Annotated in this window: 47 protein-coding genes and 1 pseudogene (1 of these 48 running past the window's edge); 22 read left to right on the top strand and 26 right to left on the bottom strand. The window is 60.3% G+C overall.

Going from position 1 to position 57,671, the window contains the following annotated elements; translation table 11 throughout:
- The 6 genes from FBY04_RS14255 to FBY04_RS14225 all read right to left on the bottom strand — a co-directional run.
- A protein-coding gene (locus tag FBY04_RS14255) for an efflux transporter outer membrane subunit (RefSeq protein ID WP_145315591.1) crosses the window boundary here: on the bottom strand, positions 1–447 show its 5' end (the start). It extends 1,029 nt beyond the left edge of the window; 447 of the gene's 1,476 nt are visible here — the first part of the coding sequence; it begins with the start codon at positions 445–447; the stop codon falls past the left edge of the window.
- Positions 444–3,551 (bottom strand): efflux RND transporter permease subunit, encoded by a 3,108-nt coding sequence (locus FBY04_RS14250; RefSeq protein ID WP_084320659.1) that lies wholly within the window; start codon positions 3,549–3,551, stop codon positions 444–446. The genes FBY04_RS14255 and FBY04_RS14250 overlap by 4 nt, the downstream gene beginning before the upstream one ends.
- On the bottom strand, positions 3,548–6,652 hold the full coding sequence (locus FBY04_RS14245; protein ID WP_084320658.1) for an MdtB/MuxB family multidrug efflux RND transporter permease subunit: 3,105 nt from the start codon (positions 6,650–6,652) through the stop codon (positions 3,548–3,550). Before FBY04_RS14245 ends, FBY04_RS14250 begins: the two co-directional genes overlap by 4 nt.
- Positions 6,649–7,965: an MdtA/MuxA family multidrug efflux RND transporter periplasmic adaptor subunit gene (locus tag FBY04_RS14240; RefSeq protein WP_145315590.1), complete on the bottom strand. Its 1,317-nt coding sequence runs from the start codon at positions 7,963–7,965 to the stop codon at positions 6,649–6,651. The genes FBY04_RS14245 and FBY04_RS14240 overlap by 4 nt, the downstream gene beginning before the upstream one ends.
- A gap of 178 nt (positions 7,966–8,143) precedes the next feature.
- Positions 8,144–8,644 (bottom strand): thiol peroxidase, encoded by a 501-nt coding sequence (gene tpx, locus FBY04_RS14235; protein ID WP_145315589.1) that lies wholly within the window; start codon positions 8,642–8,644, stop codon positions 8,144–8,146.
- Positions 8,645–8,875: 231 nt separating this feature from the next.
- Positions 8,876–9,319 (bottom strand): polyketide cyclase, encoded by a 444-nt coding sequence (locus tag FBY04_RS14225; protein WP_145315588.1) that lies wholly within the window; start codon positions 9,317–9,319, stop codon positions 8,876–8,878.
- Between the two features lie 156 nt (positions 9,320–9,475).
- Here FBY04_RS14225 and FBY04_RS14220 point away from each other — a divergent pair, with 156 nt between their 5' ends.
- The 3 genes from FBY04_RS14220 (at position 9,476) to FBY04_RS14210 (ending at position 11,274) form a co-directional block, all read left to right on the top strand.
- Entirely contained in the window at positions 9,476–9,901 is a 426-nt protein-coding gene (locus FBY04_RS14220) for a YciI family protein (protein WP_145315587.1), read from the top strand.
- A gap of 373 nt (positions 9,902–10,274) precedes the next feature.
- Positions 10,275–11,066 carry a hypothetical protein gene (locus tag FBY04_RS14215; protein WP_145315586.1) on the top strand — a complete coding sequence of 264 codons (792 nt, stop codon included), beginning with the start codon at positions 10,275–10,277 and terminating at the stop codon, positions 11,064–11,066.
- A 10-nt stretch (positions 11,067–11,076) separates the two neighbouring features.
- Entirely contained in the window at positions 11,077–11,274 is a 198-nt protein-coding gene (locus FBY04_RS14210) for a hypothetical protein (protein WP_145315585.1), read from the top strand.
- Between the two features lie 167 nt (positions 11,275–11,441).
- On the opposite strand, the gene FBY04_RS14205 is transcribed toward FBY04_RS14210, so the two are convergent.
- From FBY04_RS14205 to FBY04_RS14190, 4 genes are all read right to left on the bottom strand, one after another.
- Positions 11,442–12,113 (bottom strand): DUF3313 domain-containing protein, encoded by a 672-nt coding sequence (locus FBY04_RS14205; protein ID WP_084320650.1) that lies wholly within the window; start codon positions 12,111–12,113, stop codon positions 11,442–11,444.
- Positions 12,114–12,270: 157 nt separating this feature from the next.
- The gene (locus FBY04_RS14200) at positions 12,271–13,239 is read right to left on the bottom strand and encodes a hypothetical protein (RefSeq protein WP_145315584.1); all 969 of its coding nucleotides are present in this window, start codon (positions 13,237–13,239) and stop codon (positions 12,271–12,273) included.
- 157 nt (positions 13,240–13,396) lie between these two features.
- Positions 13,397–13,876, bottom strand: a complete 480-nt coding sequence (locus FBY04_RS14195) for a DUF934 domain-containing protein (RefSeq protein WP_145315583.1) — start codon at positions 13,874–13,876, stop codon at positions 13,397–13,399.
- Positions 13,873–15,546, bottom strand: a complete 1,674-nt coding sequence (locus FBY04_RS14190) for a nitrite/sulfite reductase (protein WP_145315582.1) — start codon at positions 15,544–15,546, stop codon at positions 13,873–13,875. Before FBY04_RS14190 ends, FBY04_RS14195 begins: the two co-directional genes overlap by 4 nt.
- 405 nt (positions 15,547–15,951) lie before the next feature.
- On the opposite strand from FBY04_RS14190, the gene ccoN reads away from it, so the two are divergent.
- Positions 15,952–17,379 (top strand): cytochrome-c oxidase, cbb3-type subunit I, encoded by a 1,428-nt coding sequence (gene ccoN, locus FBY04_RS14180; protein ID WP_145315581.1) that lies wholly within the window; start codon positions 15,952–15,954, stop codon positions 17,377–17,379.
- A gap of 15 nt (positions 17,380–17,394) precedes the next feature.
- A complete protein-coding gene (locus tag FBY04_RS14175) occupies positions 17,395–17,616 on the top strand; it encodes a hypothetical protein (RefSeq protein ID WP_084320645.1) in 222 nt (73 codons plus the stop codon).
- A gap of 110 nt (positions 17,617–17,726) precedes the next feature.
- On the opposite strand, the gene FBY04_RS14170 is transcribed toward FBY04_RS14175, so the two are convergent.
- Positions 17,727–18,221 carry a hypothetical protein gene (locus FBY04_RS14170; RefSeq protein WP_084320644.1) on the bottom strand — a complete coding sequence of 165 codons (495 nt, stop codon included), beginning with the start codon at positions 18,219–18,221 and terminating at the stop codon, positions 17,727–17,729.
- 141 nt (positions 18,222–18,362) lie between these two features.
- On the opposite strand from FBY04_RS14170, the pseudogene FBY04_RS14165 reads away from it, so the two are divergent.
- Positions 18,363–18,536 (top strand): annotated as a pseudogene (locus tag FBY04_RS14165) (aspartate/glutamate racemase family protein); the annotation flags it as partial.
- Here the strand turns inward: FBY04_RS14165 and FBY04_RS14160 are convergent.
- The 3 genes from FBY04_RS14160 to FBY04_RS14145 all read right to left on the bottom strand — a co-directional run bounded on the left by FBY04_RS14160 (position 18,537) and on the right by FBY04_RS14145 (position 20,816).
- The gene (locus FBY04_RS14160) at positions 18,537–19,058 is read right to left on the bottom strand and encodes a GNAT family N-acetyltransferase (RefSeq protein ID WP_084320643.1); all 522 of its coding nucleotides are present in this window, start codon (positions 19,056–19,058) and stop codon (positions 18,537–18,539) included.
- A gap of 178 nt (positions 19,059–19,236) precedes the next feature.
- Positions 19,237–20,217: a LysR family transcriptional regulator gene (locus FBY04_RS14150; protein ID WP_145315580.1), complete on the bottom strand. Its 981-nt coding sequence runs from the start codon at positions 20,215–20,217 to the stop codon at positions 19,237–19,239.
- Between the two features lie 158 nt (positions 20,218–20,375).
- The gene (locus FBY04_RS14145; protein WP_084320641.1) at positions 20,376–20,816 is read right to left on the bottom strand and encodes a carboxymuconolactone decarboxylase family protein; all 441 of its coding nucleotides are present in this window, start codon (positions 20,814–20,816) and stop codon (positions 20,376–20,378) included.
- 205 nt (positions 20,817–21,021) lie between these two features.
- Between FBY04_RS14145 and FBY04_RS14140 the strand changes: the two genes are divergently transcribed.
- From FBY04_RS14140 to FBY04_RS14125, 4 genes are all read left to right on the top strand, one after another.
- The gene (locus FBY04_RS14140) at positions 21,022–22,455 is read left to right on the top strand and encodes a PLP-dependent aminotransferase family protein (protein WP_084320640.1); all 1,434 of its coding nucleotides are present in this window, start codon (positions 21,022–21,024) and stop codon (positions 22,453–22,455) included.
- 123 nt (positions 22,456–22,578) lie between these two features.
- A complete protein-coding gene (locus FBY04_RS14135; protein ID WP_084320639.1) occupies positions 22,579–22,872 on the top strand; it encodes a putative quinol monooxygenase in 294 nt (97 codons plus the stop codon).
- 213 nt (positions 22,873–23,085) lie between these two features.
- The gene (locus FBY04_RS14130; RefSeq protein WP_145315579.1) at positions 23,086–23,496 is read left to right on the top strand and encodes a cupin domain-containing protein; all 411 of its coding nucleotides are present in this window, start codon (positions 23,086–23,088) and stop codon (positions 23,494–23,496) included.
- 230 nt (positions 23,497–23,726) lie between these two features.
- On the top strand, positions 23,727–24,437 hold the full coding sequence (locus FBY04_RS14125; protein WP_084320637.1) for an ATPase: 711 nt from the start codon (positions 23,727–23,729) through the stop codon (positions 24,435–24,437).
- 162 nt (positions 24,438–24,599) lie between these two features.
- On the opposite strand, the gene FBY04_RS14120 is transcribed toward FBY04_RS14125, so the two are convergent.
- The gene (locus tag FBY04_RS14120) at positions 24,600–29,504 is read right to left on the bottom strand and encodes an NAD-glutamate dehydrogenase (protein ID WP_145315578.1); all 4,905 of its coding nucleotides are present in this window, start codon (positions 29,502–29,504) and stop codon (positions 24,600–24,602) included.
- A gap of 503 nt (positions 29,505–30,007) precedes the next feature.
- Between FBY04_RS14120 and FBY04_RS14115 the strand changes: the two genes are divergently transcribed.
- From FBY04_RS14115 to FBY04_RS14065, 10 genes are all read left to right on the top strand, one after another.
- Positions 30,008–30,361 (top strand): hypothetical protein, encoded by a 354-nt coding sequence (locus FBY04_RS14115; RefSeq protein ID WP_084320635.1) that lies wholly within the window; start codon positions 30,008–30,010, stop codon positions 30,359–30,361.
- Positions 30,362–30,643: 282 nt separating this feature from the next.
- On the top strand, positions 30,644–31,603 hold the full coding sequence (locus FBY04_RS14105) for a MoxR family ATPase (protein ID WP_008150800.1): 960 nt from the start codon (positions 30,644–30,646) through the stop codon (positions 31,601–31,603).
- A 5-nt stretch (positions 31,604–31,608) separates the two neighbouring features.
- The gene (locus tag FBY04_RS14100; RefSeq protein ID WP_084320634.1) at positions 31,609–32,553 is read left to right on the top strand and encodes a DUF58 domain-containing protein; all 945 of its coding nucleotides are present in this window, start codon (positions 31,609–31,611) and stop codon (positions 32,551–32,553) included.
- Positions 32,550–33,044, top strand: coding sequence for a DUF4381 domain-containing protein (locus tag FBY04_RS14095; protein WP_084320633.1), 495 nt, complete (start codon positions 32,550–32,552; stop codon positions 33,042–33,044). Before FBY04_RS14100 ends, FBY04_RS14095 begins: the two co-directional genes overlap by 4 nt.
- Entirely contained in the window at positions 33,037–34,122 is a 1,086-nt protein-coding gene (locus tag FBY04_RS14090; RefSeq protein WP_145315577.1) for a VWA domain-containing protein, read from the top strand. The genes FBY04_RS14095 and FBY04_RS14090 overlap by 8 nt, the downstream gene beginning before the upstream one ends.
- Positions 34,119–35,855 (top strand): tetratricopeptide repeat protein, encoded by a 1,737-nt coding sequence (locus FBY04_RS14085; protein ID WP_145315576.1) that lies wholly within the window; start codon positions 34,119–34,121, stop codon positions 35,853–35,855. The genes FBY04_RS14090 and FBY04_RS14085 overlap by 4 nt, the downstream gene beginning before the upstream one ends.
- Entirely contained in the window at positions 35,852–37,492 is a 1,641-nt protein-coding gene (locus FBY04_RS14080; RefSeq protein ID WP_145315575.1) for a BatD family protein, read from the top strand. The genes FBY04_RS14085 and FBY04_RS14080 overlap by 4 nt, the downstream gene beginning before the upstream one ends.
- Positions 37,493–37,746: 254 nt before the next feature.
- Positions 37,747–38,991 (top strand): exonuclease SbcCD subunit D C-terminal domain-containing protein, encoded by a 1,245-nt coding sequence (locus tag FBY04_RS14075; protein WP_145315574.1) that lies wholly within the window; start codon positions 37,747–37,749, stop codon positions 38,989–38,991.
- Positions 38,988–42,629 (top strand): SbcC/MukB-like Walker B domain-containing protein, encoded by a 3,642-nt coding sequence (locus FBY04_RS14070; protein WP_145315573.1) that lies wholly within the window; start codon positions 38,988–38,990, stop codon positions 42,627–42,629. Before FBY04_RS14075 ends, FBY04_RS14070 begins: the two co-directional genes overlap by 4 nt.
- Positions 42,626–43,222 carry a glutathione S-transferase gene (locus tag FBY04_RS14065; RefSeq protein WP_145315572.1) on the top strand — a complete coding sequence of 199 codons (597 nt, stop codon included), beginning with the start codon at positions 42,626–42,628 and terminating at the stop codon, positions 43,220–43,222. Before FBY04_RS14070 ends, FBY04_RS14065 begins: the two co-directional genes overlap by 4 nt.
- A 105-nt stretch (positions 43,223–43,327) precedes the next feature.
- Here the strand turns inward: FBY04_RS14065 and FBY04_RS14060 are convergent, their stop codons facing one another.
- The 9 genes from FBY04_RS14060 to FBY04_RS14020 form a co-directional block, all read right to left on the bottom strand.
- Positions 43,328–43,585: a hypothetical protein gene (locus tag FBY04_RS14060; protein WP_084320626.1), complete on the bottom strand. Its 258-nt coding sequence runs from the start codon at positions 43,583–43,585 to the stop codon at positions 43,328–43,330.
- Entirely contained in the window at positions 43,582–43,794 is a 213-nt protein-coding gene (locus tag FBY04_RS14055; protein WP_084320625.1) for a hypothetical protein, read from the bottom strand. Before FBY04_RS14055 ends, FBY04_RS14060 begins: the two co-directional genes overlap by 4 nt.
- A 115-nt stretch (positions 43,795–43,909) precedes the next feature.
- Positions 43,910–44,035: a hypothetical protein gene (locus FBY04_RS32740; RefSeq protein WP_008030104.1), complete on the bottom strand. Its 126-nt coding sequence runs from the start codon at positions 44,033–44,035 to the stop codon at positions 43,910–43,912.
- A gap of 211 nt (positions 44,036–44,246) precedes the next feature.
- Entirely contained in the window at positions 44,247–44,426 is a 180-nt protein-coding gene (locus FBY04_RS14050) for a hypothetical protein (protein ID WP_084320624.1), read from the bottom strand.
- A 155-nt stretch (positions 44,427–44,581) separates the two neighbouring features.
- On the bottom strand, positions 44,582–45,751 hold the full coding sequence (locus tag FBY04_RS14045; RefSeq protein ID WP_145315571.1) for a lactonase family protein: 1,170 nt from the start codon (positions 45,749–45,751) through the stop codon (positions 44,582–44,584).
- A complete protein-coding gene (locus FBY04_RS14040; RefSeq protein WP_084320622.1) occupies positions 45,744–46,040 on the bottom strand; it encodes a DUF5629 family protein in 297 nt (98 codons plus the stop codon). The genes FBY04_RS14045 and FBY04_RS14040 overlap by 8 nt, the downstream gene beginning before the upstream one ends.
- A 188-nt stretch (positions 46,041–46,228) precedes the next feature.
- Positions 46,229–47,809 (bottom strand): aldehyde dehydrogenase (NADP(+)), encoded by a 1,581-nt coding sequence (locus FBY04_RS14035; protein WP_145315570.1) that lies wholly within the window; start codon positions 47,807–47,809, stop codon positions 46,229–46,231.
- Positions 47,810–47,820: 11 nt separating this feature from the next.
- The gene (gene araD1 / locus FBY04_RS14030; protein ID WP_145315569.1) at positions 47,821–48,813 is read right to left on the bottom strand and encodes an AraD1 family protein; all 993 of its coding nucleotides are present in this window, start codon (positions 48,811–48,813) and stop codon (positions 47,821–47,823) included.
- Between the two features lie 153 nt (positions 48,814–48,966).
- Positions 48,967–50,289: an MFS transporter gene (locus FBY04_RS14020; RefSeq protein WP_084320619.1), complete on the bottom strand. Its 1,323-nt coding sequence runs from the start codon at positions 50,287–50,289 to the stop codon at positions 48,967–48,969.
- Positions 50,290–50,483: 194 nt separating this feature from the next.
- On the opposite strand from FBY04_RS14020, the gene FBY04_RS14015 reads away from it, so the two are divergent.
- Both FBY04_RS14015 and FBY04_RS14010 read left to right on the top strand, forming a co-directional pair.
- Positions 50,484–52,220, top strand: a complete 1,737-nt coding sequence (locus FBY04_RS14015; RefSeq protein ID WP_084320618.1) for an IlvD/Edd family dehydratase — start codon at positions 50,484–50,486, stop codon at positions 52,218–52,220.
- Between the two features lie 204 nt (positions 52,221–52,424).
- Positions 52,425–53,144 carry a FadR/GntR family transcriptional regulator gene (locus FBY04_RS14010; protein ID WP_084320617.1) on the top strand — a complete coding sequence of 240 codons (720 nt, stop codon included), beginning with the start codon at positions 52,425–52,427 and terminating at the stop codon, positions 53,142–53,144.
- A 164-nt stretch (positions 53,145–53,308) separates the two neighbouring features.
- On the opposite strand, the gene FBY04_RS14005 is transcribed toward FBY04_RS14010, so the two are convergent.
- Positions 53,309–55,693: an RND family transporter gene (locus FBY04_RS14005; RefSeq protein ID WP_145315568.1), complete on the bottom strand. Its 2,385-nt coding sequence runs from the start codon at positions 55,691–55,693 to the stop codon at positions 53,309–53,311.
- 28 nt (positions 55,694–55,721) lie between these two features.
- Positions 55,722–56,795, bottom strand: coding sequence for a YCF48-related protein (locus tag FBY04_RS14000; RefSeq protein ID WP_145315567.1), 1,074 nt, complete (start codon positions 56,793–56,795; stop codon positions 55,722–55,724).
- Positions 56,796–57,671: the final 876 nt, after the last annotated feature.

The following is a 57,671-nucleotide window of genomic DNA, read 5'->3' as shown; positions in this document are numbered from 1 at the left end:
GGTGTCGCGGATACCACTGGACGAACTGGTCAGGCTCGAACTGCTGCTGCCGGTGCCCTGGCTGGAACGGTTTTTCCCGACGGTCAGGTCCACGGTCGGAAAAAACGCCCCGCGGGCACTGCGCACCAACGCCTGGGCCTGACGGTATTGGGCTTCGGACTGGGCAACCGTCTGGTTGGCGCTGTTGAGCTTCTCGATCAGGCCGTTCAGTTGTTGATCGCCATACAATTCCCACCAGGCACCGCGGGCCAGGGAATCGCTTGGGTTGGCCTGACGCCAACCGGCCGCTTCCTTGTATTGCACCGGCGCGGCAGCTTGCGGGCGCTGGTAATCCGGGCCGATGGCGCAGGCACTGAGCAGCGCCACGCACAGCGACAGGCTCAACAAGCGCGAGCCTCGGGCCGTGATCAGCGGTGCAGACAGGTTGATAAGCGAACGGTCAGTCATAGCGGAGTTTCCAGAGCAGCATCGGTACGCACCCCACGCCAGTGGTTGAAGCGATGGCGCAGTTTGTCGAGATAGAGGTAAACCACCGGGGTGGTGTAAAGGGTCAGCACCTGACTGAAAATCAGCCCGCCGATGATGGTCAGGCCCAGTGGTTGACGCATTTCCGCACCCTCGGCACGGCTTAGCAGCAGCGGCAAGGCACCGAGGATCGCGGCCAGCGTGGTCATCAGAATCGGACGCAGACGTTGCAGGCACGCGCTGCGAATCGACTCCAGCGGTTCCAGGCCCTGATGCCGTTCGAGTTGCAACGCGAGGTCGATCATCAGAATGGCGTTTTTCTTCACCACGCCGATCAGCAAAAACAGCCCGAGCAACGAGATCAGGCTGAATTCACCGCCCAACGCATAGATCGACAGCAGCGCACCGACTCCGGCCGACGGCAAGGTCGAGAGAATGGTCAGCGGATGGATGTAGCTTTCATACAACACGCCCAACACCAGATACACCGCCACCAGCGCACCAAGAATCATCCATGGCTGGCTCTTCTGTGTCGCGGCAAAAGCGTCAGCGGTGCCAGCCATCTTCACGATCACATCTTCCGGCATGCCGAGTCTGGCAATCGCCCGCTCGATGGCAGCCGTGCCCTGCTCCACCGTCACGCCTTCGGCCATGTCGAAGGAAATGCTCTCGGAGGCGAACTGGCCTTCGTGGCTGACACGGTCATCTTCCAGGCTGTTTTCGTAATGGGCGATGGTCGACAGTGGAATTCGCGCACCATCGGCGGTGATCACCTGAACCTGCTTGAGGGTGATCGGGTCCTGGGCGTACTTCGGATTGACCTCCATGACGACCTGATATTGGTTGAGGCTGTCGTAGATGGTCGAAATCTGTCGCTGGCTGTAAGCGTTGTTCAGGACGGCGGTGACCATGTCCATGTCGACCCCCAGCCGTTTTGCCTGATCGCGATCGACGATCAAGGTCACCTGCTGCGCGCCCCGCCCTTCACGGGCGTCAATGGCGGTCAGCTCCGGCAACGCCTTGAGCGCAGTCACCACTTTCGGATACCACTGGCGCAATTCGCCAAGGTCGGCGCTTTGCAGGATGTAGGAATACTGCGAAGTGGTCTGCTCGCGACCGCCGCCAAATTGCAGGTCCTGATCCGCCATCAGCATCAACTGTGCACCGGCAACCTTGGGCATTTCCTTGCGCAGGCGCTCAATGACTTTTTGCGCGGAAACGCTCCGTTCCTTGATCGGTTTCAGGCGCACCAGCATGAAGGCGTTGTTGGTGCCGTTGGTACCGCCGATGAAGCCTGCGACGCTTTCCACCGCTTCATCCTTGAGTACGGCGCGGCGAAAGGTTTCCATTTTCGGTTGCATCACGCTGAACGACAGACCGTCGTCGCCGCGCACAAAGCCGATCAGTTGGCCGGTGTCTTGCTGAGGCATAAATGTTTTAGGAACAACCACATACAGCGCAATGTTAACGCCAACTGTCACGATCAGACTGAGCAAGGTCAGTCGTCGGTGACGCAACACCCAGTCCAGGCTGGTGGCGTATTTGCCGACCATCCACTCGTTGGCGCGCTGGCTCCAGCGTTGCAGGCGGTTTTCCTCACCCGGCGTATGTGGCTTGAGCCAGCGGGCACACAGCATCGGTGTCAGGGTCAGCGAGACCACCAGCGACACCACGATGGACGCCGCCAGGGTGATGGAAAACTCACGGAACAGGCTTTCGATAATCCCGCCCATGAACAGGATCGACAGGAATACCGCGACCAGCGAGACGTTCATCGACAGCAGCGTAAAACCGACTTCCTGGGCCCCGAGGTAAGCGGCCTTCATCGGTGGCACGCCTTCGTCGATGTGCCGGGTGATGTTCTCCAGCACCACGATGGCATCGTCCACCACCAGACCGGTGGCCAGAATCAGCGCCATCAGCGACAGGTTGTTCAGGGAAAACCCGTACAGGTACATCACCGCAAAGGTGCCCACCAGCGAAACCGGCACCGCGAGGGTCGGAATCAGCGAGGCGCGGAAGTTACCGAGAAACAGGAACACCACCAGAATCACCAGCGCAACGGCGATCAGCAGGGTCATTTCCGCTTCGTGCAAGGTTGCCTTGATCACCGGCGAGCGGTCCATGGCCAGGTTCAGCTTGACGCTGGCCGGCAGCACGGCTTGCAGTGCCGGGAGTTGGGCCTTGATCTCGTTGACCGTCTCGATGATGTTCGCACCGGCCTGGCGGTTGATCACCAGCAGCACCGCCGCGTCATCGTTGAAGAAACCGCTGTTGTAACGGTCCTCGACGCCGTCGCTGACCTTGGCCACATCCTTCAACCGCAGTGCTGCACCGCCGTTGTAGTGAATGATCAGCGACTCGTAATCCTTGGCTTTTTCCAGCTGATCGTTGGCCTGAACCTGCCACAACCGCTGGCCGTCTTCGACCGAGCCTTTGGGCCGACGCACGTTGGCATTGGCGATGGTGTTGCGCACATCGTCCAGCGCCACGCCGTACTGGTTGAGCGCCTGGGGTTCGAGTTCGATGCGCACCGCCGGCAGAGAGCTGCCGCCGATCTGCACCTCACCCACGCCCTGAACCTGGGACAGGCTCTGGGACAGGATCGTCGAGGCCAAATCGTAAAGCTGACCCTTTTCCAGCACGTCCGAGGTCAGCGACAGCACCATGATCGGCGCCTGTGACGGGTTGACCTTCTTGTAGGTCGGCATGCTGCGCATCCCGCTCGGCAGCAGGTTGCGCGAGGCATTGATCGCCGCTTGCACTTCCCGCGCCGCGCCGTTGATGTCGCGGTCGAGGTCGAATTGCAGAATCACCCGGGTCGAGCCTTGGCTGGAACGGCTGCTCATGGTGTTGACCCCGGCGATGGCGCCGAAGGAACGTTCGAGCGGTGTCGCCACGGTCGAGGCCATCACTTCGGGGCTCGCGCCCGGCAGACTGGCCTGGACCACGATCACCGGGAAGTCCATTTGCGGCAGCGGTGACACTGGCAATAAACCGAAGCTCACCCCGCCCAGCAGCATGATCGCCAGGCTCAGCAACATCGTGGCGACCGGGCGTTTGATGAAAGGTCCGGAGAGGTTCATGGCTGTTCGACCACTTCCACGGGCTCGGACGGACGGCCCCAGCGCCGACCGAGGCGGTCGAAGTACAGGTAAATCACCGGCGTGGTGAACAAGGTCAGCACCTGGCTGACCAACAAACCACCGACCATCACCAGACCCAACGGTTGACGCAGCTCAGCGCCGGAACCGGTGGCCAGCATCAACGGCACTGCACCGAACAACGCCGCCAGCGTGGTCATCAGGATCGGCCGGAAACGCAACAGCGCCGCCTGATAGATCGCCGTCTCCGGGTCCATGCCCTGATTGCGCTCGGCGTCGAGGGCGAAGTCGATCATCATGATCGCGTTCTTCTTCACGATACCGATCAGCAGGATGATGCCGATGATCGCGATCATCCCCAGGTCATTGCCACTCAACAGCAACGCCAGCAAGGCGCCGACCGCCGCGGACGGCAAGGTCGAGAGAATGGTAATCGGGTGGATGTAGCTCTCGTAGAGCACGCCGAGCACGATGTACATGGTCACCACCGCCGCCAGAATCAGCAGCAACGTGCTCGACAGCGACGCCTGGAACGCTTCGGCCGCGCCCTGGAACTGGGTCTGCACGCCAATCGGCATGCCGATGTCTTTCTGCACCTGCTCGATGATTTCCACCGCGTGCCCCAACGCCACGCCGGGCGCGAGGTTGAAGGACATCATCACCGCCGGGAACTGGCCGATATGGGTGATCGCCAGTTGCGCCTGACGCTCTTCGATATGCGCCAGGCTGGACAGGCGCACTTGCCCGCCATCGGTGGTCTTGACGTGAATCTGGTTCAGCGCATCCGGGCCGATTTTCTCGCCGGACTGCGATTGCAACACCACGCGGTACTGGCTGGCCTGGGTGTAAATGGTGGAAATCTGTCGCTGACCGAAGGCGTCATACAGCGCGTCGGTAATGTTCGACACCGACACCCCGACCCGCGACGCTGCATCGCGGTCGATCACCAGATACACCTGCAAGCCTTTGTCCTGCAGATCGCTGGCGACGTCGGTCAGCTCCGGCCGTTGGGCCAGCGCTTCGACCAAGCGAGCGCTCCACAGGTTGAGCAACTCGGAGTCCGGCGAAGACATGCTGAACTGGTACTGGGTACGGCTGACCCGGTCTTCGATGGTCAGGTCCTGCACCGGTTGCATGAACAGGCGAATGCCGACCAGCTTGTCCAGTTCCGGTTGCAGGCGGGCGATCACCTCGGTGGCGCTCAAGTCGCGGTTGCTGTGGGATTTGAGGTTGATCAGCAGGCGACCGCTGTTGAGTGTCGAGTTGTCGCCATCGACGCCAATGTAGGACGACAGGCTCTCGACGGCGGGGTCCGCCAGAATCACCTTGGCCAGTTCCTGCTGCCGCTCACTCATCGCTGCAAAGGAAATCGACTGCGGTGCCTCGGAAATGCCCTGGATAACGCCAGTGTCTTGCACCGGGAAAAAGCCCTTCGGCACGACCATGTAAAGGAACACGGTCAGCGCCAAAGTGCCGATCGCCACCAGCAACGTCAGTGGCTGGTGCTTGAGAACCCACTTTAACTTGCGCCCGTAAGCCGCGATCATCCAATCAATTGTGGCGCCGCTGGCCCGGTAGAAACGGCCTTGTTCTTCTTCCTTGGGTTCGCGCTTGAGCAGCCGCGCGCACATCATCGGCGTCAGCGTCAACGACACGACCAGGGAAATCAGGATCGCCACCGCCAACGTGATCGCAAACTCACGAAACAGGCGCCCCACTACATCGGCCATGAACAGCAACGGGATCAGTACTGCGATCAGCGACAAGGTCAGGGAAATCAGGGTGAAGCCGATCTGCTTGGCGCCCTTGAGCGCCGCATTCAGCGGACTGTCGCCCTCTTCAATAAACCGGGAAATGTTTTCCAGCATGACGATCGCATCGTCCACCACAAAACCGGTGGCGATAGTCAGGGCCATCAGGGTCAGGTTATTGACCGAAAAACCGGCGAGGTACATCACGCCGAAGGTGCCGATCAACGACAGCGGCACGGCTACCGATGGAATGATCGTGGCACTGGCGCGCCGCAGGAACAGGAACGTCACCATCACGACCAGCGCAATGGCAATCAGCAATTCGTGTTGCACGTCGGTGACGGACGCGCGGATGGTCTGGGTGCGGTCGGTCAGCACGGTGACGTCAAGGCCGGCCGGCAGGTTATCCGTGATGCTCGGCAGCAAGGCCTTGATCCGGTCGACCACTTCGATGACGTTGGCGCCGGGCTGGCGCTGGATGTTCAGCAACACGGCCTGGTTTTCATTGGCCCACGCCGCCAGACGTTCGTTCTCCGCCCCATCGACGATTTCCGCCACGTCCTTGAGCCGCAATGGCGCGCCGTTTGCGTAGGCCAGGATCAGGTTGGCGTAATCCTTGGGCGAGGTCAGTTGATCGTTTGCATCGAGCATCGAGACCCGGGTCGGGCCGTCGAAGTTGCCCTTGGGCTGGTTGACGTTCGACGCGCCGATCAGGGTGCGCACGTCCGACAGGTTCAAACCGTTGGCCGCGAGGGCTTCGGGGTTGACCTTGATCCGTACTGCCTGTCGCTGGCCGCCGGCAATGCTGACCATGCCGACGCCGCTGATCTGGGCAATTTTCTGCGCCATGCGCGTATCGACCAGGTCATTGAGCTTGGGCAGCAACATGGTCTTGGACGTGATCGCCAGGGTCAGCACCGGGGTGTCCGCCGGGTTGACCTTGTTGTACACCGGCGGCGCGGGCAAGTCCTTTGGCAGCAGATTGGTGGCGGCGTTGATCGCGGCTTGCACCTGCTGCTCGGCGACATCCATGTTGATGTCGAGGCTGAACCGCAGGGTCAGCACCGAAGCGCCGCCGGAACTGGTCGAGGCCATCTGGGTCAGGCCGGGCATTTGCCCGAACTGACGCTCGAGCGGCGCGGTCACGGCGCTGGTCATGACGTCCGGGCTGGCGCCGGGATAGAGGGTCATCACGCGAATGGTCGGGTAATCGACCTGAGGCAGGGCCGACACCGGCAATAGCCGATAGGCAATCACACCGGCCAGAATAATGGCCAGCATGCTCAGGGTCGTGGCGACCGGGCGAAGGATGAACAGCCGCGAGATGTTCATGCGCCGCCCTTTTTCGCCTTGTCGGTGGTGGCCGGCTCAGGCGCGTTGGCCGCCGATTTGCCTTGCAGGTGCCCGGTCGGCGTGGTCGGTACGTCCTTGGTGTCGTTGACCACTTCTACTTCGCTGCCCTCCTTCAGGCGGTCGGTGCCTTCGAGGACGACGCGATCGCCCGCCGCCAGGCCTTCGGTGATCACGGTGTTTTCACCATCGCTGGCACCGACTTTCAACTGACGGATCGTGACTTTCTTGTCGCCATCCATTGCATAGACGAAGGTGCCATTGGTGCCGAACTGGATAGCTGCCGACGGTGCGAGCACCACGTCTTTGAGGGTGTCGGCCAGCAGATGGACATTGACGAACTGATTGGGGAACAGCGCCTGATCGCGGTTTTCGTAGCGCGCCTTGAATTTCAGGGTGCCGGTGGTGACGTCGATCTGGTTATCGAGGCTCTGCAACACGCCGGTGGCCTGCAGTTTGGTGTCGCCACGGTCCCAGGCTTCGGCGGGCAGTTTGGCGCCACTGCGATAGCGGGCCAGTACCACGTCGAGGCTGTTCTCCGGCAAGGTAAAGGCAACGCTGATCGGTTGGGTCTGGGTGATGATCGCCAGCGCCGTGGTGTCATTGGCGGCAACGAGGTTACCGACGTCGAGCTGACGCAGGCCTACACGACCGGCAATCGGCGCGCGGATTTTGGTGAATTCGAGGTTGAGTTTGGCGTCATTGACCGCCGCCTGATTGGTCTTGACCGTGCCCTGATACTGGCCCACCAGCGCTTCGGCGGTGTCCAGGGTCTGCTTGGCGATACTGTCTTCGCGGTACAGACCACGATAACGCTCGACATCGACCTGGGCGTTCTTCAGTTGCGCCTGATTCTGCAGCAAGGTGCCTTCGGCCTGCAGCAAGGCGTTCTGGTAAGGACGCGGATCGATTTCCGCCAGCAAGTCACCGGCCTTGACCATCTGCCCTTCTTCGAACGACACCTTGATCAACTCGCCGCCCACCCGGCTGCGCACATTGATGGTGTTCAACGCCGTCACGGTGCCCAGCGCCTTGTAATACAGCGGGAAGTCACCCTTGACCGCCGGCGCCACACGCACCGGAACCGGCCCGGTCGCCCCACCGAAACCCGGACGCATGCCGCCCGAACGGCCAGTGTGCCCCGCCACGGCTTTTTGTCCGTTGCCTTCTTTTGGCGCAGCACTGCCGGGCCAGAATTTCCAGCACAGGCCAGCGATGACCAACAGGACAAGCAGGCCGAACAGCCAGCGACGAGGACTACGGGAAGCGGAGGATTGCATTGAATGATCAACCATTGGGCGCGTGGGCTTCTTCTACGGGAGGCTGAACGATAAGCACTGGCGGGCATTAAGCAAAGCGCCTTTACCGGCAATTTACCTTCGGCTTACGTAACAGGAGATTTATCTAAGACACTGAAGCACAAATGAAAACGGCCTGGACAGGGCCAGGCCGTTAACAATTGTAAAGGTATGCCTATTTCAGAACAGCGAGTGCCGCTTCGTAGTTCGGTTCTTCAGCGATTTCCTTGACCAGCTCGCTGTGCAGCACGTTGTCATTTTCGTCCAGGACTACGACGGCACGGGCAGTCAGGCCTTTGAGCGGGCCGTCGGCAATGGCCACACCGTAGTTCTCGATGAACTCGGCACCGCGCAGGGTCGACAGGTTCTGCACGTTTTCCAGGCCTTCGGCGCCACAGAAACGGGCTTGAGCGAACGGCAGGTCAGCGGAGATGCACAGCACCACGGTGTTGGCGACTTCGTTGGCCTGGGCGTTGAACTTGCGAACCGACGTCGCGCAGGTCGGGGTGTCGACGCTTGGGAAGATGTTCAGTACTTTGCGCTTGCCGGCGAAATTCGCCAGGGTCACGTCGGACAGATTGCCGGCAACCAGGGAAAAGGCTGGCGCCTTGGAACCGGCTTGTGGCAGTTGGCCGTTGACTTGAACCGGGTTGCCTTTAAGGGTGACTTGAGCCATGAGCGGAGTCCTTCTGAACGTTGATGTGGAGAATTTTGAAGAGGCCGAAGTTAACCACGAAACGGGCCGACGACCTATGGGCGGATACAAATTGTGAAGTGTCGCCGCACAATTCGGATACAACCCGAATCCTGCAGGAGCATGGCTTGCCCGCGAAGAACGATTACGCGGTCAGACAGGCACACCGCAGCGCTCCGTTCGCGAGCAAGCTTCGCTCCTACAGAATCGGCGTTAGCTCAGCAACCGCAGCATATTACGATGCCGCACCTCAAAAATTCGACGCATATAGGCATTGACCAGCAGCGCCTCCGACAGCGCACCGCCAATTGCCGAATACGTCACACGGTCGGTGTACAGCGTACCGCCCTCTCCCTCCGCCACCCGATGTTCATGACGAAAGGCAGCCATTGGCCCTTTGAGCATTTCATCGATGAAATGCCGGTCGCCGACTTCACGGATCACCACCGTCCAGTTTGCCGGGATAACATTGAACATCCAGTGGCGAAAATGGAACTGACGCCCGGCTTCGATGCGCAGGTTAGTCAGGTCGATATCACCCAGCGGCGTGATGCGTTCGGGAAAGATCTTCGGGAAGTTCACACCCTCCAGGCAGAAATCGAGGACTTGCTCGGGCGTGCGTTCGGGGATCAGCGTTGTGAGTTCCAAGGTGGGCATGAGGGCGCATTCCGTTGGTCGATGGATAGGCAGGCCAGCAATTTTGTTAACGAAATGCGGGGCGAAAATTTCACTGACGTTTTTCTAACCAGTGTCGATTTGGCTAATCACCAATCGACCATACAGTGAATCAATCCCATCCGAAGGAGCCACCTCATGCGATTCATGATCATCGTGAAAGCCAGCCCGGACTCCGAGGCCGGCGTGATGCCCAGCGAAGAACTGTTGACGGCGATGGGCAATTACAACGAAGAACTGGCCAAAGCCGGCATCCTTCTCGCCGGCGAAGGCCTGCACCCCAGCAGCAAAGGCGCCCGTGTGCGCTTCTCCGGGGACAAGCGCACGGTCATCGACGGCCCGTTCGCCGAAACCAAGGAGCTGATCGCCGGGTATTGGCTGTGGCAGGTGAAGTCCAGAGAGGAAGCCATTGAATGGGTCAAGCGTTGCCCCAATCCAATGCCGGGCACAGAAGCCGAGATCGAGATCCGCCAGGTGTTCGAGGCTGAGGATTTCGGGGCCGAGTTCACACCGGAACTGCGGGAGCAGGAGGAACGGTTGCGTGAACAAGTAAAGAGACACTGATCAGCCATGCAAGCGCGGTCACCTCAACCATTTTGGCGAGAGGGTTTAGCAAAATGTCGCACCGCACCGAAAACGGTGATTGCGTTTCTGCAGACCAATCTCGTCTGCAGTTATGGGGCTGCTACGCACCCCAACGGGGGTAAACCCCCTCGCCACAATGTTTCTTCGAAGGCCGCTATTCGTGTTTATACGACTAGCGGTTTTTTTGTTTCTGCAGGACACGAACCCATGAATCGATCCCTTCGACTGGATAACCCACCGGCAACTGCTAACGTCATCAAATATGTCTTACAGGCTTGATAGGAAAGAGATTACGCAGTAATGGCCGCCAAGTGCCGAGTTGACCAATGAGCCACCAAGGAACCGGCGAATCATGTCGAAGCATCCAGGAGCGCGCGCCTTTCTTTTGGCGATCTCTATAACTTCTGTGGTTTGTGTCCAGGCAGACGACCCCGACATGGTCAACAAAAGCAACAATCCATTGAACCCCGAGGCGGGGATGAACCTGCTGGATTACTACACCCCGAAATACTACGGCTCCAACATCCACACTAACGACCTGCTGGTGCGCGGCACACTGCCGATTGCGCCCAACGGTTTCATTGGCGTCCCGCAATTGCTGCGTGCCACCGCGCCGATCAGCATTCGCCCCGATCCAGGTGGGGGCTACAGCACCGGTGAAGGTGATCTGAACCTGATCGATTTCTTCCTGCTCAAGACCGAGGGCGTGCAATTGGGCATCGGTCCGCAGATCACCGCGCCCTATGCCGATAAGGACGAGCTGGGAACCGGCAAATGGCAAGCCGGGCTGGCGGCCATTGCGATCGATTCATCGCCCCGTGGTTTGCTCGGTGCACTGGTGCAATACCAGAACTCCTTCGCTGGCGACAGCGACCGCTCGCATGTGGAATCGGCCACCGTGCAGCCGTTTGTCATTCACAACCTGGAGAGAGGTTGGTACCTGCGCTCCACCGCAACCTGGGCCTTCGACCTGAAGAATGACACCCATTACATCCCGCTTGGCCTGGGTGCCGGCAAGGTCTGGAAATCCAGGGACAATATCCTCAATGCCTTCATCGAACCGCAGTGGACCGTCGAACACAAGGGTGATGGCTTGCCCCAGTTCACGCTGTTCGTGGGCTTCAACGCCACCTTCGGTCAATAAGGATTTCCCCATGCACATTGCACTTCGCGCAGCCGGTTACAGCCTGATGTCCATGTTCGTCAGTTGTGGGGTCGGCGCCCAGGACGTCAGCGTCACCGAATCCAGCTTCACCGCTATGCGGGAAGAAGTTCGAGGTATTACCGGTGGGGCCTGTTGCACCCGGACGGTGGACCAGGAGCGTACGAAGTTCAAGACGGTCGTGAGGTGATACGCAGGGACGATGGGAGTCGGTATTCGACGACTGAAACGGCCGTCTTCGCGAGCAGGCTCGCTCCCACATTCGATCACCGGTGAACATTCAAATGCATGTTCGACTCAGTTTCTTTGTGGGAGCGAGACCGGCTTGCCGGCGATACAGCCTTCAGCCCCAATGCATTATTTGGATTTCAGCTTCAGGTAAGACTGATGCATATCCGACGCCCAGCCATCGATTACGCCTTTCACGTCATCGGCTTTCATCACCTGAGCCTCGTTTTCCAACGGTTTGCCAGTGCCTTTGCGCACCACCTGGGCCAGCACTTTATTGTTGCTGCCATCCAGGAACACGGCTTCGGTGGCCAGGTCGGTTTCCTGATCACGAATACCGCTGGCGGTACTCACCGCGGCCGCCACCAGGGCAATCGGAATCACTTCATAAGCTTTCAGGCCTTGGGTCTTGCTGCTGACGGCAGTGATCGCCGCGCGCACCACCATCACACCCGGGCCAGGGCCTGCCGCCAAAGGCAGGGATTTGCCAATCTCGCGTTTGAGCGCCTGATCGTAATAACTGGTAATCCCGTTCAAGGTGGCCTGAGGGATTTTCACGGTCGGCTGAGGCTTGGGATACAGTTGGGTCGGTTCGACATACACGCTTTTGTATTTGTTGATGTCGAGCTTCGGATCAACCCAACGCATCACCACCGCCCCCGAAGGGGATTTGGCTTCTTTGAGCTGGCTGTAATCCTTGAGAAACCCGGAATACTGGTCCGGCTCGACCTTCGAACTGGTGCAGCCCACCACGCCGATCGAGGCAATGCACAGTGTGCTCATCATTAACGCAAGCTTCATGCTGTAACTCCTGTAATGCGGTCGACAACAGTTTGGGAAACAGGTGTTACAGGTATAGCCAATGCCGCACTTTTTGTTCTGATAAATCTCAATATTCATTCGTTGGCACAATACGAGGCCGTGTCGGCGATGGCTTCGACACGGCTTCAGGTATCAATCACCAGGACGAACCACTCTTCGCCGCCAATTCCCGCCGACTATTGGCCCGCATCGCCTTGATCAACGACACCGTGCCCACCAGCAAAATCGCGGCACCGAACAGGAAGTCGATGTTGTATAGCTGAAAGTCAGTCAGTGGCCCGACCAGCAGCACCCGGATCGCGCCGATACTCACCAGCGTCGCCAGAAAGTCGATGCCCGGCTCGTCACGATAGAACACGTGCATCAGCGGCAGGCAGATCACCAGCAACAACAGCAGCACGATCACCTTGAACGAGTCTTTGCGCTCGACGCTGAACGCGCATTCATTGGCCGCGTAAGGTTTGTAATCCTCCTCGCGAACCAGTGAATTCTTCTCATTGATGTACTCGGCGCGGTTGTACTTCTGAATCGGCGTGAAGGTGTTGGACATCTCCATGCGGGTGGTGATGCGCTTGAACTTCAGATCAATCCGTTCATTGCCCTTGAGGATGTACACCACGGGTTTGTAGCCATAACGATAGCTATCGAACGGAAACGCTTGCGCCCTGCCCTGGACGCCGATGGGCCGGGCTTCAAGCTCGGCGTAGGCGCTCTTGTCGAGTGAAGATAGATTGCGGCTCAGGGGCTTGATCCTGACCTGTTCGAGGAAAATCGGCGTGACGCCGTATGACCACTGCAGCGGCTCCAGGCGCAGGCGCAATTCGTTGCGGCCCAGGTCATAACGGTCGAAGGTCCGCTCGGACACGATGACCGCCCCCGAGAGCATGAATTCGCCGCGCACAGTGTTAGTGATGCGCAGTGTCAGCCAATCCTTGCCCAGGGCCGCCACATCGCTGGTCGGTGGCGTTCCGCACCAGGCAGAACTGTCGGAAGCCTCCCCGAGTTGCCCGTTGCGGTTTTCCTGAAACAGATAAAAGTAACTGCCCCACAGGGCCGTCATCAGCACCAGTGCGATCAGCCCCAGAATTTTCTTGCCCGCGCTCAAACCAGACTCCTTTCTTTACTGACTTCCTTGTGAGGCGCGGACTCTATCAAAACGGGATCAGTGCCCAAAGAAAAAAAAGATCGCAGCCTGCGGCAGCTCCTACGTGCACGGTGGCGCAGGAGCTGCCGCAGGCTGCGATCTTTTGATCCTGTCGCGTTCAGCGACGTCGGAATAGCGGCCGTGGCTCAATGACTGAACGCCCATACAACACGCTCATGCCCGCCAACCCTTTGAGCGCATCTTCGGCGGACTTGTCTTCGCGCACGGCAAAGCTGTCGAAACCGCATTGGCGCATGTGGCTGAGCTGATCGCGCAGCACGTCGCCGACCGCGCGCAATTCGCCGGTCCAGCCCAATCGAGTGCGCAACAGGTACGCCTGGCTATAGGCGCGTCCGTCCCGGAAACTCGGGAAATCCAGGGCAATCAGCGGCAGCTGCGCAAACCACGGCTTGAGGCACTCCACTTCATCGTCCGGGCCCAACCAGACCCCATGCTGTTGCGGGTCTTCCAGCCAACGGGCCAGCGGCACAATCATCGGACCTGCGGGCTGTTCAGCCTCGATATCCCTGATCAACGTCCACGGATCGTCAGCAACAATCCGCGCTTCACCCGCCTCCAGCCGTAGCAGATTGTTCATGCCGACACCTCCAGCACCTTCGGATAAACCGCTTCCTTGAACGGTTCCAGACCGATGCGTTGCAAGGTGTCGACGAACAATTCTTCGCTCTCGCGGTAGCGCGCAAACGTGGAGATGATCCGCTCGATGACGTCGGGCACTTCGACGGCGCTGAAGGACGGACCGATGACTTTACCCAACGCGCTGTGCTTGCCCTGAGCGCCGCCAAGCGTGATCTGGTACCTCTCGCTGCCATTCTTGTCGACGCCAAGAATGCCGATGTTGCCGATGTGGTGATGGCCGCAGGCGTTCATGCAACCGGAAATGTTGAGGCTGATATCGCCCAGGTCATGCAGGTAGTCCAGGTCTTCAAACCGCGCCTGAATGCCTTGCGCAATCGGGATCGACTTGGCGTTGGCCAGGGCGCAGAAGTCGCCGCCGGGACAAGCGATGATATCGGTCAGCAAACCGACATTGGCGCTGCCCAGCCCGTGCTCGCAAGCCCGACTCCACAGTGCGAACAGATCTGCCTTCGGCACGTCCGGCAGGACAATATTCTGCTCATGGGCGATACGGATTTCGCCAAAACCGAACTGCTCGGACCACCCGGCCACCACGTCCATTTGCTCGCCAGTCACGTCACCCGGCGGCGAGGCGATGCCCGGTTTGGTCGACAGCACCACACTGGCGTAGCCCGGCACCTTGTGCGGCTGGACGTTGCGCGACACCCAGCGGGCGAACGTCGGGTTCTCGGCCAGGCGTGTGCCGAACTCCAGATCGGTGTCGGACAACGAACGGTAATCCGGCGGCACGAAGGCACTGGCGACACGCTCGTATTCAACGCCGGTCAATTGTGCCGGACCCTCCTTGAGGTATTGCCACTCCTCTTCCACTTCCCTGGCAAAGGCTTCGATGCCCAGCGCCTTGACCAGAATCTTGATCCGCGCCTTGTACTTGTTGTCGCGCCGGCCGTGGCGGTTATAAACCCGCAGCACCGCCTCGACGTAGGACAACAAGTGCTGCCACGGCAAGCCTTCGCGAATCTGCAAACCAAGGATGGGCGTGCGTCCCAAGCCACCGCCAACGATGACTCGCAGGAGCATTTGCCCGTCGGTGCCGGGGTAAAGATAGAGGCCGATGTCATGCATCATGATTGCCGCGCGGTCCTGTTCGGCCGAGCAGATGGCGATCTTGAACTTGCGCGGCAGAAACAGGAATTCCGGGTTGATCGTCGACCACTGGCGCAGGATTTCCGCCAGCGGTCGCGGGTCGATCAGTTCGTCCGCGGCCACCCCGGCGAAGGCTTCGGTGGTGATGTTGCGCACACAGTTGCCGGAGGTCTGGATGGCATGCATTTCCACCTCGGCCAGGCGTTCGAGAATCTCCGGCACCTGGGCCAGTTCGATCCAGTTGAACTGCATGTTCTGCCGGGTGGTGAAGTGGCCATAACCGCGATCGTAATCCCGGGCGATGCTCGCCAGCGTGCGCATCTGCCGGGCGCTGAGCGTGCCGTAGGGAATTGCCACGCGCAACATGTACGCGTGTTTTTGCATGTACAGGCCGTTCTGCAAGCGCAACGGCAGGAATTCCTCTTCGCTCAACTCGCCCGCCATAAAGCGTTCGACCTGATCGCGAAACTGTGCAACCCGCTCGAAGACCAGCGCCCGGTCATAGTCGTCGTACTGATACATGTGGCTACCTCATCAGGATTGATCGGGCTCTGTGGCTGATGTCGGTCAGTTGAGCGTGTGAGGCGCTTTTCGCAGGAGCCGGCTTGCTGGCGATGGCGCCCTCGAGAACGTCATCGCCAGCAAGCCGGCTCCTGCAAGTTCAATTTTCCCCAACGGATCGGCATCCAGCTCTGCGGCTCGTTTTCTGGGTGTGACTATGGACCTGCAGCGCAGTACGTTACAGATTCAGCTAAACGCAAAAAAACCGTATCAGCGCGCAGCCGATCACCGCAGGCAGGCGCCGTATCTGATCCGTATAAACTCGGTTTTTCTGAGTCTGTTTTGTTTAGGGCAGGGTTTCTACAGTGGGGTTGCATGCCAGTCCGGGTGGGCTGGCAAGACTTTGCAACCGTGGAAGCATTGACCATGAGCACAGCAACAATCGGACAGGCCTATAACTATAAGGTCGTCCGCCAATTCATCGTGGCGACCATTGTCTGGGGCGTCGTGGGGATGGCGATGGGGGTGTGGATCGCCTCGCAACTGGTGTGGCCCGAGATGAACCTCGACCTGCCGTGGACCACCTTCGGCCGGTTGCGACCGCTGCACACCAGTCTGGTGATTTTCGGCTTTGCCGGCAGCGCGCAGTTCGCCGCCAGCTACTACGCCGTGCAGCGTACCTGCCAGGTGCGGCTGTATTCGGACACCCTCGCCGCCTTCACGTTCTGGGGCTGGCAATCGGTGATCGTGGTGATGCTGATCACCCTGCCGCTGGGCTACACCACCACCAAGGAATACGCCGAGATCGAGTTCTCCGGCGCGGTGTGGATGACCGTGGTCTGGGTCGCTTACGCCATCGTGTTTTTCACCACCGTGGTGCAGCGCAAGACCAAACACATCTACGTCGGTAACTGGTTTTTCGGCGCGTTCATTGTGGTCATCGCGATGCTGCACGTGGTCAATCACTTGTCGATCCCGGTGGACTGGTTCAAGTCCTACCCGGTGTATTCCGGGGCCACCGACGCCATGGTGCAGTGGTGGTACGGGCACAACGCGGTGGGCTTCTTCCTGACCACCGGGTTTCTGGGAATGATGTATTACTTCGTGCCGAAGCAGGTCGGGCGACCGGTGTATTCCTATCGCTTGTCGATCGTGCATTTCTGGGCGCTGATCACCCTGTATATCTGGGCCGGCCCGCACCATTTGCACTACACGGCGCTGCCGGACTGGGCGCAGTCGCTCGGCATGGCGATGTCACTGATCCTGCTGGCGCCGAGCTGGGGCGGGATGATCAACGGCATGATGACCCTGTCGGGCGCCTGGCATAAGTTGCGCACCGACCCGATCCTGCGTTTTCTGGTGCTGTCTCTGGCCTTCTATGGCATGTCGACCTTTGAAGGCCCGATGATGGCGATCAAGACCGTCAACGCCCTCTCCCACTACACCGACTGGACCATCGGCCACGTGCACGCCGGCGCCCTTGGCTGGGTGGCGATGATCACCTTCGGCGCGGTCTACCACATGATTCCGAAAGTCTTTGGCCGTGAGCAGATGTACAGCACACCGCTGATCAACCTGCATTTCTGGCTGGCGACCATCGGCACTGTGTTGTACATCGCGTCGATGTGGGTCAACGGCATCACTCAGGGCCTGATGTGGCGCGCGATCAACGACGACGGCACGCTGACCTACTCTTTCGTCGAAGCCCTGCAGGCCAGTCATCCGGGGTTTGTAGTGCGTTTTACCGGCGGCGTGTTCTTCCTCAGCGGCATGCTGCTGATGGCGTACAACGCCTGGCGCACCGTGCGGGTGTCCGATGTGGCGATGGCTGAACGTGAAGCGCAGATTGCCTGAGGCGAGGAGCTGGAAATGATCGAGATGGTGCTCAATGGTTTAGGCGTGGCGGGGCTTTGGCTGGCGGTCGAGTACTGCCTTAAACAGCAGACGGCGCAGAGCCTGGAAGAGGCAAGCCTGATGCCTTTTGCCGATGACCCGGAGGTGGCGCGGCGGGTGGAATTGGCGACGGGGAAAGTCGTGAAAGCGGTTGCGCCGCAAGTGGCAAAACCCGGGTGGGGAAACCTCGACATCTGATGCACCACAGATCACTGTGGGAGCGGGCTTGCTCGCGAAGGCGGAGTGTCAGGCAACATCAATATTGACTTTGCCGACGCCTTCGCGAGCAAGCCCGCTCCCACAGGGGTTCAGCTGCGATCTCTAGGAATCAGGCTCTGCAACTGCTGCGCCAGAAAATTCGCGTCGAAGGCAAAGGTGTCCGGGTCTTTCAAACCATTGGTCTTGCGCCATTGCCAGCTGCTCGACGGCGGCAGGCATACCAGCGAAATGCTGCCATAGCGCGCAGCGGTCAGGCCCATCACGGCCAGGGAAATCTGCCCGCCCGCGCCCATCACATCCGGTACGAACTCCACCGGTTTGCCGGCGATCACGATACCGAGCTTCTCGGTCTTGAACGTCGACGTCTCGACCGGAACGCTGGGTCCCGAGGCCACGTAGGCTTCACGGCTCACTTCCAGCAGGTTCGGCGCCTTGACCGGTTCCAGCCATTGCTGGATCTGATCGAACAGCTCGCCAATGCGCGTCGCCCACACGGCCGACTGTGACTCGAACAGTTGTTTTTTGTGCGCTTCGCTGTCTGCGTAGTGGCGAAGCATCTCACCCAGTTGCTGTACGTCGTCCATTGCGGTGTTCCTTTGGTTGAAGCAGTGCTGCGGACTTCGAGCATGGCAGATGCGCGCGCCGCCCGTACAAGTCAATTGCATGGGCGGTCACATCTCGAGACACTCGCGGCCCAGGGGTAGCCATCAACAGGAGCACACCATCGCCGGATCTATCGGCAGGTCATTGAATCCCTGAACCAGCGCGGCGCCCAGGCCATCATCCTTGGCTGCACGGAAACCGGCCTGCTGATCAACCCCGAGCACAGCGCCCTACCCCTGCTCGACACCACCGAACTGCATGCGCAGGCGGCGGTGCCGTTCGCATTGGCGCAGTGATCAACCGGCCTTGGGCAAGCGACGCAGACGCGCCATGCTCAAGGTATCCACCAGCCTTCCGTCACGCACGGCGTAGTCGCGAAACAGGCCTTCGGTTTCAAAGCCGAACTTGCGGTACAAGCCGATGGCCGCTTCGTTGTCGGCGTACACCGAAAGCTCGACCCGTTGCAGGTTCATCCAGTTGTCGGCGATGTCCAGCGCCGTTGCCAGCAGCTTCGAACCAACGCCCTTGCCCTGCCATGCCGACAAGACGCCCATGCCAAAGCTGCCGGCGTGACTGCGACGGATCCGCGAAAACTGCTCCAGGCCAATGCTGCCGATCACCAGCCCCTGATGCAGCGCCACCAGTTTGATTTCGCGTTCGTTGTCCGACGCCAGGCGTTTGCGCCAGAGCTCGATGGATTGAAACGGCATTTGCAGGACCTGCCGGGTAACCGCCGGCTCGTTGTAGAGCGCGGTGATGCCTTCGAGATGGGATTCGTCGAAGCGTTCGAGGGTGATGACAGCGTCAGTGACGGGCATGGGTGATTCATCCTTGAGACAGACATGGCCGCTCACTCTACAACGCAATCTTCCGGCATAGCGAGAACCAAAAATGTGGGAGCGGGCTTGCTCGCGATAGCGGTAGGTCAGTCGCTATCAATGTTGACTGACGCACCGCTATCGCGAGCAAGCCCGCTCCCGCATTACTGGATAGTGTTCAGCCTTCGAACCACTCCCGGCGCTCGTTGAAGGTGCTCTGGATCAGCTCGACGATCATCTGCACCTGCGCTTCGCCCTCGGACTGCACATTAACCGCCATCCACACCTCACGCTGCATCGGCTGGCCAAACAACCCCGGCAACGCAACGAGACCGCGATCAAAGTGACCGATGTAACCGGGCAGCAAACCGATGCAGGCGCTGCAGCGAATCATCTCCAGCAGCAGCTCATAGGAATGCAGCTGCACCACACCGGCCAGGCGCTGCTCCACCAGCGCATTCCACGGCAGGAAGCTCTCGACCTGACGGTGAGACGGCCATTGCACCAACAGGAAATCGGCGAGGTCATCGAGACTGTCCGGGCGCGACGTCGTCCTTGAATAGCGCTTGGCGATGTGCGGCTGGTAGTCAAGCCGCGCCAGGCGGCGGGGTTCGCTGACAGCAAAACTCGGGCTCGGCCGCGGCGATTCGATGCCGGCCAGCCACACCACCACATCGGCACTGACGGCTTGCAGCGCCAGTTCGCTGTCGAGGGTGATGATGTCCAGGCGGACGCTGGCGTTGCGGCGCAACAAGGCCACCAGGTCGCGACCGAGAATGTCATGCAGGATCGATTCAGCCACGGCCAGGCGCACCAACGGTTGCTCGATCACCGGCAAATCGCGCTCATGAGCCAACGCGATCAACTGCGCCTGAAGCTGCAAGCCTTCACGGCTGAGGGTAATGCCATTATCGCAATGGCTGAACAGCGAACAGTGCAGTTGCGCTTCGAGCTGCGCCAGTTGCTTGCGCAGCAAGGTCGCCTTGATGTTGAGGCTGCGGGCCGCCTGCATGAAACAGCCGCAGCGAGCACTGACTGTGAACGCCTGCGCCAGTTGCGGATCAATCGCCGAGGCCCGCGCACGCAAGGACGGCGTGGTTGCTAGCGGCGGACGGTATTCGGCGGGGATTTGGCGCCCTGAGGTTTCCATGAATGACATCGATGACTCCCTGTCGATATGTCCTTTGAAAACCTCATCCTGCGCACCGTTCATGAACCTGCTGTGACAACCGCTGGAATGCTGTTCACTTACAGTGCGGGCACACAAACTTGTGGCGAGGGGATTTCTTGCTCGCCTGAGGAATTTCTCAAGTGAACTCATGCACTGGGCGCTTGGCGAAAACTCACGGCCAGGCGATTCCAGCTGTTGATGGTGGTGACGGCGATGGTCAGGTCGACCATTTCGCTTTCACTGAACTGCTCCCGGGCCTGGGCGTAGACGTCGTCAGGCACATGGCTTTGCGAGAGCAAGGTCACCGCCTCGGTCCAGGCCAGCGCCGCGCGCTCCCGTGGGTTGAAAAAACCACTGTCGCGCCAGACCACGATTGAATACAGGCGCCGGTCGGTCTCGCCGAGGCGTCGCGCATCCACCGAATGCATGTCGGTGCAGAAGGCGCAGCCATTGAGCTGCGAGGCGCGGATCTTGATCAGGTGCAGCAGCGCCGGCTCGATGCTCAGGTTGCTGGTCAGCGCCTCCATGGCAATCATCGCTTTCATCGCTTTGGGCGACGCGCTGTAGTAATCCAGACGGGAAGTCATGGCGTGCCTCGTGGATCGATAGATGCTTGTCAAGTTAGGCGCTGATGCGCAAGCGTTACAGATCCAATTCAGCGAAATTCCGGTGGACCACCCGGCAACAGTCCAATCCGCGGTATTTCATCCACGCAACTTCTGCGCAGCGGTGCTTGCGGGTAATCTGACGCGACGCACACGCGTCTCAACCGCTACAAGGAGCCCCGCCGGTATGGAACTTCATGTTGTCATCAACGGCCGCAAGGACCTGGCAGGCCAGTTGTACAACCAACTGCGCAGCGCCATCGAATCCGGCCGTCTGGCAGCCGGGACGCAGCTGCCGCCCAGTCGATTGCTGGCCGAACAGCTGGGCATCTCGCGCAAGACCATTTCCGACACCTACGCGCAACTGACGTATGAAAACTTCCTCACCGGCGTGATCGGCAAAGGCACTTACGTCAATGCCCGGACCGCAAAAGCGCTGCCCAAGCAAAGCCATTCACAGTTGGCGAGCGCCGAGGTCATCGAGTCGTGGCGCAACCTGCCGGTGTTTTTGCGTCATCCGACATTGGAAGGCTCGCTGCGCTATGACTTCATCGGCGGCGCCACCAGCAAGGGCCAGTTTCCGCAGGACGATTGGCGACGCTGCACCTCTCACGCCTTGCGGCAGATGACCGGTTCGAAGGGTTTCTACAGCCTGCCCGAAGGTCTTCCGGCGCTGCGCAACGCGATCGCCCGGCATATCGCATTTTCCCGTGGTGTGAACTGTCAGGACGAAGACGTGGTGGTGTGCAACGGCGCGCAACAGGCGCTGGACCTGATCTCCCGCGTGATGACCCGCCACGGCAGCATCGTCGCCATGGAAGACCCCGGCTACCCGCCCGCGCGCCTGCTGTTCGGCAGCCACGGCGCCACGGTGATCGGCGTGCCGGTCGACGCCGAAGGCATTCAGGTCGACAAAATCCCCCTCGGTACGCAACTGATTTATGTCACGCCGTCGCATCAATTTCCGCTGGGCATGCCGATGAGCCAGGTGCGGCGATTGGCGTTGCTGGAGCGCGCGTATGAGCTGGGCGCGATCATCATCGAGGACGATTACGACAGCGAATTTCGCTATGAAGGCCGGCCCACCGATTCCCTGCAAAGCATGGATGAACGCGGGATCGTCGCCTACGTCGGGACCTTTTCGAAAACCTTGCTGCCGGAGTTGCGCCTCGGATACGCGATTTTGCCGCCAGCGATTCTCGAAGCGGTGATCCAGGCCAAGCAACTCACCGACCGGCATACCTCCACCCTGCCCCAGTGGGCACTGGCCAAGTTCATCGCCGAAGGCTGCCTGCTCAAGCACATTCGCCGTTGCCATACGATCTACGCCGGGCGTCGTGAGCGAATCCTGACACGTGTTGCGGGAGACCTGTCCCCTTGGTTCGAAGCCATCCCAAGCACCGCCGGGTTCCACATGGTGCTCATGTGCAAAGTGCCTATCGATATGCCGTTGGTGATCGAATTGGCGAAAAAGGTCGAAGTCGGTCTGTACTCCATCGAGGACTTTTACTATCAACAAGCGCCACAGGCCGGGCTTCTCATGGGCTTTGGCGCCATTGAAACCCTCGACATCGACACCGCCCTGGACCGCCTGCGGGACATTTTGCAACAGGTCGCCTGACAGATTGGTCTGGGTTTTTATCCGGCGATTGGCTATTGGCGGTCCCAGGGTGCGGGCCTATCCTGCATATGCGTTATCCCTCAATGAGCAGGATTCGTCCGGCCTGATTCAGGAGTGTGAGCAATGTCCAATGAAGTGATCAATACCGTAAAAGTGCAGGCCGCCGCCGGCCGCTCGGACGAACTGGGCAGGCAACTGCAAAAGATTGTCGAAACCCTGCGGGAACAACCGGGCTGCGAATCCTATATGGTCGACCGCTGCCCCGAGGACAGCAACCGCTGGAACGTCAGCGCCCGCTGGCAATCGGAAGCGGCCATGCAGATGCATTTCAACTGCCCTGAAGTCCAAGGCTTTATCGGCCTTATCGACAGTCGACTGGCCAACTCCGTCGACTTCAACAGCTTTCCGATTCATTGAACGGTAGGAGCCGGCTTGCTGGCGATCCATTCACCACGGTGCAGCTGATGCGCCGCGGTGATGCGATCGCCAGCAAGCCGGCTCCTATGGCTTTTGCATTGCCTCGCGCAAATCCCGATTGGTCCCCTGGCCTTCTCGTAAATTGGCTGTTTGATTGCCGTCACTGGCGGACTAACGTTGTTCCTGACAACTAACCCCCCCAGGTGATGAATCATGAGAGTTTTGCGTTTACTTGTTGCCCCGCTTGCCGTCTGCGCCCTGACTGTATCTGCCTCGGCATTCGCCCACGCCCCCTCGGAAAAAGTCACGATCCTGCAGGATGAAGTACTCAAGAACGTCCCGGGTAAAAAGGCGCTGATGATCGAGGTCGACTACAAACCCGGCCAATCCTCCATCGCCCACAAACATGAAGGCACGGCCATGGCGTACGTGCTTTCGGGATCGATCGTTTCTCAAGTGAAAGGCGAGCAACCGAAAACCTTCAAGGCCGGCGAGTATTGGTATGAACCGGCCGGGTCGGAGCATCTGGTCTCCAAAAATGCCAGTGCGACCAAGCCGGCCAAACTCTTGGTATTCATGGTGTTGTCCCCCGACGAAAAAGTGTTGATCCCATTGGAAAACTGATGGCTGAGCGTACAGCCATAAATAAACAGGCACGAATCTAACATTCGGGCCTGTTTATTTCCCTGCGCAATTAAACACAACGATTTAAACCAAACAAAAACTATGGGTCACCTGACAAGTGCGTTTATTGGCTATTTCATTCAGTGCCGACAGGTTTAGTCTGAAAACACCGCCGACTCGCTCGGCAACTAACACTTGGCGACTCAAGTTGTCTCACTGGAGAAACACCCATGAAACTTGCACTTGTCAGTACTTTGGCGATCACCGCTGTTTTAACAGGATGTTCAATTCCCACTGCGCCAACCGCTGTTTCTTCACTCGACGGGATCTTCACCTCACCCGTCGGCCGTAGCAGCGCCACCCATGTCGCCAGCGGCAGCCATGTATCGCTGGGCATTGTTTACAGCCGCAACACCCAGACCAACCGCGCTTATCTTCAGGATTACCAAGCCAATGCCGGCACCGGTTTCGGCCAGAGCCTGCTGGTGAAACCGATTCATGATGCCTACGTTGCCACCTCCAAACCCGACATGGCGGTGGATTGGGTCAAGGCCTCGTTGCAGCGCCAGTTCGGCTCGGTCACGGTGTACCCGGATCTGCAAAGCCTCAGGGCGGCGAAACCGGACATGGTGGCGATTATCGACACCCGCAGCCAATTGATCACTTCGCGCAGTTCAGACGTCGAGGCTGATGTGAGTGCGGTTTTTTATGATGCCGACTTCAACTATATCGGGACTGCGCAAGGGCATGACGCGAAAGCATTGAGTCCCGTGTGGGCGGACTATAAACGCAGCGAAGAGATTGTGGCGGATATTAACGAACAGCAAAATGTGCAAGTTCGGGCGCTGCAGAAGTTTGACCAGTCACTCAGTAATTTATTGACTGAGCCGACAGATAAAGTGTCGATGATTGATAATAAAGCTGTCTGGAAGTTGTATTGAGGCAGATGACCCCATCGCCAGCAAGCCGGCGCCTACGGTAGAAATGCGAAACTTTGTAGGAGCCGGCTTGCTGGCGATGGGGCCTGCCCAAACACCACAAAACATTCAAACAAAAAAAAGCCCCGCATCTCTCAATGCGGGGCTTTTTCATTCAGCGACTGATCAGGCCGCAGGTTCCAGCTCAGCGCTGACGGTAGCAGCAGCGGCAGGCACTACCGCCTGCCCGCTCAACGCCAGATCCAGCAGTTCACGGTTGGCCACCGCGTACATGGCGTAGTCGGTACCGCTTGCGGCACGGATTTCCACCAGCATGGCGCGCCAGCGTTCGATCATGCCTTCGTGCTCGTCCATCCACAGCGCCAGGCGAGTTTCCACGTCCTGAGTGCCGTCGCCCTGTTGCAGGACGGAGATGGTGATCGCACGTTGCTGCCAGTCGACGTCATCGCGGAACGCCTCACGGGCCAGGGCTTGCCAGTTGTTTTCAACCGGCAGTGCGCTGATCTGTTGCAGGTACCAGGTGATGTCCAGCGCGCTGCCCACAGCGAAGTAGGCCTTGGCCACGTCCGCAGGGTTCTGGCCGGTCACGTCGGAAGCTTCGATGATCGGCAGCAGGGTATACAGGTGCGAGGTGCCAGCCACCATGCGCGCGAGCAACTCCGGCACACCGGCTTCGACGTACGCCTCATAGCGGGCCTGCCAGTTTTCGTGGATCTCGCCACTCAGCAGTTCATCGAGCTTGAGCCCCAACTCCTTCAGGTGCGGACCGAAGTGCGCGACGTCACGGGCAGCGTTCTGCTCGTTGCGACGGGCACGCAGGAACCAGCGCGTAGCGCGACGGCCCAGACGCATCAGCTCGTCCATCAGCTCCAGTTGTACGTCGGCCGAAACCTGGTAGTCCAGGGCTTCGATCTGACGGAACCAGTGCGGGAGATGGAAGATGTCACGCACGATCACGTAAGCACCGGCCACGTTCGCCGGGCTCATGCCGGTGGACTCTTTGAGTCGCTGAACGAAGGTGATACCCATGTGGTTGACCAGATCGTTGGCGATCTGGGTGCTGACGATCTCGCGCTTCAGACGGTGACGGCGCATGGCTTCGGAGAACTTGCTCACCAGGCTCGGCGGGAAAGCGGTTTCCATGTCGCGCGTCAGATAGTCGTCGTCCGGCACCAGGGAGTTGAGCAACGCTTCCTTGAGGTCGATCTTGCTGTAGGAGATCAGCACCGACAGCTCCGCACGGGTCAGGCCATGGCCTTCCGCGAGACGCTCGTTGATGGCTTCTTCCGACGGCAGGAACTCGATGGCGCGATCCAGCTTGCCGCGGCCTTCCAGATCGTTCATCAGACGCTTGTATTCGGCAATCCGCACGAAAGCACGGCGCGCCGCCAGGGACAGGGCCTGAGTTTGCTTGTAGTTGTTGCCCAGTACCAGGTTGCCGACTTCGTCGGTCATGCTCGCCAGCAACTGGTTACGTTGCTTGTCGGTCATGTCACCGGCCTGAACGACTTCGTTCAGCAGGATCTTGATGTTCACTTCGTGGTCGGAGCAGTCCACGCCACCGGCGTTGTCGATGAAGTCGGTGTTGGAACCGCCGCCATTGAGACCGAATTCGACACGGCCCAGTTGGGTCATACCGAGGTTACCGCCCTCGCCCACGACTTTGCAGCGCAGTTCGTTGCCGTTCACACGCAGTGCATCGTTGGCCTTGTCGCCGACATCGGCGTGGCTTTCGGTGCTGGCTTTGACGTAAGTACCGATACCGCCGTTCCACAACAGGTCTACCGGGGCCTTGAGCAAGGCATTCAGCAGTTCGGTCGGGGTCAGCTTGTCGGCCTGAATGTCGAAGCGCTCTTTCATCTGCGGGGAAATCGCGATGCTTTTCGCGCTACGGGAGAAGATCCCGCCGCCTTCGGACATGATGCTGGTGTCGTAATCCGACCAGGCCGAACGTGGCAGATCGAACAGGCGCTGACGCTCGGCGAAGCTGTTCGCCGGTTCAGGGTTTGGATCGATGAAGATGTGCAGGTGGTTGAACGCAGCGACCAGTTGCAGTTTGTCGGACATCAACAAGCCGTTACCGAATACGTCACCGGCCATGTCGCCGACGCCCACTACGGTGATGCTGTCTTCCTGGACATTGATGCCGCGCTCGCGGAAGTGACGTTGTACGCCAACCCACGCGCCTTTGGCGGTAATGCCCATTTTCTTGTGGTCGTAACCGGCAGAACCGCCGGAAGCGAACGCGTCACCCAGCCAGAAGCCGTAATCGATGGCGATGCCGTTGGCGATGTCGGAGAAGGTTGCAGTGCCCTTGTCCGCAGCGACCACCAGGTACGGGTCATCGTCGTCATGACGCACGACGTTGGCTGGTGGAACCAGCGCGCCGTCCTTCAGGTTGTCGGTGATGTCCAACAGGCCCGAAATGAAGATGCGGTAGCAGGCGATGCCCTCGGCCGCGATCTCGTCACGGTTGCCGCCCAGTGGCAGGCGACGCGGCAGGAAGCCGCCCTTCGCGCCCACTGGCACGATGACCGAGTTCTTCACTTGCTGGGCTTTTACCAGGCCCAGGACTTCGGTACGGAAGTCTTCTTCACGGTCAGACCAGCGCAGGCCGCCACGAGCGACGTTGCCGAAGCGCAGGTGCACGCCCTCGACGCGAGGCGAGTAAACGAAGATTTCGAACTTCGGTACCGGCTTCGGCAGCTCTGGAATCTGGTGCGGGTTGAACTTGAAGCTGAAGTAGGACTTGTTCTGACCGTGTGCATCGGTCTGGTAGAAGTTGGTCCGCAGGGTCGCCTTGATCAGGTCCAGGTAGCGACGCAGGATACGGTCTTCGTTCAACACCTGGACGTCGTCCAGTGCGCTCAGAATCGCGTGTTCCAGGCGTTGCTGCTTGTCTTCCAGATCGTCAGTGCCAAGCTTGCGAGCCAGGTAGAAACGGGTCTTGAACAACCGGGTCAACTCGCGAGCGATGTCGGTGTGGTTGTTCAGGGTGCTGGCGATGTAGCCCAGGTCGAAACCCAGACGGATCTGTTTCATGTAACGGGCGTAGGCACGCAGCAAAGCCACGTCGCGCCACGGCAGGCCGGCGGTCAGCACCAGACGGTTGAACGCATCGTTCTCGGCATCGCCACGCACGATGTGGACGAAGGCGTCCTGCAAGGTGTCGTTGAGTTGCTGGATGTCGAGTTCCAGGCCTTCGGCCGCGGTGAACGCGAAATCGTGAATCCAGAACTCGCGGCCATTGTTGTGACGCAGGCGATACGGGAACTCACCCAGCACGCGCAGGCCGAGGTTTTCCAGGATCGGCAACACGTCGGACAGCGCCAGCGGGGTATCGGCGTGATAGAGCTTGCAATGCAGCTCGCGCTTGCCGGAAACCTGACCCAGCGGCTGATAGAAGCTCATCACCAGCGGATTGGTTTCTTTCAGGCTGAGCAGGTGCTGCATGTCGACCACAGCCGAATGCGCGGCAAAGCGCTCGCGGTAACCGGCCGGGAAGCCTTTCGGGAAGTCGGCCAGCACGTTGGTGCCGTGGGCTTCGCCGAAGCTCTCGATGGTCAGTGCGGCATAGTCGTCCTGCCAGCTGCGGCACGCCTGGATGACTTCGTTTTCCAGCTGCTGCGGGTCGATGTCCAGACGGTTTTTCGGATCGACGCGCAGAATCAGCTGCACGCGGGCCAGCACGGACTCGGAGAAGAAGGTCCAGAACTCGCAGTCCGAGGCTTTCAGGCGATCCATCAGCACTTGCTGGATCTTCTGGCGCACTTCGGTGGAATAGATGTCGCGCGGCACGTAAGCCAGGCAGTAGCAGAAGCGACCGTACGGGTCTTTGCGCAGGAACACGCGGATCTTGTTGCGCTCCTGGATCTGCACGATCGACATGACGGTGGCAAACAGCTCGTCGACCGGAGTCTGGAACAGGTCGTCACGCGGCAGCACTTCGACCACCTGCGCCAGTTCCTTGCCCAGGTGGGCCTTGGCCTGGAAGCCGGAACGACGTTCGATCTCTTCGACCTTGCGACGGATGTACGGGATGACCCGCACGCTCTCGCCATACACCGACGAGGTGTAGAGGCCCATGAAACGGCATTCCTTGATGACCTTGCCGTCGGCGTCGATCTCACGGATCGACACGTAGTCCGGGTACGCCGGACGGTGCACGCGGCTCGGGTGCGCAGCCTTGGCGAACGACAGCAGGGTCGGTTCGCGCAGGTAGTTCACGGCGTAGTCTTCGATGCGCAGGTCATCGTAGGTCAGGCCGGTGCGCAGCAGTTTGGTCAGGCCGAGGAACGAGTCCTGGTCGTAGACGATGTGGCCGCCGTCGGCTTCATCGCGCACCACGAATTCTTCATAGCCCAGGAACGTGAAGTGGTTGCCCACCAGCCATTCCAGGAAGCTTTTGATTTCAGCTTTTTCTTCGCTGTCGACAGCGAACTGGCTGTTGTCCAGGCCGGTCAGGATTTCCTGGACCTTGGCTTTCATCGGCTCGAAATCGGCGACCGCAACGCGGACTTCACCGAGAACCTGTTCCAGCTCTTTGCTCAGAACATTCAGTTCCGCGGTGTTCGCGCAACGGTCGATTTCCAGGTACATCAGGGATTCTTGCAGGATCCCTTCGCCCTGGGTGCCCTTCGGCAGGATTTCCAGCAATTCGCCCTTGCTGTCGCGACGCACGCTCAGCACCGTGGTTTGCAAGGTATGAATGCTGTAGCCGCGACGGTTCAGCTCGGTACGCACCGAGTCCACCAGGAATGGCAGGTCGTGGTGCAGCACTTCGACCGCGGTGTGGGTCGACTGCCAGCCGTGGCGTTCGTAATCAGGGTTGTAGACGCGAACCTGCGGTTGCGCGTGATCGAAGCGCTCAAGCAGGCGCCACGCAGAAAGGGTACAGCCAGCGAGGTCGGACAGCCGACGCTGGGTCAGCTCGTCAAGGGAAATGATGCCGAAAAATTGTTCAGCGAACAGCGCCACTTGTGGCAGTGCCTGTTCACTGATGTGCTGCGCCAGTGCCGCTTGCAGTTGGTGCTGGAAGTCGGCTTTGCTGGCTGCGGTGAAGAACGCCATCTGTGGTACTCCGCTTGGGCTTGTTATTGATGGAAGCGTCGCGTGCAAAACCCCTTTCGGGGCGATCCGTCACCCTGTTCCTGATTCTCGGGCAGAGGAAACAGGGTGACAGGTGGGTGAAGCTGGACGAGACACTCAGGTCACATTCACCTTCCATGAATGGGCATCTGCAAAAACGACTGGCGAACCGATAGCGCAATGTCTTTACAGGTGCTCATCCGTTGCGCAGCTTAACGAGTGCGGCAAGGCCCGTGCTTGCAGCGCTGCGACATATTCGGTCATCGGCACGCAGCTCAAGGCCCGTGCATCGAACAACACTAGCAGTCGTGTAGGAAATTGGGCGTTTTATGCCCGGATTTACGGCGCATTCGTGCCAGAAATGACCAGCAGCCCCCCGAATGTTCACGACACATTCTCTGACAGTCAGCCGAGCAGAAATTCCCGGGGGCTGGCAGAATCGCCTTTTGTTGTGTTCACAACGCTCGCCGAGCCAGGATTTTCCCATGCAAATGACCACCTCCCTGTTGATCGTCAACCCGTGTGACGAGGAAGAAGACAACATGGCCATGCTCTGCTGCCATAGCGAACAGGGCGACATGTTCCTGATGGCCCGCTATCCCGACGAGGATGAACTGGAGATCACCCTTGATGGCGAGCCTTCAACGCTGGACGGCGTGAAAGTGACGCTGAGCCCTACGCTGCTGAAGATCGAAATCGCCGCCGCGGATGCGGATGCGTTGAATGGGGATGATTCGCTGGAGATCACGCACAACACGGATGTGAGTGATCTGGCGGAAGTGGAAGAGACTTTGCAGAACATCCTCAAGGGGATCGGGACTTACATCAGCGAGCTTTGATGGGGTTTGAGCGGGCCCCTTCGCGAGCAAGCCCGCTCCCACAGTTGACCGCATTTCGATCAGGCAATCCGGTCAACTGTGGGAGCGGGCTTGCTCGCGAAGAGGCCCGAGAGAACAGCACGGCTCTGCAACCGGCACAAATTTCCAACACTTTCACCCATCTATTCCCGCACTTTGCACAAAATGCCGTTAGTCGCCGCCCCCCGCGATGGATTAAAGTAACGCCCCCAGCCCTGGCGTTATTCGAACGTCTTCGGTCACCCTTTCCAGGAACAGTCATCGATGGAACATCGTGAAGCGCTGCTTGCGCTGCGAACCTTTCTTTCAACGCAGATTCTCGGCCAGGAAAAACTCATCGAGCGCTTGCTCATCGCCTTGCTTGCCGACGGCCACATGCTGGTCGAGGGCGCGCCGGGCCTGGCCAAGACCAAGGCCATCAAAGAACTCGCCGAAGGTATCGAAGCCCAGTTCCATCGCATCCAGTTCACCCCTGACCTGTTGCCTGCCGACATCACCGGCACGGAAATCTATCGCCCGGAAACCGGCAGTTTCGTGTTCCAGCAAGGCCCGATCTTCCACAACCTGGTGCTGGCGGACGAAATCAACCGTGCCCCGGCCAAGGTCCAGTCAGCGCTGCTCGAAGCCATGGGCGAGCGTCAGGTCAGTGTCGGGCGCAGCACCTATGAACTTTCGCCGCTGTTCCTGGTGATGGCCACGCAAAACCCGATCGAGCAGGAAGGCACTTACCCATTGCCTGAAGCCCAGCTCGATCGCTTCCTGATGCACGTGAAAATCGGTTTCCCGGACGCGGCCGTAGAACGGCGCATCCTGCAGCAGGCCCGTGGCGAAGCCTTGAACGGCGAGACCAAACCCGAGCGCCGGGTCAGCCAGCAGGCCATTTTCGCCGCACGCAAGGAAATCCTCGGTCTGTACATGGCCGATGCCGTGGAGGAATACCTGGTGCAGCTGGTCATGGCCACGCGCACCCCGGCCAAGTTCGACCCGGAGATGGCCGAGTGGATCGCCTACGGCGCCAGCCCGCGTGGCTCGATTGCCCTCGATCGCTGCGCCCGGGCTCACGCCTGGCTGGCCGGTCGCGACTTCGTCAGCCCGGAAGACATTCAGGCGGTGCTGTTCGATGTGCTGCGTCACCGCATCATTCTTTCCTTTGAAGCCGAAGCCGCGGGCATCGACCAGGATCGGGTCGTCCAGCGGATTCTCGACGTCGTAGCCGTCGCTTGACCCCGATGAACGCCACGCTGCCGCCCGAGCCGGGCATCCGGGTCAGCCTCGCCGAGCTGATCGAGATGCGCCATCGTGTGCGTGAAGTGCAGCTGTTTTCCACGCCGAGCCAGCGCAGCCCGCTGATCGGCCTGCACCACTCCAAATTGCGTGGCCGTGGCGTCGACTTCGATCAGGTGCGGGTCTATCAGGCCGGCGACGACGTGCGCAGCATCGACTGGCGCGTCACTGCTCGCACACAGGAGCCGCACACCAAGCTGTTCCACGAAGAACGCGAGCGACCGATTTTCATCATGGTCGAGCAAAGCCGACGGCTGTTTTTCGGTTCAGGGCTGATGTTCAAATCGGTGCTCGCCGCCCAGGCCGCGAGCCTGATTGGCTGGGCCGCCCTCGGCCATAACGATCGAGTCGGCGGGCTGGTGTTCGGCGATAACGAACACTACGAAATCAAGCCCCGGCGCAGCAAACAAAGTCTGCTGCAATTTCTCAACCGACTGGTGCGTGTCAATCAGTCGTTGCACACCGAAGGCGAACAGGACCGCGACGCCCTTAACCTGGCCCTGCGTCGTGCCCGGGAGGTGCTGCGCCCTGGCAGCCTGGTGATCGTGATCTGCGACGAACGCGCGTTGACCGAAGGCTCCGAGCAGCAACTGAGCCTGCTGTCCCGCCATTGCGACCTGTTGCTGCTGCCGCTGTCCGATCCACTGGACCACGCCCTGCCCGCTGCCGGCCTTTTGCGCTTTATCGAACGCGGTGCGCAACTGGAGCTCGACACGCTGAATTTCGACCTGCGCCAGACCTACCGCGCCCAGGCAGAAGCGCGCATCGCCCACTGGGAATTGCTCGCGCAAAAACTGCGGGTGTTGTTGATGCCCCTGAGCACCCAGAGCGAAATGGTCGAACAACTGCGCGAGTACCTGAACCCGCAGAAACCGGGGAAACATCGATGAGCAGCCTCGATCAACTGCAACCGCTGATTTCCCCTCCTCCGATCGGCTTCTGGCCACCCGCACCGGGCTGGTGGTTATTGCTGTTGTTGCTGCCGCTGATCGGCTTCGGCCTGTGGAAAGCGCGGCGTTTCCTGCCGAGCAAGCGCCCCATCGTGCGCGCCGAACAACCATTGGACCCGGTACGCCTCGCCGCACTGGCCGAACTGGCGCTGATGCCCAAACCGTACGACGGCGCACCGGCCGGCGCCTGGCTGCAGCAACTCAACGGCCTGCTCAAACGCCTGTGCCGCAACCATTACCCTTACAGCCAGAGCCACATCCTCAACGGGCGCAAATGGCTGGCCTTCCTCGACAACCGCTGCCCGGCCGCTGGCCTGACGCGCTGGATGGTGCTGGTCGAAGGCGCCTACAAACCCGAATGCAAACTCGACGACAAAGCCATCGCCGGCCTGACGCAAGCCGTCGACACGTGGATTCGCAAACATGTTTGAGTTCGCCTGGCCGTGGATCTTCGCCCTGCTGCCGCTGCCCTGGCTGATGCGCATTGTGCTGCCAGTGGCCGACAGCGGCGAACCGGCGCTCAAAGTCAGCTTCCTCAGCGACCTCGAAGGCCTGGCCCGGCGCCGCGCTCGCGCCAATCTGCCGGCCTGGCGCCAGCAAGCGCCGTTCCTGCTGCTATGGCTGTTTTTGCTGATCGCCGCGGCGCGTCCGCAGTGGCTCGGCGAACCGTTGCCGATTGCCGCCAGCGGCCGTGACCTGCTGGTGGCGGTGGACGTTTCCGGCTCCATGGATTTTCCCGATATGCAGTGGCAGGACGATGAGGTCAGCCGCCTGACGCTGGTTCAACATTTGCTCGGCGATTTTCTGGAGAGTCGCGAAGGCGACCGTGTCGGCCTGATCCTGTTCGGCAGTCGGGCGTACCTGCAGGCCCCCCTGACGTTTGACCGACGCACCGTGCGTGTCTGGCTCGACGAAGCGCGCATCGGAATCGCCGGCAAGAACACTGCCATCGGCGACGCCATCGGCCTCGCGCTCAAACGCCTGCGCATGCGCCCCGCGCAAAGCCGTGTGTTGATTCTGGTCACGGACGGCGCCAATAACGGCGGCGAAATCGATCCGTTGACGGCGGCGCGGCTGGCGGCCAAGGAAGGCGTGAAAATCTACCCGATCGGCATCGGCGCCGATCCCGAGGAAAGCGGCACCGCGGGATTCCTCGGGATCAACCCGAGCCTGGACCTCGACGAGCCTGCGCTGAAGGCCATCGCCGCCGCCACGGGTGGCCAGTATTTTCGCGCTCGCGACGGCAAGGAGTTGCAAGCGATCAAGGAAACCCTCGATCAACTGGAGCCTGTGACTCAGCAACCGACTCAGGCCCGCCCGGCGCAGACGCTGTATCACTGGCCACTGGCGATGGCGCTGCTGTTGAGCGTGCTGTTGGTCGTGCGCGAACGCTGGCCGGACAACCCGTTTCAGCGCCTGTTTACCAAAGACCTGTTCTTGCAGACGCCACTGCCTGACTGGCGCCAACGGCTCAAGCGCCTGCGCCTGCGCCTGCGGAGGCGCCGATGAGTGCGCTGTGGCCTTACTGGTTCCGCCCTTGGTGGCTGCTGCTGTTGCCGCTGCTCGGCTGGTTGCTCTGGCAGCTCTGGCATCGACAGAAGCGCGCCGGGCGCTGGCAGATGATTTTGCCGCCGGCCTTCCATTCCGCGTTACTCAGCGGCGGCAGCGGTCGCGACAGCAAACTGCCGTGGGTCGCGCTCGGCGTGGCGTGGCTGTTGACGATACTGGCGCTGCTCGGACCGAGCTGGGAGCGTGTCGAACAAGCCAGTCAAAAACCGGCCGACCCGCTGGTGGTGATTCTGGAGCTGACCCCGGAAATGCTCGCCACCGACGTCACGCCAAACCGGCTGGAACAGGCCCGGCGCAAGCTGTTCGACCTGCTGCAGAATCGCAGCGATGCCCAGACCGCCATCGTTGTCTACGCCGGCAGCGCGCACACGCTGGTGCCCCTGTCGGATGACCTCTCCACCAGTCGTAATCTGCTGGATGCGCTCAAACCGTCGCTGATGCCGCAGTCCGGCCATCGCGCCGATCTCGCAGTGACCAAGGCTCTTGCGCTGCTGAATCAGAGCGCGCTGGGTGACGGCCGAATCCTGCTGATCGGCTCGTCCCTGACCGAGCTGGAACGCGAAGGGATTCAGCAAGTGCTGGACGGCAAGTCGACAGAGTTCCTGATGCTCGGCATCGGCACCGCCGAAGGCGCGCCGATCACGCAGGAAGACGGCAGTTTCCTCAAGGATGATCAGGGCGCGATTCTGGTACCGCACCTGGACGAGCCAAGCCTGAAAGCGTTCGCCAACGGCCTCGACGGGCGTTATCGGCATGCGCGGCTGGACGACGCCGACCTGCGCGGCCTCGGCCTGCTCGACAGCCCACGCCATCTGCGCAACGACGGCCAGTCCTTGCGCCTCGATACCTGGGCCGATCAGGGTTACTGGCTGTTGTTGCCGCTGTTGCTGTTGGCGGCCTGCGCCGGGCGTCGCGGCTGGCTGTTTTGCTTGCCGCTGCTGTTCCTTTTTCCACAACCGAGCTACGCCTTCGACGTCGAAGACTTGTGGCTGCGTCCGGATCAACAGGGTCTGCACCTGCTCAAGAAGAAGCGCCCCGCCGAAGCTGCGCAACACTTCGAAGATCGACAATGGCAAGGCGTGGCGCTCTATGAGGCCGGCGACTACAGTGGCGCCGCCCAGCGGTTCGCCGAGGGCAATGACGCCCACGCCCACTACAATCGTGGCAACGCCCTGGCCAAAAGCGGTGAGCTGGAAGCCGCGCTGGATGCTTACGAACAGGCGCTGGAACGTCAGCCGGACCTGCGCCCGGCGCTGACCAACAAGGCCTTGGTGGAAAGCTTGATCAAACAGAAAAACACACCGGCCCCCGTCGAGCCGGACAAAACCGCAGGCGACGAAACCGGGACCCCGCAGGAACCGCCGCCCGGCGCCGCCACCCAACCGTCGAACAGTGGAGAACCGAAGTCCGACACCCAGACGGCTACACCCGATGCGGAACAGTCGGATACGACCCCGGCCCGACCCGGAACCAATGAGGTGCCCGGCAGCGAGTTGGGCGACGAACAGAGCACCACCCCGCCGTTGCGCCCGGCCAGCGATGCCATTGATGGCGAGCAGCGCCAGGCGCTGGAGCAATGGCTACGCAAGATCCCGGATGACCCGGGAGAATTGCTCAGGCGCAAATTCTGGTACGAACAGCAACAACATCAGGATCAGGAAAAAACTCGATGACCCGCTTCACCGCTTTCTTGCTTGCCATGTTTCTCTGGACTGTACAGGCCCAGGCTGCGGGGCTGGTCGCCAGTGTCGATCGCAGTCGCCTGAACTCCGGCGAGACGGTCGAGCTGACCCTGGAATCCAACGACGTGACGCAGTTCGGCAAGCCAGACCTGACGGCGCTGGAGCCGCTGTTCGACGTGCGCGGCACCCGCCAGGTCAACCAGTTGACCACCATTAATGGCGACAACCGCGCCACCACCCGCTGGATCATCACCCTGCTGCCTCGCCAGAACGGCAGCGTGGTGATTCCCCCGCTGCAACTGGGCGACGTGCAGAGCCAGCCGATCACCCTGCAAGTGGTGGAAAGCGAAACCCAGGACAGCAAGAACAAACTGGCCCCGGTGTTCATCGATGCCAGCCTCGATCAGAGCAGCCTGTACGTGCAGGCCCAGGCGATCCTGACCTTGCGCATCTACCATTCCGTTTCGCTGTACGACGACAGCAGCCTGACCCCGCTGCAGATTCCCGATGCGCGCATCGAGCAACTGGGTGAGTCGCGCACTTACGAAAAAGACATCAACGGCCTGCGCCACGGCGTGATCGAACTGCGCTATGCGATCTACCCGCAACACAGCGGCCAGTTGATCATTCCGGCGCAGATCTTCAGCGCCACGCTGGTGGACGCGCAACCAGCCCAGGACGTCGAATCCCAATTGCCGAAGTCCGGCAAATTGATGCGCGTCAGCTCTGCCGCGCTACCGTTGACGGTCAAGGCCAAACCCGCCAGTTATCCCGCTGACGTGCCTTGGTTGCCGGCCCGCAGCCTGAGTCTGAGCGAGAGCTGGAACCCTGAACCGGATCACGCGCAGGTGGGCGATTCGCTGACCCGAAGCCTGACCTTGAAGGCCGAAGGCCTGGCCAGTTCACAACTGCCACCGTTGCCGGCAACCGACGTCAACGGCTTGCGCCGCTACCCGGATCAGCCCGTGCTGGTCAACCAGAACAGCGAGCGCGGCCTGATCGGCAGCCGTGAAGACCGTGAGGCGCTGGTGCCTGTTCGCAACGGTGACGTCGAGTTGCCGGCGGTGGAGGTGGTCTGGTGGAACACGTTCGAAGATCATCTGGAACACACCAGCCTGCCGGCCCGGACCCTGCAAGTGGCGCATAACCCTGGCATGCTGGTCGATAGCCCGACGGGTATGCCGGCGGTCATTTCCGCTGCTGACAACGAAGCCCTCTGGTGGTGGAAACTCAGCACCGTGATTCTGGCCTGCACCACCCTGCTGGGCTTCGGTCTCTGGTGGCGCGCCCGCTGGCAACCGGCAATTTTGCGCGCAGCCCAGACCGGCCCGAGCCCGCGCACCGTGCTCGATGATCTCAAACGCGCTTGCCAGGCCAACGACCCCCACGCCACCCGCCAGGCCCTCGACGCCTGGGCCCGACAACAACCGGAAACCCTGGCCGACATGGCGGCGCGATTTGTGCCGCTGTCCGATGCGTTGGATGGTTTGAATGGCGCGCTGTACAGCGAAACCGGCCAGCATTGGCAGGGTGAAGAATTGTGGCGAGCGATCAAGGCGATCCCGATTGCCGAGCGGGTTCATGATCCGGTGGGCGACAGTGGCCTGCCGCCGCTCTACCCCAAATAACCCCATCCTCAAGGGCCCCTTCGCGGGCAAGCCTCGCTCCTACAAAGCCTAGGTGACGCGCCCCCCTGTAGGAGCCGGCTTGCTGGCGAAACGATCCAGAGCCCCCGCGCTATCCTCAAGCGGTTGGATTTGAGGCGGCCATCGCTGACGGCCAATTCCTGCGGTAGGTTTGGTGTCGCTTTACCCGTAAACTCTCCCCCTTTCGCGCTGTCATTTACCTCGCGGTCATTACCTCATTTCCTACGGAGCTCGCCTTGCGTCTGTTTCACACCTCCGACTGGCACCTTGGGCAGAACCTGCACGGCCAGGACCGTGATTTCGAGCACGGTTGTTTCCTCGAGTGGCTGCTGCGCCAGCTGAAGCTGGACCAGCCCGATGTGCTGCTGATCGCCGGCGACATTTTCGACACGGTCAATCCACCGGTCAAAGCTCAGGAGCGCCTCTACGACTTCATCGTCAGCGCTCACGAACAACAACCGAAACTGACCATCGTGATGATCGCCGGCAACCACGATTCCGGTTCGCGCATCGAACTGCCCGCACCGCTGATGCGCCGTTTGCGCACCCATGCGCTGGGTCGCGTGCTTTGGCTGGATGACGGGCAGCTCGATGCCGAGCGTTTGCTGCTGCCACTGCCGGACGTCAAGGGCAAAACCGTCGCCTGGTGCCTGGCGCTGCCGTTCCTGCGCCCTGCCGAAGTGACTGGCGCACACCTGGGCGACAACTACTTGCGCGGGATCGGCCAGGTTCACGAGTGGCTGATCGAAGCCGCCAACGCCAAGCGCAAGAAAGGTCAGGCATTGATTGCCATCAGTCATGCGCACATGGCCGGCGGTTCGGTGTCGGAAGACTCCGAGCGCAGCCTGATCATCGGCAACGCCGAAGCACTGCCCGCCAGCCTGTTCGGCCCGAGCATCAGCTACGTCGCCCTCGGTCATTTGCACAAACCGCAGAAGGTCAACGGTGAAGAGCGCATTCGCTACAGCGGCTCGCCAATTCCGTTGTCGTTCTCCGAAATCGGTTATCAGCATCAGATTCTCGATATCCAGATAGACGGTGAAACCCTGGTCAGCGTGGAGCCGAAACTGATTCCCCGCGCCGTGAACCTGCAACGCATCGGCCCAGCGCCATTGGCCGAAATTCTCCTGCTACTGGCCGACCTGCCAAACATTGATCTGCTGGCGGATATTCAGCGTCAGCCGTGGCTGGAAGTCCGGGTTCGCCTCGACGAACCGCAACCCGACTTGCGCAACCAGGTTGAAACCGCCCTGCAAGGCAAAGCCGTACGCCTGGTGCGCATCGCCGCTGAATACGCCGGCAACGGCAACCGCGATGGCGTCGATGACGGCACGACCCTGATCGAACTGGACCAACTCACCCCTCAGGAACTGTTCAGCCGCGCCTGGCAGGACAACTACGGCAGCGAGGTTGACGAGCAAACCCTGAAGGACTTTGCCGAGCTGTTGCAGGACGTGCAGATGGAGAGCGAACAGCCATGAAAATTCTCGCGATCCGCCTGAAAAACCTCGCCTCCCTGGCCGGGCCATTTGAAATCGACTTCACCGCCGAACCGTTGGCCAGCGCCGGATTGTTCGCGATCACCGGGCCGACCGGCGCCGGCAAAAGCACCTTGCTCGACGCCTTGTGCCTGGCGCTGTTCGGCGCCGTGCCTCGATTGAGCAACGCTCAAGTGTCAGCCAAAGCGCCGGACGCCGATGGTGAGATCAGCACCGGCGACCCTCGCACGCTGCTGCGTCGCGGCACCGGTGAAGGCTATGCCGAAGTCGATTTTGTCGGCATCGATGGCCGCCGCTACCGCGCGCGCTGGGAAGCCAATCGCGCCCGGGAGAAGGCTGGCGGCAAGCTGCAACATAGCCGTCAGAGCTTGCGCGACATCGATCTGGATCAGTTGCTCGCCAGTCAGAAAGTCGAGTTCAAGGTCCAGCTCGAAGCTGTCCTGGGCCTGAACTTCGAGCAGTTCACCCGCGCCGTGTTGCTGGCCCAGAGCGAGTTCAGTGCGTTCCTCAAGGCCAACGACAACGAGCGCAGCGAGCTGCTGGAAAAACTCACCGACACCGCGCTCTACACGCGCCTGGGTCGTCGCGCGTTCGACAAGACCAAAGAAGCCCGCGAAACCCACAAGCTGTTGCAGGACCAAGCCACCGGCGTTACACCCTTGTCGCCCGAAGTCCGCGCGGAACTGGATGAACGCTTCAATGAGGCGCAGCAGCTACTCAAGTCCCAGCAAGCGCAACTCAAACAATTAGAGCTGCAACACACGTGGCTGAAAGAACTGCGCCAGTTGCAGGACGAGCAGCTCAGCGCCACCGAACAACTGACCAGCGCTCAGCAGGACTGGCAAAGCCTGGCCGGCGAACGCTTGAAGCTGACTCGTCTGGAGCAACTGGCACCACAACGGCACCAGTTCGCCCGTCAGGCCGAACTGAGCGCCCGACTCACGCCGCTGGCAGAGCAGATTCAGCAACACACCCGGCAAGAACAGGAACTGCAGACGCGTCAGACGCAACTCGAACACAGCCTCAGCGCGGCGCAAACCGCGCTGATCGAGGCGCAAAGCCAACACACTTCAAGCGCACCGCTGCTGCGTCAGGCCTTTGAGGCGCAAAGCACCCTCGCCCGCCTGATCAAGGACGCCGGCCTCAGTGCCGACCTAAAGCAGCAAGCGGAACAGGCTTGTACCGAAGGCCAGAACACGATTCAAGGTTTGCTCGATCAGCAGAATCGGGTGACCGAGCGTCTGCAAAGGATTGCTGCCGAGCTTGAGCAAAGCACCCATCTTGCGCCGCTCAGCGACGCCTGGAACGCCTACCGCGATCGCCTGCAGCAGTTGATGCTGATCGGCAATCGCCTGAACAAGGGTCAGGCGGAACTGACGTCTCTGGAGCAGAACGCCAGCCGTGCCGCCGAAGAATGGGCGGCACAAAAACAGAACCTGGAAGTACTCTACAAAGAGGCCGGCGCCGAGCCTGAGGCGGTGGCCGAACAGATCCGGTTGCTGGGCAATCTGTTGCAGGACAATCGCAAGCAACTGCGCAGCTTTGAGGAACTGACGCGTCTGTGGGCCAGCCAGCAGGAACTGGACAAGCGCATCGCCGACCTGCAGCAACGTCAAACCGCTGCCCAGGTCGAACGCGACCGTTTGACCCAGGACGGGGTAAAAACCAAAAACGAATTGACCGTCGCTGAACAGACCCTGACGGTCACCCGCGAACTGCTGGAGCGTCAGCGCCTGGCCCGCAGCGCCAGCGTCGAAGAACTGCGCGAGCAGTTGCAGGATGATCAGCCGTGCCCGGTTTGCGGCAGCCCTGACCACCCTTATCACCAGCCCGAAGCGCTGCTGCAAAGCCTCGGCCGCCACGATGAAAGCGAACAGGCAAACGCGCAGAAAGCGGTGGATTTACTCAAGGAAAAACTCACCGACCTGCGTACCGAAGTCGGCGGTGTGATCGCGCAACAGAAGGAATTGCTGCAACAGCAGGAACAACTGGTCGCTCAGCAACAAAGCCTGACACCGAGCCTCGATGCGCACCCGTTATCGGCGCAGCTTTTCAATCAGGACAGCGCCAAACGCGATGCCTGGCTGAACCAGCAAAACAGCCAGTTGAACCAAAGCATCACGCAGGACGAACAGCGGCAAACCGCCCTGCTCACCCTGCAACAGGACGCGGCACGCTTGCAACAGCAAGTGCGTAGCGCCGAGACCGCGAGCCTGCAGGCGACCCAGCAGCTGGCCAGCCAGCAACGCGAGTTGAGCAATGATCGCCAGCGTCTGGACGAAGAGCTGACCGCGTTCAGCACCCTGCTCCCGGCCGACACGCTGGACGCCTTGCGCAACGAGCCTGCCGCGACCTTCATGCAACTCGACCGACAGATCGCCCAGCGCCTGGAACAGCTCGACCAGCAACGGGATGAACTCAGCGAACAGCAACAACGCCAGCAGACGCTGGACAAGGAACAGGATCGTCAGCTGACCCGCGTCCAGCAGCTGGAAGCGGCTCAGCAGCAATTCACCGCCCTCGCCGACCAACAACAGGCTTGCCAGCAGCAACTGACGCAACTGCTCGGCACACACACCAGCGCCGAAGAGTGGCAGCAGCAACTGGATCAGGCTGTCGAACAGGCGCGCAATGCCGAAACGGCCGCGAATCAGGAACTGCAATCGGTACGCACGCAGCTGGTGCAACTGGCCGCGGAACTGAAAGCGCAGCAAGACCGCCTGATCGCCCTGGAAACCGAAGACCGCGAACTGAACACGAAGATCGCCGAATGGCGTGCCTTGCATCCCGAACTGGATGACGGCGGCCTCGAGCAATTGCTCAGCGTCGACGACCAGCAGGTCAGTGAATTGCGCCAACGGTTGCAGCTCAACGAAAAAGCCATCGAACAAGCCAAAGTGTTGCTGCACGAGCGCGATAAGCGCCTGGCCAGTCATCAGGCGCAACACGATGGCAACCTCGATGCCGAGCAACTCGCAAGCGCCCTGGCCGAACTGCAAAGCCAGTTCGCTGCCAGCGAGCACCGCTGCGCCGAACTGCGCGCCGAACAAGCCGAGGATCAACGCCGGCAAAATGCCAATCAGGCGTTGGCCCAACAGATCGCCGACGCCTACACCGAGTATCAGCGCTGGGCGCGCCTGAATGCGTTGATCGGTTCCGCCAGCGGCGACACCTTCCGCAAGATCGCCCAGGCCTACAACCTCGACCTGCTGGTGCATCACGCCAACGTGCAGCTACGGCAACTGGTGCGGCGTTATCGCTTGAAGCGCGGCGGCAGCATGCTCGGGTTGTTGGTGATGGACACCGAGATGGGCGACGAACTGCGCTCGGTGCATTCGTTGTCCGGCGGCGAAACCTTCCTCGTCTCCCTCGCACTCGCGTTGGGCCTGGCGTCGATGGCGTCGAGCACGCTGAAAATCGAATCGCTGTTCATCGACGAAGGTTTCGGCAGTCTCGATCCGGAATCCCTGCAACTGGCCATGGATGCCCTCGACGGCTTGCAGGCGCAGGGGCGCAAGGTCGCGGTGATTTCCCACGTTCAGGAAATGCACGAACGGATACCGGTGCAGATTCAGGTCCACCGCCAGGGCAACGGTTTGAGTACGCTGGAGGTGAAATGAATACGCTGTACTCCTTCCGCCGCTGCCCGTACGCCATGCGGGCGCGCATGGCCCTGCGTTACTCGGGGGTTGCGGTGAACATCGTCGAGGTCAGCGTGAAGGCCAAGCCTGCCGAAATGCTCGCGCTGTCGAGCAAAGGCACGGTGCCGGTGTTGAGTGTGAACGGTGAAGTGATCGATGAAAGCCTGTCGATCATGCGCTGGGCGCTGGCGCAGCATGATCCGCAGGATTGGTTGCTCAAGGATGATCCCGCCGGGCAAGTGCAAATCGCTGCGCTGATTGAAGAGAACGATCAGGCGTTCAAGGTGCATTTGAATCGCTACAAGTACGCCGAGCGTTATCCCGAGCGGCCGATGGAATTTTATCGCGCTGAGGGCGAGGTGTTTTTGCGCAGGCTGGATGGGTTGCTGGAGGGGCGCGATTACGTGTTGGCGGACCATCCGAGCCTGGCGGATGTGGCGCTGATGCCGTTTATTCGGCAATTCGCCCATGTCGATCGCGAGTGGTTCGGGCAGACGCCCTATGTGCGGCTGCAGGCTTGGCTCCAGCGGTTTTTAGAATCAGACCTGTTCACATCAATCATGAAAAAATAACCGCCCCTCTGTAGGAGCTGGCTTGCTGGCGATGGAGTGTCAGACACTGATGCGTTAACTGACACACCATCGCCAGCAAGCCGGCTCCTACAGCGTGTCGAAGATTCACGCAAACACCTCACACATCTGCAACACCGAGCAATCAACCTGGAACGGCCCGAAGAAATCGCCTTGGCGTTTCATCGGCGGATTACCAGCCAGCAAGCCCATGGCCTTTTCGGTTTGGATGCTGCGAGCGAGGTTGTGGTTGGCTTCAATCGACCGAGCGACAGAACCTGCCGAGGCTTGCCCGATTCCCAACAGTGAAGATCCATTGGTCATGAACGCCAGGAAGGCGATGACCCAGAGTCTGGCCCCTTTCATGCCCCTGCCACTCCCGCCACGTCTGCGTGATCGACCACGGCGTTTTGAGCGCGGTGCTCGAACTGGATGGCGGGATAAGCGACCTGGATCGGTGCTTCGAACTCGTGTTGCGATTGCGCGGTAATGCTGACGACCGCCACCAGGGCCACGTAAAAACCGATGGCCAGGTAGGCGCCGTATTTGGCAGAAGTGAGGATTGAGCTGGCCATGGTGTTCTCCGTGGGCATGTTTCAGTGCCCACAGAATCGATCAAAAAAGCCGTGATAACCACTCAAGGTTATCCATAGTAAGCATCAGCTTCATTGATCATTAAGCCAGTCTATTTCAGCCTTCGATAAAACTCATCATGCGCTCGCGCGCAGCGTCGGGCTCGCCGGGAACGGGCGTAGCTGCCGATAAAATGGGGGTCGAATAGAGGAACAGAAGTACCACGGCCAGACGCATCGCCATGCTGTCGATCCTTTTTATTAGAGAAGGAGTCAATAAGTCAGCGTCAAATTTAAACTCATGGCCATGTGATATCAAGCAATGCATTGATAGCAATATGATGCTGTCGTAAACGCGTTATGCAGGAGCGACATCACTCAGGCTTTCTCGAAGCTTTTCAGCTTGATCCGCGCAAGTGACTTCGCTCCTGCATAAAGGGTGCAGGGCTTAGCTTTCAGGCTTGGGTTTTGTGATCCAGGGCTGCGTAGAAATTGGCGCTCTGTTGCAGGTATTTCTGGGTGTAGCTCTGGGTGTGGGATTTTTTGTCGCTGATTTCAACGTTGGCGGCGGCTGGCAGAGCAACGGTGGCAGAGATGGCGGATGCGGCGATGACAGAGAAGAGATTGAAGTTCATGGCGGTATTCCTCGGATTCAGTTGGCTTGCTTGCCCGGTGGGGCCGTGAAGCAAACTTAACTGTCGAGGCAGGCGCCTTGAAATCTTTTGTAGCATTAGCAGATATCAGCGTTATTAATAGAAGGATGCAGGCCCCATCAACCGGGGCCTGCGGCCTATTGACGCACCAGGAATTTCAGATCGCTCGGGGCATCCATCGGCAGTTTCTGCACGGTTTTACCCAGCAGGCCGCTCTTGGCGTCGCGTTCGACGACGACAATCTGGTTGCTCTTCTGATTGGCGATCAGCACGAACTTGCCACTCGGGTCGAGGCTGAACTCGCGTGGGTGATCACCGTCCACCGACCGGCGTTGCAGCTCCTTGAGGTGACCGGTGGCCGGATCGATGGCAAATACCAGCAGCTGATTGGCCGTTCCGCGATTGCTGACATAGAGGAACTTGCCATCCTTCGATGCATGCAACGCCGCGGCCGCTTTGTCCGACGTCGGTTGGCCGGCTGCCAGATCGACCATTTGTGTTTGCTCAAGCTTGCCGTTCTGGTAGTCGAACACCGCAACCTGCGCACTCATTTCCATGGTCAGCCAGGCGTGCTTGCCATCCGCGCTGAACAGCAAATGCCGCGGTCCGCTGCCGGGCGGCAACTGGACCGAGGCCGGTGTCGCGGCCGTCAATGGCAGTTCCGGATTGGCCTTGGGATCGAAACGGTAGACAAAAATCCTGTCCGCGCCAAGGTCATTGGAGAACACAAATTTGCCGTCTGGCGAGGACACCGTCGAATGCACATGCGCCGACATCTGCCGCTCGGGATTGACCCGGCTGGAAGGATGACTGCTCATCTGCACGACAGTTTTGAGCTTGCCATCGGCGCCCACCGGCAACACCGCCAACGTGCCGCCCGGATCTTCAGCCACCGAGTAGTTGCTGACGAACAAATGGCTGGCATCGACGCTGAGGCTCGAATGGGTCGGCTCGTTGCCCAGGCTTTGCACCTGACTGACCAGGCTCAACTCTTGGGTCTTGGGATCGATCGCATAACTGCTGACGCGCCCGACCGGGTCTTTCTGACCCGGGCCGTTTTCGTTGACCACGAACAGGTGACGTTGATCCCGGGACGGGGTCAGCCAGGACGGGTTTTCACTGTTGACCACTTGCAGGGGTTTGGCGTCGATCTGCCCGGTGGCGCTGTCGAAATTCAGGCGGTAAATGCCCTGGCTCTGGCCGGCGGTATACGACCCCACCAGCAACTGATAATGATCGACCGGCGCGGCCTGAACGCCCATGGCGCCGATGCTGCCGGCGATCAACAGCGGCCAGAAATTACGCATCCTTTTTTTCTTCGTCATCGTCGTTTTCACCGCGGAATGCGGTCATGCACACCAACCGGTGTTCACCGGAATCACCAGTGATCAGCCAGCTTTGCAGGGTTGGATCGAAGGTTGCGGCCTCGACCTCGGCCGGGGTGAACTCCCAGTGCTTGGACACACGACCGTCGATGCATTCGATGTGCAGGTTGTCGTCTTCATCGAGAGAGAATTCAAAGGCGTGCAGCCCGTCGATTTCCACCATGTCGCAGTGTTCGAGGGTGCTGAGCAGGGTGTCGGTTGAGGCAGTCATGGCAGTCAATCTTTGAAGGGGAAAGACGCAATGATAGCTCAATGAGAGAGCGATCCAGTGCCGGTCACAAAACCCGAAGCCAACACAGAACAAATGTGGGAGCGGGCTTGCTCGCGAAAGCGGTGTGTCATTCAACAGTGATGTTGGCTGACGCACCGCTTTCGCGAGCAAGCCCGCTCCCACATTAGTTAGAGGGCCTCACGCGAAGGCTGCCCATCAACCAATCGCTGAATGCGCAGCGGATTGCCATTCTTCAACGCATCCGGCAGCAGGCTGTCGGGGTAGTTCTGGAAGCACACCGGCCGCAGGAACCGGTCAATCGCCAGCGTGCCCACCGAGGTACCACGCGCATCGGACGTCGCCGGGTACGGGCCGCCATGGACCATCGAATCGCAGACTTCCACACCGGTCGGATACCCGTTGAGCAGGATCCGGCCGACCTTCTGTTCCAGCAACGCCGTCAACTCGCCGAACTGTGTGAAGTCGTCCGGCTCGCCAATGATGGTCGCCGTCAGTTGCCCGTGCAGTCCATTCAACGCGGTGCTGAGTTGCGCCTGATCCGCCACTTCGACAAACACCGTGGTCGGGCCGAACACTTCTTCCTGCAAGACTTCATCGCCCTCGATCAACAGGCTGACATCCGCCTTGAACAACTGCGGCCGGGCCTGATTCCCTTGCTGTGGACTACCCGCCAGGTGCGTCACGCCCGGGTGCGCGAGGAGTTTTTGCAGACCTTTGCCATAGCTGCTCAGCGTCCCGGCATTGAGCATGGTTTGCGCCGGCTGATCGTTGATCAACCCCGCCACCTGCTGCACGAAGGCACTGAATTGCGGCGAGCGAATGCCCATCACCAGGCCGGGGTTGGTGCAGAACTGGCCACAGCCTTGGACCACCGACGCCGTCAGGTCACGGGCCACGGTTTCAGCGCGAGCTTCAAGCGCCTGCGGCAAGACGATCACCGGGTTGATGCTCGACATCTCGGCGAACACCGGGATCGGCTGCGCACGGGCTGCGGCCATGTCGCACAGCGCTCGGCCGCCCTTGAGCGAACCGGTAAATCCGACTGCCCGGATTGCCGGATGCTTGACCAGCGCTTCACCGACCCCGCCGCCGTAAATCATGTTGAACACACCGGCCGGCATGCCGGTTTTTTCGGCGGCACGGATGATCGCATCGGCAACCTGCTCCGCCGTCGCCATATGACCACTGTGGGCCTTGAACACCACCGGGCAACCGGCGGCCAGGGCTGAAGCGGTGTCGCCACCCGCCGTGGAAAACGCCAATGGAAAGTTGCTGGCGCCAAACACCGCGACCGGTCCGAGCCCGATGCGGTACTGACGCAAATCGGGACGCGGCAACGGCTTGCGATCCGGTAACGCCTGATCGATCCGCGCATCATGGAAATCACCGCGACGCAGGACCTTGGCGAACAGGCGCATCTGACCGCTGGTGCGACCGCGTTCGCCTTGAATGCGTGCGGCCGGCAATGCAGTTTCGCGGCAGACCACGGCGACAAAGTCATCGCCCAACGCGTCCAGTTCATCGGCAATGGCATCGAGAAATTGCGCGCGGCGTTCGGCGCTCAGACTGCGATAGGCCGGGTAAGCGACAGCAGCGGCCTTGGCCGCAGCATCGACCTCTTCAGGTGTGGCCTGGAGGAAATCGTGAGGCAACGCTTCGCCGGTGCTGGCGTCGATGCTCTGGAGTTTGACGGTGCCGGCCGCACTGCGCTGGCCGCCGATGTAGTTGTGACCGAGAATTCGGGTCATGGTTTTTTCCTTCAAAGAGTGCCGATGGTGCCGGGCTCGAACACCGCGTCGACCGGTGCGATACCGTTGATCAACGGTGCACCGAACTCGGCCTGACTGATCTCGAACACGTCACCCGGCTGGGTGCGAATGCCGTCGGCAAAGGACAGGGTCGCGGTGCCGAAGAAGTGAATGTGCACGTCCCCCGGACGCAGGAACTGGCTGTACTTGAAATGGTGGTATTCGAGGTTTTCCAGGCTGTGGCACATGTTGGCCTCGCCGCTGAGAAATTCGTTCTGCCACAGCACTTCACCGTTACGCAAAATGCGACTGGTGCCTGCCAGATGCTCCGGTAGTTCACCGACCCGAAGTTCCGGGCCATAACTGCAGCTGCGCAATTTCGAGTGAGCCAGGTACAGGTAATTCTTGCGTTCCATGACGTGGTCGGAGAACTCGTTGCCCACTGCAAAACCGAGGCGGTACGGCTTGCCGTCGTGACCGATGACGTAGAGGCCGCTGAGCTCGGGCTCTTCACCGGCGTCTTCGGCAAAGGGTGGCAGCGGGAACGGATGGCCAGGGCGCACGACGATGCTGCCGTCACCTTTATAGAACCACTCTGGCTGTACGCCGGCCTGCCCCGCTGCCGGTTTACCACCCTCCACGCCCCATTTGAAAATGCGCATGGTGTCGGTCATCGCCGCTTCGTCGCCGGCTTGCTGATGCATCTTGTCCCGCGCCGAAGCGCTGCCCAAATGGGTCAGGCCGGTGCCGCTGACAAGCATGTGCGCCGGGTCCGGATGGTCCAGCGGCGGCAGGATGCGCAGTTGGGCCAGCAGTTCTGCATAGTCATGGCTGATGCCCAGGCCGAGGGTTTGCACCTGTTGCTCAAGATTGACGCCCGCCTCGATCGCCGCCAACGCCAGATCGCGCACCGTGCGTGCATCCTGTACTTCGTGCACCAGACCGTTTTCGACCACGCCAACCCGACGCTCGCCGCTAATCAATTCAAACTGAACCAGACGCATGGATTTTCTCCTGTAAACAAAATTCGAAAACACCGCCGATCACGTGTGGGAGCGGGCTTGCTCGCGAAGGCGGCCTGACATTCAATATCTGTGGTGACTGACCCACCGCTTTCGCGAGCAAGCCCGCTCCCACACTCGATCGGCGGTAAGTCTTCAGGTGCGGGTGGCGCCACGCGCACTGGCCGCAAACTGATCGGCCGGCAGCACATGCTTGCGCTCCAGCAACCGATAAACCACACCCGTCAAAATCAGCCCGAACACCATCACCCCCGACAGGAAATACAACCCCGACGCCAGGTTCCCGGTGTATTCCTTCAACGCACCAATCACGAACGGCCCGATGTAGCCGCCGAGGTTGCCCACCGAGTTGATCAGCGCAATCCCCGCCGCCGCGCTCGCGCCGGCGAAGAACCGGCCCGGCAAGGTCCAGAACACCGCCGTGCAGGAGAACAATGCGAACGCCACCAGACACAAGGCCGCCAGTTGCAGCACCGGCACCGTCAGCCACGCGCTGAGGAACAGGCCGATGGCACCCAGCACATACAGCACCGCCAGGTGGCCATAGCGATCATTCAAGCGGTCGGAACTGCGCGGGATGATCAGCAAGCCGATGATGCCGAAAATGTACGGCACCGATGACACGAAACCGGTCACCAGGTCGGTGCCGCCGAACTGTTTGATCAGCGTCGGCAACCAAAGGCCCAGACCATAGATGCTCAGGGTCACTGGCAGATAAAACAGCGCCAGCAGCAATACGCGCTTGTCCTTGAGCGCATGCAATGGATTGCCGTGTCGGGTCTGGCCGTACTCCTCCAGATCTTTTTTCAGCTCGCCGGCCAGCCAGTCCTTCTCGGGCTGATCCATCCATTTCACCTGTTGCGGTCCATCCGGCAGCCAACGCAGCACCGGCCATGTCAGCAGGATCGCCGGGGCGCCAATGACGATGAACAGCCACTGCCAGCCATGCAGACCCAGAATGCCGTCCATGCCCAGCAGACCGCCGGACACCGGGCCGGTGATCAGCATGGCGATCGGTTGGGAAAGGATAAACAGGCCAAGGATCTTGCCGCGATGGCGAACCGGGAACCATTGGGTGATGTAGTACAGAACGCCCGGGAAGAACCCGGCTTCGGCGGCACCCAGCAGAAAGCGCATCACGTAAAAGCTGTGCGGCCCCTGCACGAACGCCATGCCGATCGTGATGGCGCCCCAGGTGACCATGATCCGCGCGAACCAGCGTCGCGCGCCGAAGCGTTCGAGCATCAGGTTGCTGGGGATTTCCAGCAGGAAGTAACCAATGAAGAACAGCCCGGCACCGAGGCCGTAAGCCGCATCGCCGATACCGATGTCGGCGCCCATGTGCAGCTTGGCGAAGCCTACGGCGGAGCGATCCACATAGGCGATGAGGTATAGCAGGATCAGGAAGGGAATCAGTTTCAGCGTGATGCGACGTATAAGCCGCAGTTCCTGGCTCATGAGATCGGTCTCCGATTGTTGTTGTTATAGAACCTCGGGGGACGCCTCTCGCGGAAAACCGCCAGGGCCATCCCTCCGTTGGACACGACTATATAGTAATACTATTTAAGCAAGCAACACTTCCAAAGCGGCGAATTTGCGCTTATGTTACACCTCAGCTCGCACACAATAGTCATACAATAAGAGAATCGATCATGTCTGATAAGAAACCCACCCTGCGCTCCGCCCAATGGTTTGGCACGGCCGACAAGAACGGCTTCATGTACCGCAGCTGGATGAAGAATCAGGGCATCGCCGACCACCAGTTCCACGGCAAGCCGATCATCGGTATCTGCAACACCTGGTCGGAACTCACCCCGTGCAACGCGCATTTCCGTCAGATTGCCGAGCACGTCAAACGCGGCGTGATCGAGGCCGGTGGTTTCCCGGTGGAATTCCCGGTGTTCTCCAACGGTGAGTCGAACCTGCGCCCGACCGCCATGCTCACCCGCAACCTGGCGAGCATGGACGTTGAAGAAGCCATTCGCGGCAACCCGATCGATGGCGTGGTGCTGCTGACCGGTTGCGACAAAACCACCCCGGCCTTGTTGATGGGCGCTGCCAGTTGCGACGTGCCGGCGATCGTTGTCACCGGCGGGCCGATGCTCAATGGCAAACACAAGGGCCAGGACATTGGCTCGGGCACCGTGGTCTGGCAGCTCAGCGAACAAGTGAAAGCGGGCACCATTTCCATCGATGACTTCCTCGCGGCCGAGGGCGGCATGTCCCGTTCCGCCGGCACTTGCAACACCATGGGCACCGCATCGACCATGGCGTGCATGGCCGAAGCACTCGGCACTTCCCTGCCCCATAACGCGGCGATCCCAGCCGTGGATGCGCGTCGTTATGTGTTGGCGCACATGTCCGGCATGCGCGCGGTAGAGATGGTTCGCGAAGACTTGCGACTGTCGAAGATCCTGACTAAAGAAGCGTTCGAAAACGCCATTCGGGTGAACGCAGCCATTGGCGGTTCGACCAATGCTGTGATCCATTTGAAAGCCATCGCCGGGCGTATCGGTGTCGAACTGGACCTGGACGACTGGACCCGCATCGGTCGCGGCATGCCGACCATCGTCGACCTGCAACCCTCCGGACGCTTCCTGATGGAAGAGTTCTACTACGCCGGCGGCCTGCCTGCGGTGCTGCGTCGCCTCGGCGAAGCCAACCTGATTCCCAATCCGAATGCCTTGACCGTCAACGGCAAGACCCTCGGCGAAAACACCAAGGACGCGCCGATCTACGGCCAGGATGAAGTGATCCGCACCCTCGATAATCCGATCCGCGCCGACGGCGGAATCTGCGTGTTGCGTGGCAACCTGGCGCCGCTCGGTGCCGTGCTCAAACCATCCGCCGCCAGTGCCGAATTGATGCAGCATCGCGGTCGTGCAGTGGTGTTCGAAAACTTCGACATGTACAAGGCACGGATCAATGATCCCGAACTGGACGTCGATGCCAACTCGATTCTGGTGATGAAGAACTGTGGGCCGAAGGGTTATCCGGGCATGGCCGAAGTCGGCAACATGGGCTTGCCGGCCAAACTGCTGGCGCAAGGCGTGACTGATATGGTGCGGATTTCCGATGCGCGCATGAGCGGCACGGCCTATGGCACCGTGGTGTTGCATGTCGCACCGGAAGCGGCGGCCGGCGGTCCTTTGGCGACCGTGAAGGAAGGGGACTGGATCGAGCTCGATTGCGCTAACGGGCGCTTGCACCTGGACATTCCGGATGCGGAACTGGCAGCGCGCATGGCCGATCTGCAACCGCCGCAAAACCTGATCGTCGGCGGCTATCGCCAGCTGTATATCGACCATGTATTGCAGGCGGACCAAGGCTGCGATTTCGACTTCCTGGTCGGTTGCCGCGGCTCCGAAGTACCGCGCCACTCTCACTGACCCCGCAACCTCTGCAGGAGCCGGCTTGCTGGCGATAGCGGTGGGTCAGTCGACACATCTATCGCCTAAAAGGACGCCATCGCCAGCCAGCCGGCTCCTACAATTGATCTTCATAGAGTTCAGGATTGCTTGCTCTGGCGACCGTCCTCGCCGCGCCTGCTATCATGCGCAGCACCTCCCCCGCACAGGATCGCGCCGTTCCCCATGGATTACCGCAAACCCTCCGACCGCAAAAGCATGCACTCGCGCATTGTCCAGGAACTGGGCATGCAGATCGTTTCGGGGCGCTTCAAACCGGACGACAAGCTGCCCGCCGAAGCCCTGTTGTGCGAGGAATACGCGGTCAGCCGGCCGGTGCTGCGCGAAGCCACTCGTGTGTTGGTCGCCAAAGGCTTGGTGTATTCCCGTCCGCGAGTGGGCACAGTGGTCAAGCAGCGCAAGGAATGGCACATGCTCGACCCGGATGTGCTGCACTGGCTGATGCAAAGCAGCCCGCAGAATCAGTTCTTCGATTTGCTGACCAGTGTGCGCAGTATCATCGAACCGGCAGCGGCGGCCCTCGCCGCGCAGTTTGCCACCGACGCGGACATCGCCTCCATCGGCGAAGCCTACCAACGCATGGAAGCCGCGCCGACGCCTGAAGCGCTGTTGCAACCAGACCTGGATTTCCACAGCCGAATCGCCGATGCGACGCACAATGACTTGCTGGCGAACCTGTGCAACATGTTGTCGGTAGCGATTGCCGAAGCGTTGAAGCATTCCAACCAGCGGCCGAACCTGCATGAATTGGCGTTACCACGGCACAAGGCGATTCTCACCGCAATCGAGAACCGCGACGCACTGGGTGCGCGGCATGCGACGCTGGTGCAGCTGGATGATGCGCGCAGTGCGCTGAATGTCGTGCTCGGAACCGATCCTTCGTAACCCCCCCCTGTAGGAGCCGGCTTGCTGGCGATGGTGTGTCAGCCACATTGATGTCGACTGACACACCATCGCCAGCAAGCCGTCTCCTGCAAAGGGTTGTGTGAAGCATCAGATGCAAAAAAGCCGCAACCCCGGGGTTGCGGCTTTTTTATTTCAGCCAAAGATCAGTGAGCAAACAACGAGTTGCCCTTCTGCCCCGCCAGCTTCTCCGGCTTGATCAGGAACCGTGCAAGCGCTGGCAACAGCCACAGCGCGCCGAACATGTTCCAGAGCAGCATGAAGGTCAGCATCAGGCCCATGTCGGCCTGGAACTTGATGGCCGAGAAGATCCAGGTGCACACGCCGATGGCCAGGCACAGACCGGTGAACAACACGGCTTTACCCGTGGATTTCAAGGTCTGGTAATAGGCTTCCTGCAACGGCAGGCCAGCACGCAGGAAACTTTCCAGGCGGCTGTAGATGTAGATCCCGTAGTCCACGCCAATCCCCACACCCAGAGCCACCACCGGCAAGGTCGCGACTTTCACGCCGATGCCCATGAAGGCCATCAGGGCGTTACCGAGCACCGAGGTCAGCACCAGTGGCAACACGATGCACAAGGTCGCCGCCCAGGAACGGAAGGTGATCATGCACATGGTCGCAACGCAGATGTAGACGAGGATCAGGATGGTCAGCTCGGATTCCTTGATCACCTCGTTGGTGGCCGCCTCGATGCCGGCATTACCGGCGGCAAGGATGAATTCCAGGCCTTCCTTGTTGTTCTCCTTGGCGAAGTCCTGCACGGCATGGACTGCGCGATCAAGCGTTGCAGCCTTGTGATCGTTTAGGAACACCAGAACCGGTGCCAGGGAGCAACTGTTGTTGTACAAACCATCAGCCCGGGCAATGGAGTTGTTCAGCACGTCCGGGTTGCGCGACAGGGTTTCCCATTTCAGGTTGCCCTCGTTCATGCCCTTGATCATCTGCTTGGACACGGTCACCAGCGAGATCGCCGACTGCACGCCCTCGGTGTTCTGCATCTTCCACATCAGCTCGTCGATCGGCGCCATGGCTTCGTAGCGCGAGCAACCTTCGGACTTGGTCTTGACCATCACCACCAATACATCGGAGCTGGTGGAGTAGTTACTGATGATGAAGTTGTTGTCCTTGTTATAGCGCGAGTCCGGACGCAACTCAGGAGCACCCTGGTCGAGGTCGCCGATCTTCAGGTTCTGGCTGTACCAGAGGCCGCCACCGAAGGCCAGCAAGGCCAGGATGATCGAGACCGGTGCGACTTTCGGGCTGGCAAAGTTCGACAACAGGCGCCAGAACGGGTGTTCACGGTGTGCGTCTTTCTTGCTGCGCTCGACGGCGCGTTTGCTGATGCCGACGTAGGAAATGGCGACTGGGAGCAGGATCAGGTTGGTGAACACGATCACCGCCACGCCGATGGAAGCGCCGATGGCCAGTTCGCGGATCACACCGATATCGATGATCAGCAACGTGATGAAACCCACCGCATCCGCAAGGATCGCGATCATCCCCGGCAGGAACAACTGGCGGAAGGTGCGTCGCGCGGCGGTCAGCGCGTTGTCGGCTTCACTGGACTGCAACGCGATGCCGTTGATCTTCTGCACGCCGTGGGAAATACCGATGGCGAAGATCAGGAACGGCACCAGCATCGAGTACGGATCAAGCCCGAAGCCGAAGAAGTGCATCAAACCGAGCTGCCAGACCACCGCCACCAACGTCGTGCTCAACACCGCCACGGTGCTGCGCATGCAGTTGGTGAACCAGTACAGCAGGATCAGCGTGATGACGAAGGCGACGCCGAAGAACATTACCACCATGACCAGACCATCGATCAGGTCGCCGACTTTCTTGGCGAAACCGACGATGTGGATCTGCACGTTGGGGTTTTGTTTTTCAAACTTGTCGCGGATCTTTTCTTCCAGCTCGTGGGAGAACTTGCGGTAGTCGAGGGCCAGCAGTGTGCCCTGGTCCTGCGGGTCCGGGTAGGACTCCAGCAACGGGATATCGACGATGCTCGACTTGAAGTCATTGGCCACCAGGCGCCCGACCTGTCCGGACTTGAGTACGTTGTTGCGCAGCAGATCGAGGCTTTGCTGGGAACCGTTGTAGCTCTGCGGGATCACTTCACCACCCGCGAAGCCCTCCTCCGTGACCTCGGTCCAGCGGACGCTCGGACTCCACAGCGACTTGAGGCCGGAACGATCGACGCCGGAGATATAGAACACCTCGTCGTTGATCTGGCGCAGGGTCTCCATGTACTCCTTGGAGAAGATGTCGCCATCGGTGGCTTCCACCGAGATCCGCACGGTGTTGCCCAGGTTCGCCAGATCGTTGCGGTGCTCCATCATCTTCTGAATGAACGGATGCTCGAGCGGGATCATTTTTTCGAAACTGGTGGACGGGCGGATCAGTGTCGCCTGCCAGAACAGGAAAATACTCACCAGCAGGCAGATCACAATCACTGCCGGTCGGTTGTTGAAGATCAGACGCTCAAGAAACGTCGCCTTGTCTTGGTGATGGCTGCTCAAGGATGTCATAGACCCGCCTTCTTATTATTTGCCCGGCTCATTTGGACGACCCGTTTTTTCCATTCTCTGCGCCGGCACCGGTTGGCGAGGTGACGCGAACGCCGCCCTGTCCTGCCAGGATCAGATTGCCGTTGCCTGCATCGGTGACCGCCGCGACGGAAATACGGTCCGGGCGGTTGAACACGCTGAAGGTTTCGCCATTATCGTCGCTGCGGATGACGCTGCCACCGTTGCCGACGATCACGATGGCGCCGTCGTCGAGCAACGTTGCACCGGACAGACCAAACTCCAGAGCACCGCGGGCCGCTTTCAGCTCGACCGGTTCCCAGGTGCTGCCGAAATCGGTGGAGCGAAACAGGTTGCCGCGCAGACCGTAGACCAGCAGCGTGTTGGGTTGAGCGGTGCCGATCACGCCGAACAGCGAACCTTCGTATGGGCCTTCCAGCTTTTCCCAGGTCTGGCCCCAGTCGGCGGAGCGGAACATGCTGCCCTGCTCGCCGACGATGAACAGCCCGGCATCCTTGATCGCGGCAATGCCGTTGAGGTGGTACTGGTCTTCGTTGTCGAGGCGATCGCTGGCGTCTTCCCAGTTTTTACCGCCATCGGTGGTGGCCAGCAGCGCGCCGTAAGCGCCCACGGCAAAGCCGCTGTTGGCGTCCTGGAACCAGACGTCGAGCAGCGGCGATTCGCGTTTCAGATCTTCAAATTGCTTGGTCCATGTGACGCCGCCGTCCTCGCTGGCGAGGATCTGTGCATCATGACCGACGGCCCAGCCGTGCTTGTCGTCGACAAAATAAACCGAGGTCAGCAGTTGCCGGGTCGGCACCTTGGCCTGGGTCCAGGTCGCGCCCTGGTCATCGGAATACAGAATGTGCCCGCGATCGCCGACCGCCACCAGGCGCTTGCCGGCGTGCACGACATCGAGCATCAGGCTTTTGCTGGCCTTGGCGGATTCAACGGAATAGACAACGTCAGATGCTGGCGCCGCGGCGGCCAGCACAGGTGCCGACAACACGGCACAGCCCAACAGCGAGAGCGCTGTAGCCAGCAACGCGAATTTGCGCAGTGCCGGCGGGCGGCAGGTACCCACACCCATGACAGGCTCACTCATAGACCTTCCCCCATTATTATTGTTAGGTCGTTCAACCTTTCAGGGCGCCGTTAGGGGTGCTCATCGGGATTGGATGGTTAGGAGCATAGTCCTGAAACCCGCAATCCAGAGCCCCTTCGGAAGCTGGCTTATCCTATCGGTGTTTGGAAAGGTCTGACAATCGACGCCACGTTATGTTTTGTTAACCTGGAGGGGATGGGGGGTTTTCTGAATGGTGGGGTATCAGGTGGGGTGATTTGGGTTTGGTGGTTGGTGGTTGGTGGTTGGTGTACATATCCGTTGCTGCGGTAATGGCTGCTATGGGTTCCGCTCTTACAGCGGGTTACTTGGAGAAACGCCAAGTAACCAAGCGCTTTTGCCCCTTTCGTTCGGTGCCTCGCTATGGCTCGGCATGCCCTCCTTCCGGTCCTGCTCCGTGGGCCCGCCGCCATCGGCCATCCATGGCCGGGGGCGGCTAACCCGGCATCCTTGCCGGGTTGCCCACTGCGCAAAACCTCCACTCGGCCTCACGAGGGGGCGACCACCGCCACAGCACCCGAGGCGGCCTGCGGGCCGGCCTGGGCGTCAAGCGGGCGCGCTTCGCTGACTTGATCGTTCACATCCCTCTGGAAGCAACCCCGATGAATGTGGGCTTGCTCGCGAAGGCGTCCAGTCAGTCGACATCAATGCTGAATGCCAGTCCGCATTCGCGAGCAAGTCGAATCGTCGCACCGCAGCTCCCACAGTTGGATTTTGGGTGGGCATAAGGTTGGTGTTCGCCGCCGATGGCCTTGACGGAAAACAGGTCGGCTACCAGGCCGCCTCGCTTTGGCTATTGATCTGGCTTTTGATCTTGATCTGCCCCGTCGGAAGGCCAAGCGCAGGTTCTGCGCAGTG

The organism is Pseudomonas sp. SJZ080, assembly GCF_007828295.1.
Taxonomy (GTDB): Bacteria; Pseudomonadota; Gammaproteobacteria; order Pseudomonadales; family Pseudomonadaceae; genus Aquipseudomonas; species Aquipseudomonas migulae_A.
Note: the sequence above shows the minus strand (reverse complement) of the source record. Positions and strands in the feature narration are given on the sequence as shown.

What these genes read in the sequence shown, in the direction of transcription:
- FBY04_RS14250 (WP_084320659.1), bottom strand. Translation starts at nt 3,551, where the DNA reads ATGAACCTCTCCGGACCTTTCATCAAACGCCCGGTCGCCACGATGTTG.
- FBY04_RS14245 (WP_084320658.1), bottom strand. Translation starts at nt 6,652, where the DNA reads ATGAACATCTCGCGGCTGTTCATCCTTCGCCCGGTCGCCACGACCCTG.
- FBY04_RS14240 (WP_145315590.1), bottom strand. Translation starts at nt 7,965, where the DNA reads ATGGTTGATCATTCAATGCAATCCTCCGCTTCCCGTAGTCCTCGTCGC.
- tpx (WP_145315589.1), bottom strand. Translation starts at nt 8,644, where the DNA reads ATGGCTCAAGTCACCCTTAAAGGCAACCCGGTTCAAGTCAACGGCCAA.
- FBY04_RS14225 (WP_145315588.1), bottom strand. Translation starts at nt 9,319, where the DNA reads ATGCCCACCTTGGAACTCACAACGCTGATCCCCGAACGCACGCCCGAG.
- FBY04_RS14220 (WP_145315587.1), top strand. Translation starts at nt 9,476, where the DNA reads ATGCGATTCATGATCATCGTGAAAGCCAGCCCGGACTCCGAGGCCGGC.
- FBY04_RS14215 (WP_145315586.1), top strand. Translation starts at nt 10,275, where the DNA reads ATGTCGAAGCATCCAGGAGCGCGCGCCTTTCTTTTGGCGATCTCTATA.
- FBY04_RS14210 (WP_145315585.1), top strand. Translation starts at nt 11,077, where the DNA reads ATGCACATTGCACTTCGCGCAGCCGGTTACAGCCTGATGTCCATGTTC.
- FBY04_RS14205 (WP_084320650.1), bottom strand. Translation starts at nt 12,113, where the DNA reads ATGAAGCTTGCGTTAATGATGAGCACACTGTGCATTGCCTCGATCGGC.
- FBY04_RS14195 (WP_145315583.1), bottom strand. Translation starts at nt 13,876, where the DNA reads ATGAACAATCTGCTACGGCTGGAGGCGGGTGAAGCGCGGATTGTTGCT.
- FBY04_RS14190 (WP_145315582.1), bottom strand. Translation starts at nt 15,546, where the DNA reads ATGTATCAGTACGACGACTATGACCGGGCGCTGGTCTTCGAGCGGGTT.
- ccoN (WP_145315581.1), top strand. Translation starts at nt 15,952, where the DNA reads ATGAGCACAGCAACAATCGGACAGGCCTATAACTATAAGGTCGTCCGC.
- FBY04_RS14175 (WP_084320645.1), top strand. Translation starts at nt 17,395, where the DNA reads ATGATCGAGATGGTGCTCAATGGTTTAGGCGTGGCGGGGCTTTGGCTG.
- FBY04_RS14170 (WP_084320644.1), bottom strand. Translation starts at nt 18,221, where the DNA reads ATGGACGACGTACAGCAACTGGGTGAGATGCTTCGCCACTACGCAGAC.
- FBY04_RS14160 (WP_084320643.1), bottom strand. Translation starts at nt 19,058, where the DNA reads ATGCCCGTCACTGACGCTGTCATCACCCTCGAACGCTTCGACGAATCC.
- FBY04_RS14150 (WP_145315580.1), bottom strand. Translation starts at nt 20,217, where the DNA reads ATGTCATTCATGGAAACCTCAGGGCGCCAAATCCCCGCCGAATACCGT.
- FBY04_RS14145 (WP_084320641.1), bottom strand. Translation starts at nt 20,816, where the DNA reads ATGACTTCCCGTCTGGATTACTACAGCGCGTCGCCCAAAGCGATGAAA.
- FBY04_RS14140 (WP_084320640.1), top strand. Translation starts at nt 21,022, where the DNA reads ATGGAACTTCATGTTGTCATCAACGGCCGCAAGGACCTGGCAGGCCAG.
- FBY04_RS14135 (WP_084320639.1), top strand. Translation starts at nt 22,579, where the DNA reads ATGTCCAATGAAGTGATCAATACCGTAAAAGTGCAGGCCGCCGCCGGC.
- FBY04_RS14130 (WP_145315579.1), top strand. Translation starts at nt 23,086, where the DNA reads ATGAGAGTTTTGCGTTTACTTGTTGCCCCGCTTGCCGTCTGCGCCCTG.
- FBY04_RS14125 (WP_084320637.1), top strand. Translation starts at nt 23,727, where the DNA reads ATGAAACTTGCACTTGTCAGTACTTTGGCGATCACCGCTGTTTTAACA.
- FBY04_RS14120 (WP_145315578.1), bottom strand. Translation starts at nt 29,504, where the DNA reads ATGGCGTTCTTCACCGCAGCCAGCAAAGCCGACTTCCAGCACCAACTG.
- FBY04_RS14115 (WP_084320635.1), top strand. Translation starts at nt 30,008, where the DNA reads ATGCAAATGACCACCTCCCTGTTGATCGTCAACCCGTGTGACGAGGAA.
- FBY04_RS14105 (WP_008150800.1), top strand. Translation starts at nt 30,644, where the DNA reads ATGGAACATCGTGAAGCGCTGCTTGCGCTGCGAACCTTTCTTTCAACG.
- FBY04_RS14100 (WP_084320634.1), top strand. Translation starts at nt 31,609, where the DNA reads ATGAACGCCACGCTGCCGCCCGAGCCGGGCATCCGGGTCAGCCTCGCC.
- FBY04_RS14095 (WP_084320633.1), top strand. Translation starts at nt 32,550, where the DNA reads ATGAGCAGCCTCGATCAACTGCAACCGCTGATTTCCCCTCCTCCGATC.
- FBY04_RS14090 (WP_145315577.1), top strand. Translation starts at nt 33,037, where the DNA reads ATGTTTGAGTTCGCCTGGCCGTGGATCTTCGCCCTGCTGCCGCTGCCC.
- FBY04_RS14085 (WP_145315576.1), top strand. Translation starts at nt 34,119, where the DNA reads ATGAGTGCGCTGTGGCCTTACTGGTTCCGCCCTTGGTGGCTGCTGCTG.
- FBY04_RS14080 (WP_145315575.1), top strand. Translation starts at nt 35,852, where the DNA reads ATGACCCGCTTCACCGCTTTCTTGCTTGCCATGTTTCTCTGGACTGTA.
- FBY04_RS14070 (WP_145315573.1), top strand. Translation starts at nt 38,988, where the DNA reads ATGAAAATTCTCGCGATCCGCCTGAAAAACCTCGCCTCCCTGGCCGGG.
- FBY04_RS14065 (WP_145315572.1), top strand. Translation starts at nt 42,626, where the DNA reads ATGAATACGCTGTACTCCTTCCGCCGCTGCCCGTACGCCATGCGGGCG.
- FBY04_RS14060 (WP_084320626.1), bottom strand. Translation starts at nt 43,585, where the DNA reads ATGAAAGGGGCCAGACTCTGGGTCATCGCCTTCCTGGCGTTCATGACC.
- FBY04_RS14055 (WP_084320625.1), bottom strand. Translation starts at nt 43,794, where the DNA reads ATGGCCAGCTCAATCCTCACTTCTGCCAAATACGGCGCCTACCTGGCC.
- FBY04_RS32740 (WP_008030104.1), bottom strand. Translation starts at nt 44,035, where the DNA reads ATGGCGATGCGTCTGGCCGTGGTACTTCTGTTCCTCTATTCGACCCCC.
- FBY04_RS14050 (WP_084320624.1), bottom strand. Translation starts at nt 44,426, where the DNA reads ATGAACTTCAATCTCTTCTCTGTCATCGCCGCATCCGCCATCTCTGCC.
- FBY04_RS14045 (WP_145315571.1), bottom strand. Translation starts at nt 45,751, where the DNA reads ATGCGTAATTTCTGGCCGCTGTTGATCGCCGGCAGCATCGGCGCCATG.
- FBY04_RS14040 (WP_084320622.1), bottom strand. Translation starts at nt 46,040, where the DNA reads ATGACTGCCTCAACCGACACCCTGCTCAGCACCCTCGAACACTGCGAC.
- FBY04_RS14035 (WP_145315570.1), bottom strand. Translation starts at nt 47,809, where the DNA reads ATGACCCGAATTCTCGGTCACAACTACATCGGCGGCCAGCGCAGTGCG.
- araD1 (WP_145315569.1), bottom strand. Translation starts at nt 48,813, where the DNA reads ATGCGTCTGGTTCAGTTTGAATTGATTAGCGGCGAGCGTCGGGTTGGC.
- FBY04_RS14020 (WP_084320619.1), bottom strand. Translation starts at nt 50,289, where the DNA reads ATGAGCCAGGAACTGCGGCTTATACGTCGCATCACGCTGAAACTGATT.
- FBY04_RS14015 (WP_084320618.1), top strand. Translation starts at nt 50,484, where the DNA reads ATGTCTGATAAGAAACCCACCCTGCGCTCCGCCCAATGGTTTGGCACG.
- FBY04_RS14010 (WP_084320617.1), top strand. Translation starts at nt 52,425, where the DNA reads ATGGATTACCGCAAACCCTCCGACCGCAAAAGCATGCACTCGCGCATT.
- FBY04_RS14005 (WP_145315568.1), bottom strand. Translation starts at nt 55,693, where the DNA reads ATGACATCCTTGAGCAGCCATCACCAAGACAAGGCGACGTTTCTTGAG.
- FBY04_RS14000 (WP_145315567.1), bottom strand. Translation starts at nt 56,795, where the DNA reads ATGAGTGAGCCTGTCATGGGTGTGGGTACCTGCCGCCCGCCGGCACTG.